Origin of the sequence: Micromonospora sp. NPDC048169 (assembly GCF_040652815.1) — a bacterium.
Classification (GTDB): Bacteria; Actinomycetota; Actinomycetes; order Mycobacteriales; family Micromonosporaceae; genus Micromonospora.
In genome coordinates this window covers 1-56,829 of record NZ_JBEZMS010000031.1, presented here as the reverse complement: position 1 = coordinate 56,829, position 56,829 = coordinate 1, and the positions used below count along the sequence as shown (strand labels likewise).

51 protein-coding genes (1 of these 51 only partly in view) are annotated in these 56,829 nt (G+C 71.9%); 30 read left to right on the top strand and 21 right to left on the bottom strand.

The genetic code is table 11. The features are described 5' to 3' along the window. From guaB to AB0D28_RS23220, 4 genes are all read left to right on the top strand, one after another. Positions 1–806, top strand: the 3' portion of a protein-coding gene (gene guaB, locus AB0D28_RS23235) for an IMP dehydrogenase (protein ID WP_357388876.1). It extends 757 nt beyond the left edge of the window; 806 of the gene's 1,563 nt are visible here — the last part of the coding sequence; its start codon lies beyond the left edge, outside the window; it ends in the stop codon at positions 804–806. 31 nt (positions 807–837) lie between these two features. Continuing rightward, positions 838–1,956, top strand: coding sequence for a GuaB3 family IMP dehydrogenase-related protein (locus AB0D28_RS23230; protein WP_357388874.1), 1,119 nt, complete (start codon positions 838–840; stop codon positions 1,954–1,956). Between the two features lie 97 nt (positions 1,957–2,053). After that, the gene (locus AB0D28_RS23225; protein ID WP_357388872.1) at positions 2,054–3,448 is read left to right on the top strand and encodes a M1 family metallopeptidase; all 1,395 of its coding nucleotides are present in this window, start codon (positions 2,054–2,056) and stop codon (positions 3,446–3,448) included. A gap of 91 nt (positions 3,449–3,539) precedes the next feature. After that, entirely contained in the window at positions 3,540–4,997 is a 1,458-nt protein-coding gene (locus AB0D28_RS23220; protein ID WP_357388870.1) for a M1 family metallopeptidase, read from the top strand. A gap of 4 nt (positions 4,998–5,001) precedes the next feature. Here the strand turns inward: AB0D28_RS23220 and AB0D28_RS23215 are convergent, their stop codons facing one another. Further along, entirely contained in the window at positions 5,002–6,108 is a 1,107-nt protein-coding gene (locus AB0D28_RS23215) for an LCP family protein (protein ID WP_357388868.1), read from the bottom strand. 139 nt (positions 6,109–6,247) lie between these two features. Between AB0D28_RS23215 and AB0D28_RS23210 the strand changes: the two genes are divergently transcribed. Both AB0D28_RS23210 and guaA read left to right on the top strand, forming a co-directional pair. Further along, positions 6,248–7,930, top strand: a complete 1,683-nt coding sequence (locus AB0D28_RS23210; RefSeq protein WP_357388866.1) for a GMC family oxidoreductase — start codon at positions 6,248–6,250, stop codon at positions 7,928–7,930. A gap of 119 nt (positions 7,931–8,049) precedes the next feature. Continuing rightward, positions 8,050–9,606, top strand: a complete 1,557-nt coding sequence (gene guaA, locus AB0D28_RS23205) for a glutamine-hydrolyzing GMP synthase (protein WP_357388864.1) — start codon at positions 8,050–8,052, stop codon at positions 9,604–9,606. A gap of 6 nt (positions 9,607–9,612) precedes the next feature. On the opposite strand, the gene AB0D28_RS23200 is transcribed toward guaA, so the two are convergent. After that, complete coding sequence (locus AB0D28_RS23200) at positions 9,613–9,984, bottom strand: PspC domain-containing protein (protein ID WP_357388862.1); 372 nt, start codon at positions 9,982–9,984, stop codon at positions 9,613–9,615. A gap of 144 nt (positions 9,985–10,128) precedes the next feature. Here AB0D28_RS23200 and AB0D28_RS23195 point away from each other — a divergent pair, with 144 nt between their 5' ends. The 3 genes from AB0D28_RS23195 to AB0D28_RS23185 all read left to right on the top strand — a co-directional run bounded on the left by AB0D28_RS23195 (position 10,129) and on the right by AB0D28_RS23185 (position 13,364). Continuing rightward, a complete protein-coding gene (locus tag AB0D28_RS23195; RefSeq protein ID WP_013288532.1) occupies positions 10,129–11,076 on the top strand; it encodes an NUDIX domain-containing protein in 948 nt (315 codons plus the stop codon). Positions 11,077–11,192: 116 nt separating this feature from the next. Further along, on the top strand, positions 11,193–12,104 hold the full coding sequence (locus tag AB0D28_RS23190; RefSeq protein ID WP_357388860.1) for an NUDIX domain-containing protein: 912 nt from the start codon (positions 11,193–11,195) through the stop codon (positions 12,102–12,104). 345 nt (positions 12,105–12,449) lie between these two features. After that, complete coding sequence (locus tag AB0D28_RS23185) at positions 12,450–13,364, top strand: CDP-alcohol phosphatidyltransferase family protein (protein WP_357388858.1); 915 nt, start codon at positions 12,450–12,452, stop codon at positions 13,362–13,364. 57 nt (positions 13,365–13,421) lie between these two features. On the opposite strand, the gene AB0D28_RS23180 is transcribed toward AB0D28_RS23185, so the two are convergent. From AB0D28_RS23180 to AB0D28_RS23170, 3 genes are all read right to left on the bottom strand, one after another. Next, positions 13,422–14,669, bottom strand: a complete 1,248-nt coding sequence (locus tag AB0D28_RS23180; RefSeq protein ID WP_357388856.1) for a phosphatidylserine decarboxylase — start codon at positions 14,667–14,669, stop codon at positions 13,422–13,424. Between the two features lie 154 nt (positions 14,670–14,823). After that, entirely contained in the window at positions 14,824–15,243 is a 420-nt protein-coding gene (locus tag AB0D28_RS23175; protein WP_357388891.1) for a hypothetical protein, read from the bottom strand. After that, entirely contained in the window at positions 15,240–17,165 is a 1,926-nt protein-coding gene (locus AB0D28_RS23170; protein ID WP_357388854.1) for a PspC domain-containing protein, read from the bottom strand. The genes AB0D28_RS23175 and AB0D28_RS23170 overlap by 4 nt, the downstream gene beginning before the upstream one ends. Before the next feature lie 176 nt (positions 17,166–17,341). Between AB0D28_RS23170 and AB0D28_RS23165 the strand changes: the two genes are divergently transcribed. The 7 genes from AB0D28_RS23165 (at position 17,342) to AB0D28_RS23135 (ending at position 25,691) form a co-directional block, all read left to right on the top strand. Beyond that, positions 17,342–18,592 (top strand): PspC domain-containing protein, encoded by a 1,251-nt coding sequence (locus AB0D28_RS23165; protein WP_357388889.1) that lies wholly within the window; start codon positions 17,342–17,344, stop codon positions 18,590–18,592. A gap of 1 nt (position 18,593) precedes the next feature. Beyond that, positions 18,594–19,271, top strand: a complete 678-nt coding sequence (locus AB0D28_RS23160) for a response regulator transcription factor (protein ID WP_357388852.1) — start codon at positions 18,594–18,596, stop codon at positions 19,269–19,271. A gap of 583 nt (positions 19,272–19,854) precedes the next feature. Continuing rightward, positions 19,855–21,498 carry an ABC transporter substrate-binding protein gene (locus AB0D28_RS23155; protein WP_357388850.1) on the top strand — a complete coding sequence of 548 codons (1,644 nt, stop codon included), beginning with the start codon at positions 19,855–19,857 and terminating at the stop codon, positions 21,496–21,498. Between the two features lie 144 nt (positions 21,499–21,642). Next, positions 21,643–22,569 (top strand): ABC transporter permease, encoded by a 927-nt coding sequence (locus tag AB0D28_RS23150; protein ID WP_357388848.1) that lies wholly within the window; start codon positions 21,643–21,645, stop codon positions 22,567–22,569. Positions 22,570–22,644: 75 nt separating this feature from the next. Next, positions 22,645–23,628: an ABC transporter permease gene (locus AB0D28_RS23145; protein WP_357388846.1), complete on the top strand. Its 984-nt coding sequence runs from the start codon at positions 22,645–22,647 to the stop codon at positions 23,626–23,628. A gap of 25 nt (positions 23,629–23,653) precedes the next feature. After that, positions 23,654–24,682, top strand: coding sequence for an ABC transporter ATP-binding protein (locus AB0D28_RS23140; RefSeq protein WP_357388887.1), 1,029 nt, complete (start codon positions 23,654–23,656; stop codon positions 24,680–24,682). After that, complete coding sequence (locus AB0D28_RS23135) at positions 24,675–25,691, top strand: dipeptide ABC transporter ATP-binding protein (protein ID WP_357388844.1); 1,017 nt, start codon at positions 24,675–24,677, stop codon at positions 25,689–25,691. Before AB0D28_RS23140 ends, AB0D28_RS23135 begins: the two co-directional genes overlap by 8 nt. Before the next feature lie 85 nt (positions 25,692–25,776). Here AB0D28_RS23135 and AB0D28_RS23130 read toward each other — a convergent pair whose 3' ends face one another. Next, positions 25,777–26,130, bottom strand: a complete 354-nt coding sequence (locus AB0D28_RS23130; RefSeq protein ID WP_357388842.1) for a chorismate mutase — start codon at positions 26,128–26,130, stop codon at positions 25,777–25,779. A 289-nt stretch (positions 26,131–26,419) separates the two neighbouring features. On the opposite strand from AB0D28_RS23130, the gene pcrA reads away from it, so the two are divergent. The 3 genes from pcrA to AB0D28_RS23115 all read left to right on the top strand — a co-directional run bounded on the left by pcrA (position 26,420) and on the right by AB0D28_RS23115 (position 30,885). Then, positions 26,420–28,813 (top strand): DNA helicase PcrA, encoded by a 2,394-nt coding sequence (pcrA, locus tag AB0D28_RS23125; RefSeq protein ID WP_357388840.1) that lies wholly within the window; start codon positions 26,420–26,422, stop codon positions 28,811–28,813. A 105-nt stretch (positions 28,814–28,918) separates the two neighbouring features. Continuing rightward, positions 28,919–29,449: a SigE family RNA polymerase sigma factor gene (locus AB0D28_RS23120; protein WP_357388838.1), complete on the top strand. Its 531-nt coding sequence runs from the start codon at positions 28,919–28,921 to the stop codon at positions 29,447–29,449. Then, positions 29,446–30,885: a hypothetical protein gene (locus AB0D28_RS23115; RefSeq protein ID WP_357388836.1), complete on the top strand. Its 1,440-nt coding sequence runs from the start codon at positions 29,446–29,448 to the stop codon at positions 30,883–30,885. The genes AB0D28_RS23120 and AB0D28_RS23115 overlap by 4 nt, the downstream gene beginning before the upstream one ends. 58 nt (positions 30,886–30,943) lie before the next feature. Here AB0D28_RS23115 and AB0D28_RS23110 read toward each other — a convergent pair whose 3' ends face one another. Beyond that, a complete protein-coding gene (locus AB0D28_RS23110; RefSeq protein ID WP_357388834.1) occupies positions 30,944–31,717 on the bottom strand; it encodes a M23 family metallopeptidase in 774 nt (257 codons plus the stop codon). Between the two features lie 250 nt (positions 31,718–31,967). Next, complete coding sequence (locus tag AB0D28_RS23105) at positions 31,968–32,678, bottom strand: M23 family metallopeptidase (RefSeq protein WP_357388832.1); 711 nt, start codon at positions 32,676–32,678, stop codon at positions 31,968–31,970. Positions 32,679–33,082: 404 nt separating this feature from the next. On the opposite strand from AB0D28_RS23105, the gene AB0D28_RS23100 reads away from it, so the two are divergent. From AB0D28_RS23100 to sucD, 3 genes are all read left to right on the top strand, one after another. Beyond that, positions 33,083–33,487, top strand: coding sequence for a cobalamin B12-binding domain-containing protein (locus AB0D28_RS23100; RefSeq protein ID WP_357388830.1), 405 nt, complete (start codon positions 33,083–33,085; stop codon positions 33,485–33,487). Positions 33,488–33,924: 437 nt separating this feature from the next. Next, the gene (gene sucC / locus AB0D28_RS23095) at positions 33,925–35,103 is read left to right on the top strand and encodes an ADP-forming succinate--CoA ligase subunit beta (RefSeq protein WP_210896351.1); all 1,179 of its coding nucleotides are present in this window, start codon (positions 33,925–33,927) and stop codon (positions 35,101–35,103) included. A gap of 2 nt (positions 35,104–35,105) precedes the next feature. Then, on the top strand, positions 35,106–35,993 hold the full coding sequence (gene sucD / locus AB0D28_RS23090; RefSeq protein WP_210896349.1) for a succinate--CoA ligase subunit alpha: 888 nt from the start codon (positions 35,106–35,108) through the stop codon (positions 35,991–35,993). A gap of 54 nt (positions 35,994–36,047) precedes the next feature. Here sucD and AB0D28_RS23085 read toward each other — a convergent pair whose 3' ends face one another. From AB0D28_RS23085 to AB0D28_RS23070, 4 genes are all read right to left on the bottom strand, one after another. After that, positions 36,048–36,641 carry a hypothetical protein gene (locus AB0D28_RS23085; RefSeq protein ID WP_357388827.1) on the bottom strand — a complete coding sequence of 198 codons (594 nt, stop codon included), beginning with the start codon at positions 36,639–36,641 and terminating at the stop codon, positions 36,048–36,050. A gap of 16 nt (positions 36,642–36,657) precedes the next feature. Next, positions 36,658–37,818, bottom strand: coding sequence for a hypothetical protein (locus AB0D28_RS23080; protein WP_357388825.1), 1,161 nt, complete (start codon positions 37,816–37,818; stop codon positions 36,658–36,660). A 68-nt stretch (positions 37,819–37,886) separates the two neighbouring features. Then, positions 37,887–38,633, bottom strand: coding sequence for an ABC transporter ATP-binding protein (locus AB0D28_RS23075; RefSeq protein ID WP_357388823.1), 747 nt, complete (start codon positions 38,631–38,633; stop codon positions 37,887–37,889). A gap of 187 nt (positions 38,634–38,820) precedes the next feature. After that, positions 38,821–39,219, bottom strand: a complete 399-nt coding sequence (locus AB0D28_RS23070; RefSeq protein WP_357388821.1) for a hypothetical protein — start codon at positions 39,217–39,219, stop codon at positions 38,821–38,823. Positions 39,220–39,902: 683 nt separating this feature from the next. On the opposite strand from AB0D28_RS23070, the gene AB0D28_RS23065 reads away from it, so the two are divergent. Continuing rightward, positions 39,903–40,289, top strand: a complete 387-nt coding sequence (locus AB0D28_RS23065) for a hypothetical protein (protein WP_357388819.1) — start codon at positions 39,903–39,905, stop codon at positions 40,287–40,289. A gap of 91 nt (positions 40,290–40,380) precedes the next feature. On the opposite strand, the gene AB0D28_RS23060 is transcribed toward AB0D28_RS23065, so the two are convergent. Further along, positions 40,381–40,650: a DUF4190 domain-containing protein gene (locus tag AB0D28_RS23060; protein ID WP_357388817.1), complete on the bottom strand. Its 270-nt coding sequence runs from the start codon at positions 40,648–40,650 to the stop codon at positions 40,381–40,383. A 158-nt stretch (positions 40,651–40,808) separates the two neighbouring features. Here AB0D28_RS23060 and AB0D28_RS23055 point away from each other — a divergent pair, with 158 nt between their 5' ends. After that, complete coding sequence (locus tag AB0D28_RS23055; RefSeq protein ID WP_357388815.1) at positions 40,809–42,095, top strand: DUF6350 family protein; 1,287 nt, start codon at positions 40,809–40,811, stop codon at positions 42,093–42,095. Positions 42,096–42,208: 113 nt separating this feature from the next. On the opposite strand, the gene AB0D28_RS23050 is transcribed toward AB0D28_RS23055, so the two are convergent. Both AB0D28_RS23050 and AB0D28_RS23045 read right to left on the bottom strand, forming a co-directional pair. Continuing rightward, positions 42,209–42,745 (bottom strand): DUF4190 domain-containing protein, encoded by a 537-nt coding sequence (locus AB0D28_RS23050; protein ID WP_357388813.1) that lies wholly within the window; start codon positions 42,743–42,745, stop codon positions 42,209–42,211. Positions 42,746–42,780: 35 nt separating this feature from the next. Further along, complete coding sequence (locus AB0D28_RS23045) at positions 42,781–43,074, bottom strand: CD225/dispanin family protein (RefSeq protein ID WP_357388811.1); 294 nt, start codon at positions 43,072–43,074, stop codon at positions 42,781–42,783. Positions 43,075–43,254: 180 nt separating this feature from the next. On the opposite strand from AB0D28_RS23045, the gene purN reads away from it, so the two are divergent. From purN to AB0D28_RS23030, 3 genes are all read left to right on the top strand, one after another. Then, entirely contained in the window at positions 43,255–43,875 is a 621-nt protein-coding gene (gene purN / locus AB0D28_RS23040; RefSeq protein ID WP_357388809.1) for a phosphoribosylglycinamide formyltransferase, read from the top strand. Continuing rightward, positions 43,872–45,446, top strand: a complete 1,575-nt coding sequence (gene purH, locus AB0D28_RS23035) for a bifunctional phosphoribosylaminoimidazolecarboxamide formyltransferase/IMP cyclohydrolase (RefSeq protein ID WP_357388807.1) — start codon at positions 43,872–43,874, stop codon at positions 45,444–45,446. Before purN ends, purH begins: the two co-directional genes overlap by 4 nt. 151 nt (positions 45,447–45,597) lie before the next feature. After that, the gene (locus tag AB0D28_RS23030) at positions 45,598–45,951 is read left to right on the top strand and encodes a hypothetical protein (protein ID WP_357388805.1); all 354 of its coding nucleotides are present in this window, start codon (positions 45,598–45,600) and stop codon (positions 45,949–45,951) included. Between the two features lie 220 nt (positions 45,952–46,171). Here the strand turns inward: AB0D28_RS23030 and AB0D28_RS23025 are convergent, their stop codons facing one another. The 5 genes from AB0D28_RS23025 to AB0D28_RS23005 all read right to left on the bottom strand — a co-directional run bounded on the left by AB0D28_RS23025 (position 46,172) and on the right by AB0D28_RS23005 (position 51,888). Further along, positions 46,172–47,200 carry a dipeptide ABC transporter ATP-binding protein gene (locus tag AB0D28_RS23025; protein WP_357388803.1) on the bottom strand — a complete coding sequence of 343 codons (1,029 nt, stop codon included), beginning with the start codon at positions 47,198–47,200 and terminating at the stop codon, positions 46,172–46,174. Further along, on the bottom strand, positions 47,184–48,221 hold the full coding sequence (locus AB0D28_RS23020; protein ID WP_357388801.1) for an ABC transporter ATP-binding protein: 1,038 nt from the start codon (positions 48,219–48,221) through the stop codon (positions 47,184–47,186). The genes AB0D28_RS23025 and AB0D28_RS23020 overlap by 17 nt, the downstream gene beginning before the upstream one ends. A 65-nt stretch (positions 48,222–48,286) precedes the next feature. After that, positions 48,287–49,243 carry an ABC transporter permease gene (locus tag AB0D28_RS23015; RefSeq protein ID WP_357388799.1) on the bottom strand — a complete coding sequence of 319 codons (957 nt, stop codon included), beginning with the start codon at positions 49,241–49,243 and terminating at the stop codon, positions 48,287–48,289. 18 nt (positions 49,244–49,261) lie between these two features. After that, a complete protein-coding gene (locus AB0D28_RS23010) occupies positions 49,262–50,200 on the bottom strand; it encodes an ABC transporter permease (protein WP_357388797.1) in 939 nt (312 codons plus the stop codon). Positions 50,201–50,289: 89 nt separating this feature from the next. Next, the gene (locus AB0D28_RS23005; RefSeq protein ID WP_357388795.1) at positions 50,290–51,888 is read right to left on the bottom strand and encodes an ABC transporter substrate-binding protein; all 1,599 of its coding nucleotides are present in this window, start codon (positions 51,886–51,888) and stop codon (positions 50,290–50,292) included. A 391-nt stretch (positions 51,889–52,279) separates the two neighbouring features. On the opposite strand from AB0D28_RS23005, the gene AB0D28_RS23000 reads away from it, so the two are divergent. After that, positions 52,280–53,143, top strand: a complete 864-nt coding sequence (locus AB0D28_RS23000; protein ID WP_357388793.1) for a bifunctional methylenetetrahydrofolate dehydrogenase/methenyltetrahydrofolate cyclohydrolase — start codon at positions 52,280–52,282, stop codon at positions 53,141–53,143. A gap of 98 nt (positions 53,144–53,241) precedes the next feature. After that, the gene (gene mdh, locus AB0D28_RS22995; protein ID WP_357388791.1) at positions 53,242–54,192 is read left to right on the top strand and encodes a malate dehydrogenase; all 951 of its coding nucleotides are present in this window, start codon (positions 53,242–53,244) and stop codon (positions 54,190–54,192) included. Between the two features lie 122 nt (positions 54,193–54,314). Here mdh and AB0D28_RS22990 read toward each other — a convergent pair whose 3' ends face one another. Beyond that, on the bottom strand, positions 54,315–55,112 hold the full coding sequence (locus AB0D28_RS22990) for an MBL fold metallo-hydrolase (RefSeq protein ID WP_357388789.1): 798 nt from the start codon (positions 55,110–55,112) through the stop codon (positions 54,315–54,317). Positions 55,113–55,251: 139 nt separating this feature from the next. Between AB0D28_RS22990 and AB0D28_RS22985 the strand changes: the two genes are divergently transcribed. Next, a complete protein-coding gene (locus AB0D28_RS22985) occupies positions 55,252–56,469 on the top strand; it encodes an NADP-dependent isocitrate dehydrogenase (RefSeq protein ID WP_013288497.1) in 1,218 nt (405 codons plus the stop codon). Positions 56,470–56,829: the final 360 nt, after the last annotated feature.

Below are 56,829 nucleotides of genomic sequence, written 5' to 3'. Positions count from 1 at the left end.
TGGGCGAGGACGGCTACAAGCGGGCCCGCGCGCTCGTCGACGCCGGCGTGGACGTCGTCATCGTGGACACCGCGCACGGCCACCAGCGGGCCGTGCTGGAGATGGTGGCCCGGCTCAAGCGGGACGTGAGCATCGACATCGTGGGCGGCAACATCGCCACGTACGCGGGCGCGAAGGCGCTCGTCGAGGCCGGCGCCGACGGTGTGAAGGTGGGCGTCGGCCCGGGCGCCATCTGCACCACCCGGATCGTGGCCGGTGTGGGCGTACCGCAGATCACCGCGATCATGGAGGCGGCCCGCGCCGCCCGCCCGGCCGGCGTGCCGGTGATCGGCGACGGCGGCATCCAATACTCCGGCGACATCGCCAAGGCGCTCGTCGCGGGCGCGGACACGGTGATGCTCGGCAGCCTGCTCGCGGGCTGCGAGGAGAGCCCCGGCGAGCTGATCTTCATCAACGGCAAGCAGTACAAGGCGTACCGGGGGATGGGCTCGCTCGGCGCGATGCAGTCGCGCGGCCAGGCCAAGTCCTACTCCAAGGACCGCTACTTCCAGCAGGACGTGCTCGCCGAGGACAAGCTGGTCCCGGAGGGCGTCGAGGGCCAGGTGCCCTACCGGGGGCCGCTGTCCGCCGTCGCCCACCAGCTCACCGGCGGGCTGCGCGCCGCGATGGGCTACGTCGGCGCGGAGAGCATCCCGGAGCTGCACCGGCGTGGCCAGCTCATCCGGATCACCGCGGCCGGGCTCAAGGAGAGCCACCCGCACGACATCCAGATGACCGTCGAGGCGCCCAACTACCACTCCCGCTGACCCACCACCCCCAAACCACCTGGAGTCCCCCATGCGTGACGTGGTCGAGATCGGGCTGGGCAAGACCGCGCAGCGCGGTTACCACCTGGACGACATCGCCATCGTGCCGAGCCGCCGCACCCGGGACGTCGACGACGTCTCCACCGGGTGGCAGCTCGACGCGTACCAGTTCGGCATCCCGTGCGTCGCGCACCCCTCGGACGCGACCATGAGCCCCGCCTCGGCGGTCCGGCTCGGCCAGCTCGGCGGCCTCGGCGTCCTGAACGTCGAGGGCCTCTGGACCCGGTACGAGAACCCGGCGAAGATCCTGGAGGAGCTGGCCGGTCTCGGCGAGGACGCGCGGGCGACCAAGCGCCTCCAGGAGGTCTACGCCGAGCCGATCCGCCCCGACCTGATCGCCGAGCGGGTGCGTGAGCTGCGTGAGGGCGGCAGCACGGTGGCGGTGCGGGTCTCCCCGCAGCACACCCTGGCGCTGGCCCCGGTGATCCTCGACGCCGGGGTGGACATCCTGGTCATCCAGGGCACGCTCGTCTCGGCCGAGCACGTCTCCACCACCGACGAGCCGCTGAACCTCAAGGAGTTCATCGCCGACCTGGACCTGCCGGTCGTCGTCGGCGGCTGCACCGACTACAAGACCGCGCTGCACCTGATGCGTACCGGCGCGGCCGGCGTGATCGTGGGCATCGGCGGCGACGACTGGTCGACCACCGAGTCGGTGCTCGGCATCCGGGTACCGATGGCCACCGCCATCGCCGACGCCGCGGCGGCCCGCCGCGACTACCTGGACGAGACCGGCGGCCGGTACGTGCACCTGATTGCCGACGGCGACATGCAGACGTCCGGCGACATCGCCAAGGCGCTCGGCTGCGGCGCGGACGCGGTGATGCTCGGCGAGCCGCTGTCGCTCTGCGAGGAGGCCCCGGCCGGCGGTGCCTGGTGGCACTCCGCGGCCAGCCACCCGTCGCTGCCCCGTGGCGCGTTCGAGGTGGCCGGCGAGCCGCTCGGCTCGATGGAGAAGCTGCTGTTCGGCCCGGCCGACGAGCCGGACGGCCAGCTCAACCTCTTCGGCGGCCTGCGCCGCGCGATGGCCAAGTGCGGCTACCGCGACCTGAAGGAGTTCCAGAAGGTCGGGCTGGTCCTCGACCGCTGAGCACCACCGATCACCACTGAGCACCGCGCGGCGGCGCGGGCGGCGGCGCGGACGTGTTCCGGCCCTGCCCGCGCCGTCGCGCGTCTAGGCTCGCCGGGTGAGACGCGGGCGGGTCTGGGCGGCGGGGCTGGCGGCGGCGCTCGCGCTGAGCGGGTGCACCGGGGGCGGCGACGAGGGCGGGTTCCGGCCGGGCGCGGCGGACGCCGGTGACCCGTACGTGCCGGGGGCCGGCAACGGCGGCTACGACGTCGGCCACTACGCGCTGGACGTGCGCTACGACCCGGCAAGCGACAAGCTCACCGGCACCGCCACGCTGACCGTCACCGCCACCCGGGCGCTGTCCCGGTTCCAGCTCGACCTGGCCGGGCTCGGCGTCGAGCGGGTGCGGGTGGACGGGGAGGCGGCGAAGCACCGCCACGACGGCGCCGAGCTGATCGTGACTCCGCCGCGCGGGCTGCCGTCGGGCAAGCGGTTCACCGTCGAGGCGACGTACGGCGGGGTGCCGCAGCCGCTGCCGAACGCCGAACTCGGTGACGGCGGCTTCCACGCCACACCGGACGGCGCGATAGCGCTCGGCCAGCCGGAGTCGGCGAGCACCTGGTACCCGGTGAACGACCACCCGTCGGACAAGGCCACCTACGACCTCGCGGTCACCGTGCCGGACGGCCTCGCCGCGCTGTCCAACGGCGTGCCGGCGGGCCGGACGTCCAGCGGCGGCTGGACCACCTGGCGCTGGTCGGAGCGCGCGCCGATGGCCAGCTACCTGAGCACGCTGGTGATCGGCGACTACCGCGTCAGCAGCGGCACGCACGCCGGCAAGCCGATTGTCACCGCCGTCGCCGCGAGCCTGCCCGCCGACGGCCCGGCCGCCGCGTCGGTGGCCCGCACCGGCGAGGTCGCCGACTTCCTGGCCGAGCGCTTCGGGCCGTACCCGTTCGAGGCGTACGGCGGTGTGGTGGTCGCCGACGAACGCATCAGGTACGCGCTGGAGACGCAGAGCCGGCCGGTCTACGGGCCGGCGTTCTTCCGCGACGGCCTGCCGAACACCGAGGTGGTCGCGCACGAGCTGGCGCACCAGTGGTTCGGCGACAGCGTCTCGGTGGCCCGGTGGAGCGACATCTGGCTCAACGAGGGCTTCGCCACGTACGCCGAATGGCTCTGGGATGAGCACGACGGCGGGCGGACCGTGGCGCAGACGGTGACCGAGCGCTACGCGGCCACCGACTGGTCCAAGCCCACAGTCGACCCGGGCCGGGCCGGGATGTTCGGCGACGCGGTCTACCAGCGCGGTGCGCTCGCCGTGCACGCGCTGCGCCGCGCGGTGGGCGACGAGACGTTCTACCGGGTGCTGCGCGGCTGGCTGGCGCAGCACCGCGACGGCAACGTCACCACCGCCGACTTCGTCGGGTACGCCGAACGCACGTCCGGGCGGCCGTTGCGGGCGCTGCTCGACGCCTGGCTGGTCGGTGGCACGCCGCCGGGACTGCCGTGACGAACGCGTGACCGCCGCTGGGTAGGCTGCCGCGGTCGGAGCGGCCCGTGGGCGGGGGCCGCCGAACGGGCCCCCGGGAGGGATCGAGGCGATGACGCGGCGCGGCGCACGACGACGGCTCGGGTTGCTGGTCTGCGGCACGGTGCTGGTGGCCGGCTGCGGTTCGGCCGAGCCGGACCCGGGTCCCGCGACCCCGGCCGGCCCCGCGCCGGCGACCTCGCGCAGCTTCGCGCCGGGCGGGGCCGGCGCCGGCGATCCGTACTTCCCGAGCTACGGCAACGGCGGGTACGACGTCGCGCACTACACGGTTAAGGTGCGTTACGACCCGGAGACGGACAAGCTGAGCGGCACCACCACGCTTCGGGCCACCGCGACCGCCGACCTGTCCGCGTTCAACCTGGACCTGGCCGGGCTGACCGTCCGGTCGGTGACAGTGGACGGCGCCGCCGCCCGGCACAGCCGTACCGCCGACGAGCTGGTGGTCACCCCGGCCGTCGGGCTGACCTCCGGCAACGGGTTCACCGCCGAGATCCGGTACGACGGGCGGCCGGAGGCGCTGCGCACCGAGTCGCTGGGCGAGGGCGGCTGGCTGCACACCGCCGACGGGGCGATCGCGCTCGGGCAGCCGGAGTCGGCGAGCACCTGGTTCCCGGTCAACGACCACCCGTCGGACAAGGCCACCTACGACATGGAGATCACCGTCCCGAAGGGACTGACGGCGATCTCCAACGGCGTGCCGAAGGGGAGGACGACAAGCGGCGACTGGACCACCTGGAAGTGGTCGGAGACCGCGCCGACGGCCAGTTACCTGACCATGGTGGCGATCGGGAAGTTCCGGATCACCACCGCGCGGCACAAGGGACGGCCGGTCTACAGCGCGGTCACCACCCAGGTGGCGCAGGGCGCGCCGGACCGGTCCATCGCGCGCACCGTCGAGGTCGCCGACTACCTGGAGAGCGTCTTCGGGCCGTACCCGTTCGAGGCGTACGGCGGCGTGGTGATCGCCGACGAGCGCATCCGGTACGCGCTGGAGACGCAGAGCCGGCCGGTCTACTCGGCGAGCTTCTTCCAGCGGGGCGACAACACCGGCGTGGTCGCGCACGAGCTGGCCCACCAGTGGTACGGCAACAGCGTGTCGATCCAACGCTGGCAGGACATCTGGCTCAACGAGGGGCTGGCCACGTACGCCGAGTGGCTGTGGGCCGAGCACGTCGGCTCGACCACCGTGCAGCGCACGTTCGAGCAGAAGTACGCGAACGCCGGCGGGCCGGTGTGGCGTACGCCGCCGGGCAAGCCGGGAGTGGCCGGCCTGTTCAGCAGCTCGGTCTACGACCGGGGCGGGATGACAGTGCACGCGCTGCGGGTGGCGGTGGGCGACGTCGCTTTCTTCGCCGTCCTGCGCACCTGGGCGGCGGAGCGGAAGAACGGCAACGCCACCACCGCCGACTTCGTGGCGCTGGCCGAGCGGATCTCCGGCAAGAAGCTGGCCAAGGTCTTCGACCCGTGGCTGTACGGCACCGAGCGTCCGCCCGCCCCGAAGCCGCTGTAGGGCGTCAGTTCCGCACGCGCAGCGACGGGTGGGCGGCCAGGAACGCGTCGGCCCGCCCGCCGCGCAGCGCGGTGAGGAAGTCGCGGCCGAGCGGCCTGAGCTGCTCACCCCGGTACGCGCCGCCGCTGCCCACCCCGGCGCCGGGCAGCACGACGAGCGTGAGCCGGTCCGCCGGCAGGCCACCCAGGGCGTACGCGAAGTCGATCAGTTTCCGGCCGCCCCCGGCGTACACCAGGGTCCTGCCCAGCGCGGCCACCACCTGCTCGACCCGCTGCGGATCGCGGGCCGTGCCCTGGTCGAGGATCTTGCGGGCCAGCGCCCGGAGCAGTTGCTGCTGGTGCCGCTGGCGGGTGTAGTCGCCGCCCGCGGTGTAGCGCTGCCGCGCGTAGTCGAGCGCCTGCCAGCCGGTCAGGTGCCGGGTGCCCTTCTCGTAGACCATCTGCGGCCCGGTGTAGCCGCCGCCGCTCAGGGTCCGCATGGTGCCGTCCGGGCGGCGGTGCCGGGACTCGACCCGCTGGTCGACGTAGAGGTCCACGCCGCCGAGCGTGTCCACCAGCTTGTCGAAGCCGCCGAACGTGATCACCGCGCCGGCGTCGATGCGCAGGCCGGTGTAGCGGGAGACGGTGGTGCGCAGCAGCTCGTACCCCTGGGCGGTGCTGGGGTTGCCCTTGTCGCCCGGCACCCGGCTGCCGTAGCTCATCGCGTGGGTGAGCTTGGTCCGGCCGCCCGGGTAGCGGGCCTTCGGGTAGGCGGGGATGTCCACCACCAGGTCCCGGGGGAGCGAGAACAGGTACGCCCGGTCCAGCCCGGCCGGTACGTGCAGCAGCAGCACGGCGTCGGCGTGCGGTTCCCAGCCGGGGATGCTGACCCGGGTGTCGACGCCGACGAGCAGCAGGTTGAGCGGGCCCTTCAGGTCGGCGCCGGGCGGCGGCGTCGGGCTGGCGGTCGTCGGGACGGGCGTGGGTGAGGCCGGGGTCGGGGGTGGGGTGGTCGGGCCGGCGACCGGTGCGGCGGGACGGTTCGCGACGAGCCGGGTGGTCACCACCGCCCCGGTGGCCACCAGCAGCGCCGCCACCAGTACGGCCAGGCCCAGCAGGCGTCGTCTCGTCACGTTCGTTCCTCCCCGTGGATTCGACGCGCCAGGTGGGCCCACGGGTTGCAACGGCGGGAATCCCGGCGATCGAGCGCTCTGCATGATGTGCGAAAAAGCCTCGTTGGCGCTATAGCTACCGGTCGGTAATGATGCGTCCATGCGCTACGACGTGGTCGTCATCGGTTCCGGGTTCGGCGGCAGCGTCACCGCGCTGCGGCTGGCCGAGAAGGGTTACTCGGTAGGGGTCCTGGAGGCCGGGCGGCGTTTCGCCGACGACGAGTTCCCCCGTACCTCCTGGCGGGCGCGGCGGTTCCTCTGGGCGCCCCGGCTCGGCTGCTTCGGGCTCCAGCGGATCACGCTGCTGCGCTCGGCCGACCGCAAGGCCGGGGGCGGCGTGCTGGTGCTCTCCGGCGCCGGGGTCGGCGGTGGGTCACTCGTCTACGCGAACACGCTCTACGAGCCGCTGGACGCGTTCTACACCGACCCGCAGTGGCGGGACATCACCGACTGGCGCGACGAGCTGGCCCGCCACTACGACCAGGCGAAGCGGATGCTCGGCGTCACCACTTACCCGATCGACACCCGCGCGGACCAGGCCGTCCGCGCGGTGGCCGAGCGGATGGGGGTGGCGCACACCTACCACCCGACGCCGGTCGGCGTGCACATCGGGCGTCCCGGCGAGCGGGTGGCCGACCCGTACTTCGGCGGGGCCGGGCCGGAGCGCACCGGCTGCAACCACTGCGGGTCGTGCATGACCGGCTGCCGGCACGGCGCCAAGAACACGCTGGTGAAGAACTACCTCTGGCTGGCCGAACGGCTCGGCGTGCGGGTGCACCCGCTGACCACCGTGACCGCCGTCCGCCCGGACCCGGCCGGCGGCTACGCGGTGCACACCGAGCGCACCGGCGCGTGGCTGCGCAAGCGGCGCGAGGTGATCCACGCCGACCAGGTGGTCTTCGCGGCCGGCGCGCTCGGCACCCAGCGGCTGCTGCACGAGATGAAGGCGACCGGCGCGCTGCCGGCGCTCTCGCCCCGGCTGGGCGAGCTGACCCGGACCAACTCCGAGGCCATCCTCGGCGCCTCGGTGGCGCCCGGCTCGGCCCGCCGGCGCGGCCTCGACTTCACCGAGGGCGTGGCGATCACCAGCTCGTTCCACCCCGACCCGCAGACCCACATCGAGCCGGTCCGCTACGGCAAGGGCTCCAACGCGATGGGCCTGCTCCAGTCGCTGCTCGTCGACGGCGGTCCCCACCGGGTCCGGCGCTGGCTGGGCAGCATCGTCCGGCAGCCCGTGCTGGCGGCACGGATGCTGTCGGTACGCCGCTGGTCCGAGCGCACCGTCATCGCGCTCGTCATGCAGTCGGTCGACAACTCGCTGACCACCCGCTACCGCAGGGGCCGGCTGGTCTCCGGCCCCGGCCACGGCGAGCCCAACCCGACCTGGATCCCGGCCGGCAACACGGCGGCCCGGCTGCTCGCCGAGGAGATCGGCGGCACCCCCGGCGGTGCGGTCACCGAGCCGTTCAACATCCCGGTGACCGCGCACATCCTCGGCGGCGCGGTGATCGGCGCCACCCCGGACGAGGGGGTCGTCGACCCGTGGCACCGGGTGTACGGCCACCCGGGGCTGCACGTGGTGGACGGCGCGGCGGTCTCGGCGAACCTGGGCGTCAACCCGTCGCTGACGATCACCGCGCAGGCCGAGCGGGCCATGTCGTACTGGCCCAACAAGGGCGAGGCGGACCCGCGCCCGGCGCCCGGGTCGGCGTACACCCGGGTGGCACCGGTCGCGCCGCGGCGCCCCGCCGTCCCCGACCACGCCCCCGCCGCCCTGCGGTGAAAGGAAGGGCCCCTTCTTAACGCCTCCGGTAGAGGAAGGGCCCCCTGTTAACACATGCATCCCGCCACATCGCCGGGGCGCGTCCGGCGGTCCCGTGACTGTCGGTAGGCTTTGCGCACATGAGCACGCCTCGCCCCGTCCTCGTGGTGGACTTCGGAGCCCAGTACGCCCAGCTCATCGCGCGCCGTGTCCGCGAGGCGAAGGTCTACTCGGAGATCGTCCCGCATTCCATGCCGGTGTCCGAGATGCTGGCGAAGAACCCGGCCGCGATCATCCTGTCCGGCGGCCCGGCCAGCGTCTACGCTCCGGACGCGCCGCAGATCGACGCCGGGATGTTCGACGCCGGGGTTCCGGTCTTCGGCATCTGCTACGGCTTCCAGGCCATGGCCCAGGCGCTCGGCGGCACCGTCGCGCGCACCGGCAACCGCGAGTACGGCGGCACCCCGCTGCGCCCGCGCCTGACCGAGCCCGGCGTGCTGCTGCGTGACCTGCCCGCCGACCTGCCGGTCTGGATGAGCCACGGCGACTGCGTCACCGAGGCCCCGGAGGGCTTCACCGTCACCGCCGAGTCGGCGGGCGCGCCGGTCGCCGCGTTCGAGGACGTGGCCGGCCGCCGGGCCGGCGTGCAGTTCCACCCCGAGGTCGGGCACACCGCGCACGGCCAGGAGATGCTCACCCGCTTCCTGTACGACATCGCCGGCATCGAACCGACGTGGACGCCGTCGAACATCATCGACGAGCAGGTCGCCCGGATCCGCGAGCAGATCGGCGACAAGGAGGTCATCTGCGGTCTCTCCGGCGGCGTCGACTCGGCGGTCGCCGCCGCGCTCGTGCACCGCGCCGTGGGCGACCAGCTCACCTGCGTGTTCGTGGACCACGGCCTGCTGCGCGCCGGTGAGGCCGAGCAGGTCGAGAAGGACTACGTCGCCGCCACCGGCATCAAGCTCAAGGTGGTCGACGCCCGGGAAAGGTTCCTCGGCGCGCTCGCCGGGGTCACCGACCCGGAGCAGAAGCGCAAGATCATCGGTCGGGAGTTCATCCGGGTCTTCGAGGCCGCCGCCCGGGAGATCGCCGCGCACGGCGACGTGGAATACCTGGTGCAGGGCACGCTCTACCCGGACGTGGTGGAGTCCGGCGGCGGCACCGGCACCGCCAACATCAAGAGCCACCACAACGTCGGCGGCCTGCCCGAGGACCTGAAGTTCTCGCTGGTCGAGCCGCTGCGCACGCTGTTCAAGGACGAGGTCCGCACGATCGGCCTGGAGCTGGGACTGCCCGAGGCGATGGTGTGGCGGCACCCGTTCCCGGGCCCGGGCCTGGCCATCCGGATCATCGGCGCGGTCGACGAGGAGCGTCTCGCCGTGCTCCGCAAGGCCGACCTGATCGCCCGGCAGGAGCTGACCTCGGCCGGCCTGGACCGGGGCGTCTGGCAGTTCCCGGTGGTGCTGCTGGCCGACGTGCGCAGCGTCGGGGTGCAGGGCGACGGGCGCACCTACGGTCACCCGGTGGTGCTGCGCCCGGTCTCCAGCGAGGACGCGATGACCGCCGACTGGTCGCGGCTGCCCTACGACGTGGTGGCCCGGATCTCCACCCGGATCACAAACGAGGTCGCCGAGGTCAACCGCGTGGTCCTGGACGTGACGAGCAAGCCGCCGGGCACCATCGAGTGGGAGTGACGGGGCTCAGGCCGCCGGCGGTGTCTGCGGTCCGGCGTCCGGCCGCGCCTGCGGTCCGGCCTCGGGCCGTGGCACCTGCGGCGTAGTCGGCGCCTGCGTAGTCGGCGGGACCGGCGGCCAGCCCGGCGCGGTGCCCGGCGGGTGCGGCCAGGCGGGGGCGCCGGCCGGCTCCTCGGGCATCAGGAACCACATGATCGGGTACGCGAGCGCGGCGAGCCCGCCGGTGAGCACCGTGGCGGCTGCGAAGATCACCCGGATCAGCGTGGGGTCGGCGGCGAAGTAGCGGCCGAGGCCGCTCGCCACCCCGGCGATCATGCGGTCGCTGACCGGTCGGCGGAGCTGCTTGTACGGGGCCTGGGAGGGGTTCGGGAAGGTCATGTGTCAACGGTCCCGCGCGCTGTGGCGGGCGACCTCGGTGACCGCCCGGACGCTTACCCTGAACCGTCCCTGAGACGCCAGCCGAGAGTCAGGAATCTGACTCTTTTCGATCCCGGTAACCCGCTCCGGGGAGAATTTGCTCCCGTGACCACCTCGCTGGAGCCGCTCCGCAGGATCGCGGCATACGCAGTTTGTGCTGATTCAAACGGCCGAGTGTTGCTGGTCCGCGCATCGGAGCGCTCCGGCACCCCCGGCACCTGGTCGCTCCCCGGAGGCGCGGTCGACCACGGTGAGGACCCCAAACACACAGTCGTACGGGAGACCGCTGCCGAGACCGGGCTCTCGGTGGCTGTGGCCGGTCTCCAGGACGTGCTCGCCGACATGCGGGCGCTGCCCGAGCGGCACATCACGATCCACACCGACCGGCTGCTCTACACCGTCTCGGTACGCGGCGGGACGCTCACCGAGCGGGTCGACCGCCCGACCGACCTGGCCCGCTGGTTCACCCTCGACGAGGCCCGGGAGCTGCCCCTGCGGTCGTTCACCGCACGTGCCCTGGGCCTGCCCACCTCCACCGACGACATCGTGCCGGAGGAGGTGCCCGAGTTCCCCTCCTTCTACGCCGTACCCGGCCCGGACGGGTTGCACCGGGCGCAGCGCTTCGCCGCGTACGCGGTGGTGACCGACCCGGAGGAGCGCGTGCTGCTGACCCGGGTCTCCGACGGCTACCCGGGCGCCGGCTGCTGGCACCTGCCCGGTGGCGGCACCGACTACGGCGAGCAGCCGGGCGCGGCGCTGATCCGGGAACTCGTCGAGGAGACCGGCCAGACCGGCCGCCTGGTCGAGCTGCTCGGCGTGGCCAGCCACCGGGACGCCGCCTCGCTCGGCCCGGAGGGCTACCCGATCGACTGGCACGGCGTACGCGCGTTCTACCGGGTGGTCGTCGACCAGCCCGCGCCACCCACGGTGGCCGACATCGGCGGCTCCACCTGCGAGGCCCGCTGGTTCCGCCGCGAGGAACTGGGCGCCCTCCCCACCGACCGCCTCACCGAGGTGACGGCCGAAGCGGTCCAGGCCGCCCACCTCCTCTGACCCCCGGCCCCTCCGGGCCCCCACCCCGGCGATCATGAGGTTGACGGGGCGAGATGTCCGCCTCGGTACCGCTAACCTCATGATCGACGGGGTGGGGCGCGGGGGAGGGGTGGGCTGTGGAGCAGCGGCGGCGGATCGGGGCCTACGGGGTGCTGCGGGACTCCGAGGGGCGGGTGTTGCTGGCGCGCGGCTCGGCGCGGTGCCCGTACCCGGGGGTGTGGCAGTTGCCCGGCGGCGGCGTCGAGCACGCGGAACACCCGGCCGACACCGTGGTACGCGAGTTCGCCGAGGAGACCGGCCTGACCGTGGCGCCCGGTGCGATCCGGGCTGCGGTGGCCGACGTGACCCCGTTCCGCACCGAGACCGTCGCGATGCACACCGACCGGCTGATCTTCGAGGTCGAGGCGCGGGGCGGGCGGCTGCGGCCCGAGCCGGCCGGTGGCACCGACGAGGTGGGCTGGTTCACGCCCGAGGAGGCCGCCGCCCGGCTGCTGATGCCGTTCACCGCCGAGCTGCTCGGCCTGCCGGTGACGCCACTGCCGGCCGGCATGCCCCGGGGGCTGCCCGTCGACCCGGCCGGGCCGGCCGCCGACCGACGGCAGCGCTTCGCCGCGTACGGGCTGGTCACCGACCCCGCCGGCCGGGTGCTGCTCACCATGATCGCCGACGGCTACCCGGGCGCGGGTCAGTGGCACCTGCCCGGCGGCGGCACCGACCACGGTGAGCAGCCGGCCGCCGGTCTGCTGCGCGAGCTGGTCGAGGAGGCCGGGCAGCTGGGCCGGGTGGTCGACCTGATCGCCGTGGACAACCTGCACAACCCGGGCGCGCTCGGTCCGGAGCGGCGCCCGCTGGACTGGCACGGCGTCCGGGTGATCTACCGGGTACGCGTGGACGCGCCGACCGAGGCGGTGGTGACCGAGCTGGCCGGTGGCTCGACCGCGCGGGCGGCCTGGTTCGCCCCGGAGCAGGTCACGGCCCTGCGGATGACCGACGTGGCGGCCCGCGCCACCGGCCGGAGGGTGAGCTGAATCGCTCGCCGAGCCGCCCTTGGTGACCTCCGGTACAGTCAGGAGCAAGGGTTGACACCGAAAACGGGCGATGAAGCCCGAGATGGGAATGATTGAGCGGTTCGCGCGGTTACGCCAGATATAACTACCGCCGGCAGCTATCGCCAAGCCCCTGTCCCCTGTGCAATGGTGTACTCCGCAAAAGGGCTGCCGGATCCGAAAGGTCCGGCACGAGACAGCCGGACACCCGCCCCGCCAAGGGCGGCCAGCCGATCCGGTGATGGAGGAAACGTGCCGAGAGCCCCATGGCGCCGGCGTCGTACGACTGACAGTCCGCGCCCCGCAGGGCGTCGCTGGGCGGGCCGGTTGCGCCGCAGCAGCACGTTCGCCCGCCAGGTGCTGCTGGTCCGAGTGGGCCGCCGGGACGGCATGGCCGTCTCGGGGACCGACCGGGTCACCCCCGACCACCGCTACGCCGATCGCCAGCGCCTGCGCTACGGCCGGCTCGACACCGAGATCGAGGCGGTACGCCCGGTCAGCCCGGCGCTCGCCCCGGCCGCCCCGGTCGACGACGAGGCCTCGGCGATGTCGATCCCGCTCCTGCCGGGTGAGCGCACCGCCGCCCGCCGGGCCAAGTTCGCGCTCGTCAACGCGTGCACGCTGAGCAGCCTCATGCTCGGCATGCTGGCCATCTTCCTGGCCATGCGCGGTGACGTGCAGATCGCCGCGATCTGCCTGATCGCCTGCGTCGCGTTCGACGGCCTCGACGGTGCGCTGGCCCGCAAGCTCGGCGTGGCCAGCCCGTTCGGCGCGCAGATGGACTCGCTCGCCGACATGTGCTCGTTCGGCCTCGCCGCGCCGGTAGTGGTCTACGCCTCGCTGGCCGGTTCGGCGCCCCCGGCGGCCGCCGCGGTCTCCTGTGCGCTCGTCGCCGCCTGCGCGGCGATCCGGCTCGCCCGGTTCAACGTCTCGCCGAAGGACGGCCGCTTCTTCTGCGGCGTGCCGACCACCATGGCGGCAGCAGTGCTGGCCCTGACCGTGGCCATCGGCGTGCCGGTCCCCGGCCTGGTCATGGTGGCCGGCGTGGCGCTGCTCGCCTTCGCCATGGTGTCCAGCTTCCCGTACGCCAAGCTCGCCCGGCTGCTGAGGCTGCCGCCGTGGCTCTGGCTGGCCCCGGTGGTGGGTGCGCTCGTCGACATCCGGCTCACGTTCGCCCTCGTGGTGGTGGGCTACCTGGTCAGCGGCCCGCTGCTCTGGCTGCACCAGCGCCGTACCGCCTGACCCGAGAACGACAGAAGGGGCGCCGCGAGAGCGGCGCCCCTTCTTCGTGTGCGGCGCTCAGCGCCAGCGGGCGATCACCGTGGCGCCGCCGACCACCTTGTCACCCGGGCCGACGAGCGGGTCCGCGGCGTCGGCCGGCAGGTAGACGTCGGTACGCGAGCCGAACCGGATCAGGCCGAAGCGCTCCCCCCGGGCCAGCAGCGAGCCGACCGGCGCCCGCTGCACGATCCGGCGGGCGATCAGCCCGGTGCGCTGCGCGACCACCACCGTGCCGTGGTCGGTGTCCAGCACCGTGTACGCGGCCACGTTGTGCTCGGCGTCCGGCTTCATGGCGTTGACGAACCCGCCGTCGGCGACGAAGTAGTCGACCACCTTGCCGGCCACCGGGGCGCGGTTGACGTGCACGTCCAGCACCGACAGGAAGACCGCGATCCGCAGCCACTCGCCGTCACCGAAGCGCTCGTCCTGAAGGCGCTGCACGGACAGCACCTGACCGTCCGCCGAGGCCACCACCGCCGACGGGTCCTCCGGCACGTCCCGCTCCGGGTCCCGGAAGAACGCGGCCACCGGCGCGGCGGCCAGCGCCGGCAGCAGCCAGAGCTTCGACTTCGGCCGCGCGGCCCGGGCCAGGGCGGCCAGGCCGAGCGTGATGCCCGCGGCGGCCACGCCGTTCGAGTCGATGTGCATGCCCCGGGTCAGCGGCACGCTCGACGGCCGGTACGCCGGGGACAGCGAGGCCGCGAGCGCGACCGGCGCCGGGCTGAAGCGCAGGTGGTGCACGCGTACCGGCGGGGTGTTGCGCAGCACCAGGTCGGTGCGTACGCCGTGCAGCACGCCCTGCCGGTCCAGCTCGCCGTCGGCGCCCTCGGTGCGGAACAGCGGCGCGGCGACGCTCAGCACCGCGCCCTCGGCGAGGTACTTCACCAGCCCGTCGACGGCGGCGCGCGCCTCGTCCGCGGTGCCGGTGAACGGCTCGGCGACGATCACCACCGCGGCGGCGTCCGCCTCGGCGAGCGTGTCGGCCACGCGTACCCGGTCGGCGACCCAGCGGCCCTGCGCGGTGACGTGTTCGCGCAGCGCCGCCACGGCGGCGCCCTCCGCCGGCACCACAGTCAGCCGGTCGCCGGGGAGCAGCGCCTCGATCGCGGCGGCCAGCACCGCGGACTCCGGGGTCGCACCGACCAGCAGGCCGGCCTTCGGGTCGTTACGCCGGGCGAACTCGCTGACGAGCGTGCGGGCGGCGCGCTCGCCGATGCGGACCGCACCGGAGGGACCGGTGACGCGCACGGCGGGGGACTGGGTCATGTCGGACGGGCTCCTGACGAGATAGCGAACGGACGGGGCGGCTCCGGCGACCCGACCGGCGGCTCCGGCGAGTCGGGGGCGCGGGCCGGCCGGCGGAGGCGAGATCTCCGCCGACCAGCATAGGCCGCGTCCGAAGGGCGCCGCAGTGGCGCGGTCAGGCCGGATCCTCCGGCGTACGGCGCTGCCGAACCGGTTCGTCGGCCGGTTCGTCGAGCGGCGGCAGTTCGCGGGTGGCCGGCTCGGCGGGGTCGGTGGTCGCCTCGGTGGCCCATTCGTCGGCGCCGTCGGTCGTCGCCGTGCCACCGGCCGTCGCCGTGCCACCGGCCGGGGAACCGTACGGCGCGGCGACGGTGACCTCCGGTGCGGGCGGCGGGGCGGGCTGCTCCGGGGCGCGGCCCGAGCGCAGCGCGCCGATCAGCCCGAGCAGTCCGATCACCACCAGCCCGCCGGCCAGGAACCAGCCGACCGGCGGTACGGCGAGGCCGAGGATCCGGGCCAGCAGCCACCAGACGGACAGGCCGAGGAAGAGGAGTCCGAAAGCGAGCGACACGAGGTCGGTACGGTGCGCCTTCACCGGGTCACCTCCAGCTTGCCGGCGTTCACGTGGACGAAGAGGCGTAGCTTGCCGCCACCGGGACCGTCGGGGCCGGCGTCGGTGGTCTCCCACTGACGACCGCCGAGCCCGCCGCTGCGCCGGCCGAAGACGGTGGCGTCACCGGCGTTCACGTCGGCCACCGTGGTCACGTCGACGTTCGGCGGTACGACCACCGTCGCGTTGCCGAGGTTCACGTCGACTGTCACCTGGACGTCCTGCTTGTCGAAGTCGATACCGCGCAGGTCGAGCGTCGCGTCACCGAGGTTGTTCTCGTACCGGCTCGCCAGGTCGCGCAGGTCGGTCGGGGCCCAGGTGACGTTGCCGTCGATGCCGCGTACCCGGTCGTAGGACTCGGCGACGGTGGCGATGCCGAGCGCCGCCGCGGTCACCAGGCCCAGCGCGATCAGCCAGCGGGCCCGGCCGAACCAGGTGCCGACGAGCAGGCCGAGGCCGATGGTCGCGAGCACGGCGGCGAAGTAGCCGGCGGCGCCGACCGGGAAGACGTCGAGCAGGTCGAGCATGGCCACCACGCCGAGCGCCAGGAAGATCAGCGAGAACGTGACCGCGCCGAGCGCCGAGCGCTCCTTGGGCCGCTTCGGCGGCCGCGGCGGCCGGACCGGTGGCGGGACGGGCGGGCCGGGCGGTGATCCGGCGTAGGGGCCGTGCGGGGCGAACGGCGGCCGGTAGCCGCCGGGCGGCAGCGGCGCGCCCACCGGCGCGGGCGGCGGCACGGCGGCCGGCTCGTCCAGCCGGGAGCCCGCGTCCCGCGCGCCCGGCCAGGCCGGGTTCCCGCCGTATGTGGGCCAGGAGGCGGTGTCGGCGACCGCGCCGGTCACGTGCCGCATCGAGACGGTCGTCGGCTCGGCCGGGGCCGGCCGGGTGCCCGCAGCGGCGGGCCAGCCCGGCGCGGGCAGCGTCGGGTAGCCGGTCGCGGGCCCGGAGAAGCTCGCCGGGTTGCCCGGCTCGTGCTCCGCGCCGGACGTCACGGGGTTGTCCGGCTCAGAGGCGCCCGGCGTCGGGTAGCCGGGCTCGGCGGCGGGCACCGGCGGGTGGCCGGGCTCGGGCGCGGGCGGGTACCCCGGCTCGGGGCGGCGGGCCGGCGGGTAGCCGGGCTCCGGTTGGGTGGCGGGCAGGACAGCGCCGGGCAGGCCGGTGGCGGGCGCCACGCCGGGGCGTGCCGGCGGCACGGCCGGCCCGGCGGGCGCGCCGGTCCACGGCGCCGCGGGGGGAGCCGCGGGCCATGTACCCGGCGCCGGGGCCTGCGGTGCGGGCCAGGCCACCGGCGGCACCGGACCCGGCGGGGGACCGTGCGGCGGCGCCGGCTGAGCCGGGCGCTGCGCCGGGCCGCGCTGGTCGCGGTTGAGCAGGAGCGCGCCGCCGATCAGGATCACCGCGCCGAGGAGGATCGCCCGGAACCCGTCGGTCACGACGTAGGCGAAGCCGAGCGCCACCACGATGCTGAGCACGATCACCGTGATCGGCGACATGCTGGACCGGCCCCGGCCGAGCATGGCCTCCAGCGGCGAGGCGGTGTCGCCCTCGCCGGGGACGATGAGCCAGCCGGCGATGTACACGATGATGCCGATGCCGCCGAAGAAGCCGAGCACGGCCAGCAGCACGCGCCACAGCACCGGGTCGGTGTTCGTGGCCCGGCCGATGGCGGCGCACACCCCGGCCAGGTAGCGGCCCTGGCGAGGGCGTACCAGGCCGTACCGGGTGGTGAAGCCGGCGGCGCCGGGCGGTGGGGCGTACCCACCGGGTGGCGGACCGGCGAACGGCGTGCCGCCGCCGGGCGGTGGTGCCGCCTGGTCGGTGGTGGGCGCCGCTCCCGGCGGGGGCGGCGGCGGGGCGTCCTGTGCTGCCGCCCAGGGGCGGGGCGGACGGGCAGCGTCCTCGTTCATGGCTTCGATACTGCTGCCCCGGCCGCCCGAACAGCCTCCGGACCCGACCCTGACCCCACCCTGAGATCCGCGGCCGGTGAAACTCCGGGGCGTCCCCGTGGTCCGGGGCGTCGCCGCCGTGTGACGATCTGAGCGTCGGCGCTGCCGCCACATCCGCCTCGACCTGGGAGTCTCCGATCAGCAGCACCCCCGCACCGCACGCCCCGCGCCTCTACCGGGCCACCGAGCACCGGCTGGCCGCCGGGGTGGCCGCGGGCATCGCCGAGCACCTGGGCATCCCGGTGCTGCGGGTCCGCGTGGCGTTCATGGTGCTGCTCGGGTTGAGTGGTCTCGGACTGCTGCTCTACGCCGCCTTCTGGGCGGTGGTCCCGCCCCGCCCCGGCGACACCGCCGCCCCGCCCCGCCGCGACCTCGCCCAGCTGCTGCCGTTCGTGGTGATCGGCCTCGGCGTGCTGCTGCTCCAGGTGGTCGCGTTCAACTCGGTGGGCGCGGCCGGCACCGCCGGCTGGCTGGTGGCGATCATCGCGGTCGGCGCGGGCGTCATCTGGCACCAGGCCGCCCCGGAGCGCCGCCGGCAGTGGGGCGACTCCGCGGTGCCCTGGCTGGGCGCGGTGGTGGAGGAGAGCGACAGGCGTGCGTTCGTGCTGCGCTTCATCGGCGGCGGCGTGCTCGTCGCGGTCGGCATCATCGGCGTGGCGGCCGTCTACTCGCCGTCGCAGAACTTCGACGCGGTGCTCAACGGCGTGATCTTCGCGTTGGTCGGGCTGGCCGGCGTGGGCGTGGTCACCGGTCCGGTGCTCTGGCGCACCTGGAACCAGCTGCGATCCGAGCGGGAGGGCCGCATCCGGGAGCAGGAGCGCGCCGAACTGGCCGCGATGGTGCACGACCAGGTGCTGCACACGCTGGCCCTGATCCAGCGCAACGCCAGCGACGTCAAGACGGTGCAGCGGCTGGCCCGGGGTCAGGAGCGCTCGCTGCGCAACTGGCTCTACAAGCCGACCGCGTCGCCCACCGAGCGCTTCGCGGCCGCGCTGGAGCAGGCCGCCGCCGAGGTGGAGGACACCTTCGCCATCACCGTCGAGGTGGTGGTGGTCGGCGACCGGGAGACCGACGAGCGGGTGGGCGCGATAGTGGCCGCCGCCCGGGAGGCTCTGGTCAACGCGGCCCGGCACGCCGGTGTGCAGACCGTGTCGCTGTACGCCGAGGTGGAGCCGGAGCAGGTGAGCGTGTTCGTCCGGGACCGGGGCAAGGGCTTCGACCCGGATACCGTGGAGAATCACCGGCACGGCGTCCGGGGCTCGATCATCGGACGGATGAAGCGGCACGGCGGCCGGGCGGAGATCCGGTCCGAGCCGGGGGAAGGGACCGAGGTCCGGCTGATCCTGCCGATCAGCGGCTCCGGCCCCACGGCGGAAAGGGACAGGTGACATGTCCGAGCAGGAACCGGTCGAGGGTACGACGCCGCGCGGGCCGCTGCGGGTGTTCCTCGTCGACGACCACGCGATGTTCCGGGCCGGCGTCCGCGCCGAGCTGGGCGCACGGGTGGATGTGGTCGGCGAGGCCAGCTCGGTGGCCGAGGCGGTGACCCGGATCGCGGCCACCGCGCCGGACGTGGTGCTGCTCGACGTGCACATGCCCGACGGCGGTGGCCGCGCGGTGCTGGAGGCGATGCGGCGTACCCACCCGCAGGTGCGGTTCCTGGCGTTGAGCGTCTCCGACGCCGCCGAGGACGTGATCGGCCTGATCCGCGCCGGCGCGCGGGGGTACGTCACGAAGACGATCTCGCCGGAGGAGCTGACCGACGCGATCCGCCGGGTGGCCGACGGCGACGCGGTTTTCAGTCCGCGGCTGGCCGGGTTCGTGCTGGACGCGTTCGCCTCCCGGCCGGACGCGCCGGTGGCCGACCCCGAGCTGGACCAGCTCACCAACCGCGAGCGCGAGGTGCTGCGGCTGCTCGCCCGGGGGTACGCGTACAAGGAGATCGCCAAGGAGCTGTACATCTCGATCAAGACGGTCGAGACGCACGTCTCCAACGTGTTGCGCAAGCTCCAGATGTCGAACCGGTACGAGTTGTCCCGCTGGGCCGCCGACCGCCGGCTGGTCTAGGACCGGCTGCCGCCCGGGGGCGGGGCCTCGGCGGCCTCGTACCCCGGGGTGGTCGTGTCGACCGCTCAGTCGGCATGACATCATCCGGACGGACAGAAAACGCGACAGTCGTACGCCCACCAGGAACGTCCGCGCCGGCGCGGCGAACGTCACAGCTCCCCTGCCGTAGGGACACCCGTCGACCTCTTGCTGCCCGTTCTGCCTGTTCAGGGCCCTATCGTCCGCACACTTTGTGATCTTTTCTCAAGTATCGGCAACGTGGCGACCAACTAACGGCTTGATAACGGCACCTTCACGGAAAGGGCCGGTTGGTGTCACAGTGGCAGCACCTCACCCCCCGGTGTGAGGCACTTCGTCGGGCCCGTCGAACACGTGACGCCGTCTTTCGCGCCGCCGCGTGGTCGCCGACCCTGCGCGGTGCCTCGTCCAGGGTGTGGCGCCCGGCGGATCGGTACCCCTGGGGTGTCCCGAATTCCTCTGCGGTAAACCGGTGTCCTGCGGTTCGGGCCGCCGGTGGTGTCACCCCCCAAGACGTGCGTGAAACTCACGACGGAACCAGGTTAGAAAGAGGAGGCCCCTCGGAATGAGAGTCTCGAAGCGGGCGAGCGGCGCGCTCGCGGTGGGCGCGGCATTCGCGCTCGTCGCGTCCGGCTGCTCCAGCGGGAACAACGACGGTGGCGACGCCGGCGCCAGCAAGGACGGCGCGATCGTCATCGACGGCACCCAGCCGGAGAACCCCCTGGTTCCGGCGAACACCACCGAGACCGGTGGTGGCAAGGTCATCGACTGGGTGTGGAGCGGCCTGGTCGAGTACCCCAACAACGGTGGGGCGCCGCAGAACCTGCTCGCCGAGTCGATCGACACGACCGACTCGAAGGTCTTCAAGATCAAGATCAAGCAGAACACCAAGTTCCACGACGGCACCACCGTCAAGGCCGAGAGCTTCGTCAAGGCCTGGAACTGGGCGGCGTACGGCCCGAACGGCGCGCAGAACGCCTCCTTCTTCTCCGACATCCAGGGCTTCGACGACGTCTACACCGAGGACCCGGACGGCCCGGAGGGCCCGCAGAAGGCTCCGGAGCCCAAGGCCAAGGACATGTCCGGCCTGAAGGTCGTCGACGACTGGAACTTCGAGGTCACGCTCTCCGCGCCGACCTCTGTGTTCCCGACCAAGCTCGGCTACAGCGCCTTCATGCCGCTGCCGGACGCGTTCTTCTCGTCCACCCCGGCTGACTTCGGCAAGAAGCCGATCGGTAACGGCCCGGTCAAGCTCGTCTCCTGGCAGGACGACGTCGAGATCAAGCTGACCCGCTTCGACGACTACAGCCTGCGCGACAAGATGAAGATCAAGGACGTCACCGTCAAGATCTACCAGGACGACACGGCGGCGTACAACGACCTGCTCGCCGGCAACCTGGACTTCCAGCAGCAGGTTCCGGTCTCCGCGCTGGCCGGTGAGAAGTGGAAGACCGACCTGGGCGAGCGGGCCATGCCGACGACCACCCCGTCGACCGGCATCATCGCCTTCCCGATCTACGACAAGCGCTTCCAGAACCCGAAGCTGCGCAAGGCGATCTCGCTGTCCATCGACCGGCAGTCGATCACCGACAAGATCTTCTTCGGTAACCGCAAGCCGGCCGACAGCTGGGCCAACCCGCTGACCCCGGGTGCCGAGCCGAAGAACTGCACCGCCTGCAAGTTCGACGTGGCCCAGGCCAAGCAGCTCCTCACCGAGGCCGGTGGCTTCCAGGGCAAGCTGACCCTGTCGTACAACGCGGACGCTAGCCACAAGGAGTGGATGGAGGCCGTCGCCCAGCAGATCAAGACCAACCTGGGCATCGACGCGGTCGCGGTCGGCGTGCCGACCTTCGCGGTCTTCCGCGCCAACATCAACGCCTACAAGATGACCGGCGCCTACCGGGCCGGCTGGCAGCAGGACTACCCGGACGTCGAGAACTGGATCAACCCGCTCTACGTCACCGGTGGTTCCTCCAACGACGGCAAGTACAGCAACCCCGAGGTGGACCGTCTCGCCAAGGAGGCCTCCGCGGCCCCCAGCATCGAGGAGGCCCACAAGAAGTTCGCTGAGGCCGTCAAGCTGATCGACCAGGACGTCCCCTCCATGCCGATCTACTTCGGTGGCCAGCAGTCCGGCTACTCGGAGAAGATCAAGAAGCTGGAGCTGTCCAACGTCGGTGAGCTCGACATCACCTCGGTCGAGCTCTGATCCGAACGGTCTGACCCCGGGTCGGGCTCGCCTACCGGTGAGCCCGACCCGGGGCCGTTCCGCGAGGGGGTGTACAACGAACCCCTCGCACGTTGTCGCCGCCGCGCCGGCCTACCCGGCGCTCCCTGTCTGGAGGACCACCCCATGGGCCGTTATCTCTTGAGACGGCTGCTGCAACTCGTACCGGTGTTCATCGGCACGACGTTCCTGATCTACTGGCTCGTCTGGTCAGTGCCCGGTGACCCCTTCGCCGGCAAGTGCGGCGACCGCGGTTGCCCGCCGAACTACCGGGCCATGATGGTCGAGAAGTACCATCTCGACGACTCGATCTGGGTGCAGTACGCCAGCTACATGAAGAACCTTCTGCAGGGTGACTTCGGTATCACGTTCAGCGGTCGCGAGATCAGCGACATCATCGCCACGTCGTACCCGAACACCCTGAAGCTGGCGGTGGTCGCCCTCACCATCGAGGCCGTGATCGGTCTCGGTGCGGGCATCCTGACCGGTCTGCGGCGCAACGGCTTCCTGGACAACCTGGTCCTGGTCTCCACGCTCTTCCTGATCGCCCTGCCGGTCTTCGTCATCGGCTTCGTGCTTCAGTGGCTGCTCGGCGTCAAGTGGGGCATCATCAACCCGACCGTCTCCAACGAGATGCGGTTCAGCGAACTGATCGTGCCCGGGTTCGTGCTCGGCAGCGCGTCGATGGCGTACGTGGCGCGGGTGGCCCGGACGAGCATCGCCGAGAACCGGCGTGCCGACTACGTCCGTACCGCGATCGCCAAGGGCCTGCCCATGCGCCGCGTGGTCGGCGTGCACCTGCTGCGCAACTCGCTCATCCCGGTGGTCACCCTGCTCGGCACCGACCTCGGTGCGCTGATGGGTGGCGCGATCGTGACCGAGGGCATCTTCGGCATCAACGGCATCGGCCGGCAGGTGCTCCGCTCGATCGTCACGAAGGAGAGCGCTACCGTTGTGGGGATCGTGGTGGTGTTGGTGCTTGTCTATCTCGTCATGAACCTGGTGGTCGACCTGCTCTACGCCGCCCTCGACCCGAGGATCCGCTATGAGTGACCGCCGCAGCGAACGAATCGTCCCAGCAGTCTGCGCGGGTAACCACGCCCGCGCCGAGCGCAACGAGGTGCGGGCATGAGTGACCCGAGTTCCGCGTCGATCGTGACGACGCCGCCCGCGACCATGCCCACCGAGGCCGGGTCGGGCGCACCCACCGACGCCGGTCTGCCCGAGAGCGCCAAGCAGCAGAAGCCCCGTGGCCTGCTCGGCGACGCCTGGATCGACCTGCGTCGCAAGCCGCTGTTCTGGATCTCGGCGACGTTCATCCTGCTGTTCATCCTGATGGCCGCCGTCCCGTCGCTGTTCACCTCCGGCGACGCGGTGAACGGCGCGCTGGAGCGCAGCCGGGTCGAGCCGTCCTCCTCCGCCTGGTTCGGCTACGACGTGCAGGGCCGCGACGTCTACGCCCGGGTCATCTACGGCGCCCGCGCCTCGATCGTGGTCGCTGTGGTCTCCACCCTCCTGACGCTGTTCGTCGGTGGCGCCATGGGCATCATCGCCGGCTACCGCGGCGGCTGGGTGGACGCGGTGCTGTCCCGGATCGCGGACATCTTCTTCGGCCTGCCGTTCGTGCTCGGCTCGATCGTCATCCTGACCACGTTCAACGGGTCCGGCACCGACAACGGCGAGTGGACGATCATGGGCCTGGTGATCCTGTCCCTGAGCGTGCTGACCTGGCCGGTGGTGATGCGGCTGATGCGCTCCTCGGTGCTCTCCACCAAGGAGGCCGACTACATCGTCGCGGCCCGTGCCCTGGGCGCGAGCACCGGCCGGATCATCCTCAAGCACCTGCTGCCGAACTGCCTGGCGCCGCTGCTGGTCTACGGCACGATCCTGGTGGGCTCGTTCATCGGCGCGGAGGCCACGCTCTCGTTCCTCGGCATCGGCCTGAAGAACCCGGTGGTTTCCTGGGGCATCATGATCAGCGAGGCGCAGAACTACATCCGGGTCTCGCCGTTCCTGCTGTTCTTCCCCGCCGCGTTCCTCGTCACCGCCGTGCTGAGCTTCGTCATGCTCGGCGAGGCGGTCCGCGAGGCCCTCGACCCGAAGCTCCGATAGGGGAACTGAGTTGTCCGACATTCTCGTGTCCGAGCAGTCCGCGCCGGGCGCCGACGGATCCGGCCGCCCCTCGGGCCGCCTGCTCGAGGTCGACGACCTTCGGGTGGAGTTCCGCACCCGGGACGGCGTCGCCAAGGTCATCAACGGAGTCACGTACCACGTCGACGCGGGGGAGACCCTCGCCGTGCTCGGCGAGTCCGGCTCCGGCAAGAGCGTCACCGCGCAGACCATCATGGGCATCCTGGACACCCCGCCCGGGTTCGTCACCGGCGGCGAGGTCCGCTTCCACGGCAAGGACATGCTCAAGCAGTCCGCCGAGCAGCGGCGACGGATCCGTGGCGAGGGCATCGCCATGATCTTCCAGGACTCGCTCTCCGCCCTCAACCCGGTTTTCACGGTCGGCTTCCAGATCGCCGAGCAGTTCCGCGTCCGGCGCGGCATGAGCCGCTCGGACGCCAAGAAGCGCGCGATCGAGATGCTCGACCAGGTGAAGATCCCCAACGCCAAGGGCCGGTTCAGCAACTACCCGCACCAGTTCTCCGGCGGTATGCGGCAGCGCGCCATGATCGCCATGTCGCTGGCGCTGGACCCCGAGGTGCTGATCGCCGACGAGCCGACCACCGCGCTGGACGTGACGGTGCAGGCCCAGATCATGGACCTGCTCGGCGAACTGCAGCGCGAGCGGCAGATGGGCATGATCCTGATCACCCACGACCTCGGCGTGGTCGCCGACGTCGCGGACCGGATCGCGGTCATGTACGCCGGCCGGATCGTCGAGGAAGCCGACGTCTACGAGCTGTACCGCAAGCCGGCGCACCCGTACACGCTGGGCCTGCTCAACTCGATCCCCCGGATGGACGAGAAGGGCCAGGAGCTCCGCACCATCAAGGGCCTCCCGCCGAACCTGATGAACATTCCGCCGGGCTGCGCGTTCAACCCGCGTTGCCCGATGGCGCAGCCGGTGTGCCGGGAGAAGGTCCCGCCGCTGCTGCAACTGGGCAACGGCCGGGCCAGCGCCTGCCACTTCGCCGAGGAGCTGGTGAACCGTGACTGAGAACATCATCGAGGTTCGTGACCTGGTCAAGCACTACCCGGTGACCCGGGGCGTGGTGTTCAAGAAGACCATCGGCCAGGTCAAGGCCGTCGACGGCGTCTCCTTCGAACTCAAGGCCGGCGAGACGCTCGGCGTGGTCGGCGAGTCCGGCTGCGGCAAGTCGACGCTCGCCCGGGTGCTGATGAACCTGGAGAAGCCGACCTCCGGTCAGGTCCTCTACAAGGGCCAGGACATCTCGAAGCTCTCCGGCGGCGCGCTGCGGCGACTGCGCCGGCAGATCCAGCTCGTGATGCAGGACCCGTACACCTCGCTGAATCCCCGGATGACAGTGGGTGACCTGATCGGCGAGCCGTTCGAGATCCACCCCGAGGTGGCCCCGCGCGGCAGCCGGCGCAGCAAGGTCAAGGAGCTGCTCGACCTGGTCGGCCTCAACCCGGAGCACATCAACAGGTACCCGCACCAGTTCTCCGGCGGTCAGCGGCAGCGCATCGGCATCGCCCGGGCGCTGGCGCTGCGGCCCGAGGTGATCGTCTGCGACGAGCCGGTGTCGGCCCTGGACGTCTCGATCCAGGCCCAGGTGATGAACCTGCTGGAGAAGCTCCAGGCCGAGTTCGGGTTGTCGTACGTCTTCATCGCCCACGACCTGTCCGTGGTGCGGCACCTGTCCGACCGGGTCGCCGTGATGTACCTGGGCAAGATGGTGGAGATCGGCACCGAGGACGAGATCTACGAGCGGCCGACCCACCCGTACACCCAGGCTCTGCTGTCGGCGGTGCCGGTGCCGGACCCGACCGTGCGGGAGAGCAAGGCGATCATCCGGCTCCAGGGCGACGTGCCGTCGCCGGTCAGCCCGCCCTCGGGCTGCCGGTTCCGCACGCGGTGCTGGAAGGCGCAGGACGTCTGCGCCCAGGAGGTGCCGCTGCTGGAGATCCGGCCGGGCTCGGACCACCCGAGCGCCTGCCACTTCGCGGAGAAGCGGGAGATCGTCGTCACCCACGAGGTGGCCTGATCCGTTCCGGACCGCCTGCCGGCGTCAACTCGACGCCGGCAGGCGGTTCGTCGTCTCCACGGCCGTCACGGCGTCCGCGCGGCCGTCACAGCGGGCCGCGGCCGGCGCGCAGCAGCAGGAGCGCGAGCTGCGTGCCGTCGGCGCCGAGCTCGGCCCGGAACCGCTCCAGGATCTCCCGCTCGCGGGAGAGCACCAGCCGGGTGCCGCCGGACGCCATCCGGGTCGCGCCGACCTCCTGGGAGAGCGCGGCCCGCTCCTGCCAGAGCGCGATGAGCGTACGGTCGATCTCGTCGATCCGCCGCCGGATCTCGCCGATCCGTTCCGCCGCCGCCGTGTCGTCGGTGCCGGTCCGGGCCGCGGCGGCCCCGGTCGGGTCGCCGCCGGCCGGCCGGTCGTGCCGCGCCAGGCTGCCGCTGGGCTCCACCACGTCAGTCATCATCGTCGTCCCTCTCGGGGCTCGGGCCCGGTACCCGGATCCCGGAACGAAAAACGCCCCGGGCTCTGGGGAGCCCGGGGCGTTTCGTAGGTCAGTGATCAGGCGCGACCCACGGCTGCCGGACTCCCGGTGCCGTAGTAAAAGGAGAAGCGCTGATCGAACACGCGTCGAGTATGCCGACCACCCGGGCGGGCGCGCAAGAAGACGCACCAACAGGTGAGACGTGCCGGTGTGCGCCGACCGGCGGCGCGGGCGGGGAAGTGTCCGCCGGGCGGCATAGACTCGGGCTGCGATGCATCCTCTCTTCGACATTCCCGCGTCCCCACCCGCGCCGGAGTCCCGGCCGACCCCGTCGCGCCGTCCCGGGGGCCCCGGGCCGGACCCGGGCGCCCTCCTCGACGGCCTGAACGGCCCTCAGCGGGACGCCGTGACCCACGCCGGCTCTCCGCTGCTGATCGTGGCCGGTGCCGGCTCCGGCAAGACCCGGGTGCTCACCAACCGGATCGCCTACCTGCTCGCCGCCCGCGACGCGCATCCCGGCGAGATCATCGCGATCACGTTCACGAACAAGGCCGCCGGTGAGATGAAGGAGCGGGTGGCCGCGCTGGTCGGCCCGCGTGCCCGGCTCATGTGGGTCTCGACGTTCCACTCGGCCTGCGTACGCATCCTGCGGGCCGAGCACGAGCACGCCGGCCTGAAGTCGACGTTCTCGATCTACGACGCGGACGACTCGCGCCGGTTGATGCAGATGGTCGCCCGCGAGCTGGATCTGGACCCGAAGCGCTACCCGGCCCGGGGTCTGGCCGCACAGGTGTCGAACCTGAAGAACGAGCTGGTCGACCCGGAGGAGTTCGCCGGCCGGGCCAAGGGGCCCAACGAGCGGGCGCTGGCCGAGGCGTACACGCTCTACCAGCGGCGGCTGCGCGAGGCACACGCGCTGGACTTCGACGACCTGATCATGACGACGGTGCACCTGCTCCAGTCGCACCCGCACGTGGCGGAGAGCTACCGGCGCCGGTTCCGGCACGTGCTCGTCGACGAATACCAGGACACCAACCACGCCCAGTACGTGCTGATCAAGGAGCTGGTCTCCGGGACCGAGGGGATCCCGCCGGCCGAGCTGTGCGTGGTCGGCGACGCCGACCAGTCAATCTACGCGTTCCGGGGCGCGACCATCCGCAACATCCTGGAGTTCGAGCGGGACTTCACCGACGCCCGCACGATCCTGCTGGAGCAGAACTACCGCTCCACCCAGACCATTCTCAACGCCGCGAACGCGGTGATCGACCGCAACACCTCCCGCAAGCCGAAGCGGCTGTGGAGCGACGCCGGGTCCGGCGAGCAGATCGTCGGGTACGTCGCCGACACCGAGCACGCCGAGGCCGACTGGGTGGCGCGGGAGATCGACCGGCTGGTCGACGACGGCGAGACCCGCCCGGGCGACGTGGCGGTCTTCTACCGCACGAACGCCATGTCCCGGGTGTTCGAGGAGGTGTTCATCCGGGTCGGCCTGCCCTACAAAGTGGTCGGCGGGGTGCGCTTCTACGAGCGCAAGGAGGTCCGCGACGCGCTCGCCTACCTGCGTGCCGTGGTGAACGACGACGACACGGTCAGCCTGCGCCGGATCCTCAACACCCCGCGCCGGGGCATCGGCGAGCGGGCCGAGGCGTGCGTGGAGGCGCTGGCCGCGCGGGACCGCATCTCCTTCGGCGCCGCGCTGCGCCGGGCCAAGGACGCGCCGGGCATCTCCACCCGGGCGGCGAACGGCATCGCCGAGTTCGTCGCGCTGCTCGACGCGGCGCGGGAGCTGGCCGGCACCGGCACCCCGGAGGAGGTGCTGGAGGCGGTGCTGACCCGCTCGGGCTACCTGGCCGAGCTGGAGGAGAGCCTCGACCCGCAGGACGCCGGCCGGGTGGACAACCTCCAGGAACTGGTGAGCGTCGCCCGGGAGTACACCGAGCGGATCGAGGCGCTCGGCGCCGACGACGAGCGGGCCACCCTGGCCGGTTTCCTGGAGCAGGTGGCGCTCGTCGCCGACGCCGACCAGATCCCGTCCGACGACCCGGACCATCAGGGCGTGGTCACCCTCATGACCCTGCACACCGCGAAGGGGCTGGAGTTCCCGGTGGTCTTCCTGACCGGCCTGGAGGACGGCGTCTTCCCGCACCTGCGCTCGCTCGGCGACACGCGCGAGCTGGAGGAGGAGCGGCGGCTGGCGTACGTGGGCATCACCCGGGCCCGCCAGCGCCTCTACCTGTCCCGCGCGGTGACCCGGTCGGCCTGGGGCGCGCCCGCGTACAACCCGCCGTCACGGTTCCTTGAGGAGCTGCCGCCGGAGCTGGTCCGCTGGGAGCGCACCGAGGGGTCGTACACCTCGTGGGGTGGCGGGGGCGGCGGCGTCGGCGGCCGGGCGGACCGGCTCGGCCGCGGCGGCTTCGCCGGTGGCACGCCCAAGGCGACCGAGCTGGCCAAGCGGCTGGGCGTGGACGCGAGCCGCCTGGCCACCGCCAGCGAGCTGAAGCAGGCCCCGAAGGTCTCGGCCGGCGACCGGGTCAACCACCAGCGGTACGGCCTGGGCCGGGTGCTGGCGGTGGAGGGGGCCGGGCCGGGCGCCCGGGCGCAGATCGACTTCGGCGACCAGACCATGTGGCTGGTGCTGCGGCACGCCCCGATCGACAAGCTCTGAGCGCTGGGCGTTCGTAGCCCGACGGCACTCAACCCCGCAGGTCTCCGTTCGCGTCTTCCTCTGCGTCCGCTCGTGGACGCGAGACGGATGCGACCTGGAGGTGGCGTGAGTCGCGACGAGGACGACGAACAGTTCCGGCTGTTCGTACAGGAACAGTGGGTGAGGCTGCTCCGGGCGGCCTACCTGCTGACCGGCGACCGGGGGACGGCCGAGGACCTGGTGCAGTCTGCGCTGGAGAAGACCCATCGGCGCTGGGGAAGGGTACTGCGCCGGGATGCGCCCGAGGTCTACGTACGCCGGGTGATGGTCAACACGGCGATCTCCTGGCGACGGCGGCGTCGGCCGCTGGAGGTGCCGCTGCTGGCCTCCGACACCACACTGACGCCGGACGAGTACGCGCAGGTGGAGCAGCGACGGTTGCTGCTCACCGCGCTGCGCCGGCTGCCGCCCAGGACCCAGGCGGTTCTGGTGCTGCGCTACTTCGAGGACCTCAGTGAGGCGGACACCGCTCGGGTTCTCGGCTGCTCCGTCGGCTCGGTGAAGAGCCAGGCGTCGCGCGGGCTGGCCCGGCTGCGGGTCGAGTTCGCCCCGCCCGCCCCTGCGTCCCCGGTACGGCTCCAGGAGGATCCGGCATGACCGAGAACTTCGCCCGTTCGACGCTCGGTCCCGCGCTGTGCCAGGCCGCGCACGGTGTCGGCGTACCCGAGGACCCGTGGCCGGGGTTCGCCCGGCGCGAGCGACGGCATCGGCGCAACCGGCTGATCCGGGCGGCTGTGGCAGCGGTCGTGGCCGCGCTCGTCGGGGTCCAGGCCAACGTGGTGCCCCTCCCGGGCTGGGCGCCCGGCATCGCTGTCGCCGCCGCCCCGGCGGCGCTGCTCGACGCGCCGCCCCGGGGCGCGCTCGCCGGCGACCGGGCCTGGCTGGACACGTTACGGGAGCGGATCAGCGCCGATCCGGCGATGGGCCGCCCCACCGCACTGGGCGGCTCGAAGGCGGACGGCTTCTGGAAGGTCGGGGATCGCGACCGGATTCGTCTGCTCTACGGCAGTGACCGGCCGGGCCGCCGGGTCGCACTGGTGGCGGTGCCGCTGCGGTTCGGCCTGCTCACCAAGGAGACGCTGGTCTGGTACGCGGGCCCGGCCGGGGCCGACGCCGCGCAGATGCGCTACGCCGGTCACAGCGAGGCCGCCGACGACCCGGTCATGACGCTGATGCAGGCCGGTCCGGACGGGGGCGGGTTCGCGGTCGTCGTCGGGCCCCCGGGCTCGACTGTGACGATCAGTGGCGACCCCCGGTACACGACGAGGGGAACGCTGGAGTACGAGGACATCGCGCGGGCAGACGGCAGCGGGGCCGGGTTCGCCGTCCTGCCTCCCGGGCCGCTGCGGCACGAACCCGTCGTCCGGGTCGGCGGCGACAACCATGTGCTCTTCCAGGGCGGTCTGGGCGGCGGCCCGTACGCCGGGATCGACCCGACCGGGCGGGAGATGGACGTCCTGCTCACCGCCGCCCGGCGGGGCGCCCGAGGCACGCCGATGGCCGACGCCGACCTGCGCGACGTCGCCGGATGGGCGCTCCTCGACAGCCGCCTTCCGGTGGCCGGGACGACGGTACGGGTGCTGTGGTCGGGCACCGAGGGTGGCCGGCCTGCCGCGCTGCTCACCGTGCAGCCCGCAGGCGGCGGGGTGATCGCGTACGCGATGCGCGGCGACCACCGCACCGGCTGGGGGACCGACCTGCGGCTGCTGCTGCCGGCCGAGGGGGCCGACCGGCGGCCGATCGGCTGGCGGATCCGGGCCGACGACGGCACCCGTCCGCCCACCGGCCAGGTGCGGGTGATCGCCCCGCCGGACGCGGCCCGGGTCACGGTCACGGTCGGCGGCGCACCTCCGGTCGCCGTCGCGCTCGACGCGTCGAAGGCGGGCACCACGCGGGTACCGCCGGACCAGCCGGCCACCCTCACCGCGTACGCCACCGACGGCAGCGCCCTCGGCGCCACTCCGGTGCCGCCGGTCGAGACGGACATGTCGGGCCTGCCCGGGGACAGCCCGGCCACCCGGGTGACCCCCTGACGAAACGAAGGCGTGGCCGAGCCGTCTCCGGCTCGGCCACGCCGATGGATCACCCGCGTCAGCAGGCCACGCTGATGCCCCGGGCACGCAGGAACGGCGCCGGGTCGATCTGGCTCCACATCGCGCCCTGGTGCACCTCGAAGTGCAGGTGCGGGCCGGTGGAGTCGCCGGTGGAGCCCTCGTAGCCGATGACCTGGCCGGCGGTGACCTTGTCGCCCACGCCGACGGCGAGCCGGCTCTGGTGGGCGTAGTGGGTCAGGTAGCCGTTGTGGTGGTCGATGAAGACCGAGATGCCGTACCCGTCGCCCACGTCACCGGCCTTGACCACGGTGCCCGCCGCGGCGGCGTGGATCGGCGTGCCGGCCGGCATGGCGAAGTCGATGCCGGCGTGCTGGGTGCCCCAGCGGGGCCCGTAGCAGGACGTGACGGCGGCACCCTTCATCGGGATGACCCAGGTCGGCTTCTTCGCCGCTGTCGTCTTCTTCGGCTTCGGCTTCGGCTTCGGCTTCGCGGCCGCCGTCTTCTTCGGTGCCGGGGTGGTCGCGCTCGCGCTCGGGCTCGGCGACGGGCTGGCCGGTACGGCGGACGGGGTGACCGGCTCACGGGCCGAGCGGTCGGCGCGGGCGGCGTCGTCGGCGCGGGCCGCTACGCCGAGGTCGACGGCGGCCGGCCTCGGGTCGGACGGGGCGGTGGTGACGACCACGCCTCCGATGCCGAGGCCGAGCAGGGCCACCGCGCCGGTGACCACGTAGACGGCACGCCGGGCGGGGCGCCGGTGCCGGGCGGGAGCGTTGTCCGGGGTGGGGCTGCTGTGCTGCACGGGATCCTTCATCGGTTCGAGGGGCACGTGACCTCGAAATACTGGTGTCGGCGCAGCTCGCAGCGGGTATCGGGGGTGCGGAGGCGGCGGCACGGGTCGTCGCGGCGCGTCCGGTTTCCCGCCGCGCGACCGGTTCGGTCGAAGAGACGATCTTCGACCGGCGTGGTCCCGCTCACACTCGCGGATGTGACGTGGGAGACATCGGCACAGACGAAACCGCCCGGACCGTGCGGTCCGGGCGGTTAAGAGGCGTTACGGAGCGTCAGGAAGCGGCTGCGTCGCTGTAGAACTCTTCGAGTTCGAGCTGAATGTTCACTCCGCGATCCTTCAGGTATGCCACCGGGTCCTGCGGCTGGCCCTTGACATGGATCTCGAGGTGCAGGTGGGAGCCGTAGGAGTGGCCGGTGTTGCCGACCAGGCCGAGCTGGTCGCCGGCCTTCACCTCCTGGCCTTCCTTGACCGTCACGGCGGAGGAGTGGCCGTAGATGGCCTCGCTGCCGTCGGCGTGCTCGACGATGACGGCATAGCCGTAGCCGCCGAACCAGCCGGCCTTGGTGACGGTTCCGGCGTGGATCGCCTTGTAGGGCGTGCCCTCCGGGGCGACCAGGTCGACGCCGGTGTGCAGCTTGCCCCAGCGCATGCCGTAGGGGGACTTGAAGTCGTAGCCGTGCAGAGGCAGGAGCCAGGGGTCCTGCTCGGCGGCCTTGCTGTCGGAGCGGTCGGAGCGGGAGGCGGTGTCCGCGCTCTTGCCACGGTCGGCGGCGTCCTGGCTGGCGACCGAGGCCTGCCGCAGCTCGTCGAGGACCGACGGGTTGACGCTCTTGGCGTCGGGGAGGGCGTTCGCGCCGATGGCGACGATGCCGGCACCGACGAACGCGGTGGTGACCACCGCGGCGTAGCGGCTCCGCGGGGGGGTGGGTACGCGGCGGCGGCCGCGATATCGATCGGGCTCAGACGACAGGCGCTGGCGCACGCACACCCTCCGTTGTCGGGGATCCGATGCGACTCCGGACCGCTCGGTGAAGCTCGGTTGAATCTCCGGTGTCGCGTCGTCACCCGTCCGTGGACTTGATGACAACCGTGGACACGTTAGCCAACCGCCACTCCTGTCACAAGCCGAAGCGCCGAAATGCCGATTCGTTATGTCCAAATCTATCCGGCCTTGTTATATCTCGTGCCGCCGGTCGGATGGCCTGCCGACTGCCCATTCGTCGCGGACAGTGACCGAACGGCGGAGGTGTCCGGCTTTCCGCATGCGAGCCTGGGCAGTAGAGGGGCGGGACCGGTTGTGGGACGGATCAGGCCCGGCTTCCCGCCTCCCGGCCGGGCGGGTTACCGTTCGTTCAGGTCAGGAGTGCCGGTGAAAGGTGTGCGCAGATGAGCTCTCGTATCCGGGTCGTCGTCGCGAAGCCCGGCCTGGACGGCCACGACCGTGGGGCGAAGGTGGTCGCCCGCGCCCTGCGTGACGCGGGCATGGAGGTCATCTACACAGGCCTGCACCAGACGCCCGAGCAGATCGTCGAGACCGCCATCCAGGAGGACGCGGACGCGGTCGGCCTGTCGGTGCTCTCCGGCGCGCACATGACGCTGTTCAAGCGCGTCGTGGAGCTGTTCGCCGAGCGCGACGCCACCGACATCGTGGTGTTCGGCGGCGGCATCATCCCCGAGGCCGACATCCCGGAGCTGGAGCGGCTCGGCGTCGCGAAGATCTTCACCCCGGGCGCGACCACCGGGTCGATCGTCGGGTGGGTGCGGGAGAACGTCGCCCAGCCGGTCGGCTGACCCGCCGGTCCGCGGCCCCCGCGTTCCCGGCTCCGGGCACGGGGGAGGGGCCGGACGCACCCCTCACACGCCCGGCCCCTCTATGCACGATGCCCCGCCGCCACCCCTCGACCGACAGGGCATCGGCCGCTCCCGTCGTCGCGCTTCACCAGCACGCCGACATCACACTCAACGACGCCCCCGACGGGCGGTTACGCCCCGGTCCGGACATCCCCCGTACGGCTGACGCCCGCCCGCGCCGGCGCGGCGGTGACCGGACCGGCCGGGCCCGGCCTGTGCATTACCGCACACCGCGCACCCGCTCGGTTGCCGCCCGTTCCCATCTCGTTAGGCTGCGGCAAATGGCCTGTCTCATCTGATGACAGGCGTCAAACTGATTTTCCGAAGCTGGTGGCGGCGCGACGGCGCGCCGCGGAGACGGGACGGGACGCGCAAACGTGGACCTGTACGAGTACCAGGGGCGGGACCTGTTCGAGCGGCACGGCTTGCCCGTGCTCGCCGGCGGCGTCGCCACTACCCCGGAGGAGGCCCGCGCGATCGCCGAACGCCTCGGCGGCCGGGTGGTCGTCAAGGCGCAGGTGAAGGTCGGTGGCCGCGGCAAGGCCGGCGGCGTGAAGCTGGCCGAGGGCGCGGAGGAGACGGTGGCCCGGGCCACCGACATCCTCGGCATGGACATCAAGGGTCACACCGTCCACAAGGTCATGATCACCGTGACCGCGGACGTGGCCGAGGAGTACTACTTCTCGTATCTGCTCGACCGGGCGAACCGCACCTTCCTCTGCATCGCCAGCGTGGCCGGCGGTATGGACATCGAGCAGGTGGCGGCCGAGACCCCGGATCGGGTCGTCAAGGCCCCGATCGACGCCAACACCGGCGTCGACGAGGCGAAGGCCCGGGAGATCGTCACCGCGGCCGGCTTCCCGGCCGAGATCGCCGACCAGGTCGTCGACGTCGCGGTCAAGCTGTGGCAGGCGTTCGTCGCCGAGGACGCCACGCTCGTCGAGGTGAACCCGCTGGCCACCACCAAGGACGGCAAGCTGCTGCTCCTGGACGCCAAGGTCACCCTGGACGAGAACGCCGCGTTCCGGCACCCGGACCACGAGGCCCTTGTCGACCAGGCGTCGGTGGACCCGCTGGAGCAGGCCGCCAAGGCCAAGGACCTCAACTACGTCAAGCTCGACGGCGAGGTCGGCATCATCGGCAACGGCGCGGGCCTGGTCATGTCCACGCTCGACGTGGTCGCGTACGCGGGCGAGCGGCACGGCGGCGTCAAGCCGGCCAACTTCCTCGACATCGGCGGCGGCGCGAGCGCCGAGGTGATGGCGAACGGGCTGGAGATCGTGCTGTCCGACCCGTCGGTCAAGAGCGTCTTCGTCAACGTCTTCGGCGGCATCACCGCCTGCGACGCCGTCGCCAACGGCATCGTGCAGGCGCTGGCGCTGCTGGAGCAGCGCGGCGAGAAGGCCACCAAGCCGCTCGTCGTGCGCCTCGACGGCAACAACGCCGAGGCCGGCCGGGCGATCCTCGACGGCGCGGCCAACCCGCTGATCCAGCGGGTCGACACCATGGACGGCGCGGCCGAGCGGGCCGCCGAGCTGGCAGCTGCGGGGGTCTGACAATGGCTATCTGGCTGACCAAGGACTCCAAGGTCATCGTGCAGGGGATGACCGGTTCCGAGGGTTCCAAGCACACCCGGCGGATGCTCGCCGCCGGCACCAACGTGGTCGGCGGCGTGAACCCGCGCAAGGCCGGCACCACAGTCGACTTCGACGGCACCGAGCTGCCCGTCTTCGCCTCCGTCGCGGACGCGATGAAGGAGACCGGCGCGGACGTCACTGTCATCTTCGTACCGCCGCAGTTCACCAAGGCCGCCGTGGTCGAGGCGATCGACGCCGGCATCGACCTGGCCGTGGTGATCACCGAGGGCGTGCCGGTGCACGACACCGCCGCGTTCTGGGCGTACAACAAGTCCAAGGGCGAGCGGACCCGGATCATCGGCCCGAACTGCCCGGGCATCGCCTCGCCGGGCGCGTCGAACGCCGGCATCATCCCGGCCGACATCACCGGCTCCGGCCGGATCGGCCTGGTCAGCAAGAGCGGCACGCTGACCTACCAGATGATGTACGAGCTGCGCGACATCGGCTTCTCCACCTGCGTCGGCATCGGCGGTGACCCGATCATCGGCACCACCCACATCGACGCCCTGGCCGCCTTCGAGGCGGACCCGGAGACCGACGCGATCGTCATGATCGGCGAGATCGGCGGCGACGCCGAGGAGCGGGCGGCCGAGTTCATCAAGGCCAACGTCACCAAGCCGGTGGTCGGCTACATCGCCGGCTTCACCGCCCCGCCCGGCAAGACCATGGGCCACGCCGGCGCGATCATCTCGGGCTCGGCGGGCACCGCCGACGCCAAGAAGGCCGCGCTGGAGGCGGTGGGCGTCAAGGTCGGCAAGACCCCGACCGAGACCGCCAACCTGATGCGGGAGCTCATGTCCGGCCGCTAGGACAATGGCAACAGTGAGTGCGGGGGCGGCCCATCGGGCCGCCCCCGCACTCGTTCATCGTCCGACGTGGCGCGTCGGTCGAGGATCCCGGACGAGAAGCGCGATCGCCGCCAGCAGCGCTGCCGACGCCAGCAGCCAGGACCACAAGTCGTCGGCGGGAGCCTGCATCACGCGGAGGTGGCCCGAGCCGCGCACGCTCGGACCGATGGAGTTGGTGAGCACGACGACCAGCGCGATCGCGCCGGCACCGGCTTCGGCCGAATGCAGCGCGGTCAGCACGGCCGCGGTGCCGGACAGCAACATCAGATTGCGGACGGCCAGGGCAGGCATGCCGTCCGTGGCCACAGCAGCGGCTCCGAGCGCGAGCGCCGAGAGCATCACCGTACCGGCGACGAGTGCGGCGTCCCAGCGGCCGATCGACCTGTGACACGCCGCCTCCACCGCGCGTGCCCGGGACGAGAGACCGTGGGCCAGTGCGATCACCACGGGCAACGGCAGGAAGATCGCCCAGGGGGTGGAACTCGACCCCCCGCCCAACACGGCGGGAAGCTCCACGACACGTTGGCCGAGGAGGGCTGACAGCACCGCCATCCCGGCGATCCACAGAAAGATCATCTTGGCCCGGCGCGTCTTCAACCAGTTCGTCATCGATCTGACCTGCCGATCATCCGCCGCATTTCGCGTCGAGCAGGGCTCGCTGCTTCAGATACCACTGTCTTTGCTCGTCGGGGGGCAGGGCGAACACCGAGCTCATGGTCGAGTCGGAGGGGTCGATCGGGCCCAGCCGGGACTGGATCTCCGCCTCGGTCATTCCTGACTTCCGGCTCAACCAGCGCAGAGCGCCGTTGTACACCCCGTGCACCTTGGCGTCCTCGGCGCTGCCGACCACACATCGTTGCGGGTCCGGCAGCAGCGCCGTGGCGACGGTGAACCGGCGATCCGCGTCAGTCGCGTAGGAGGCCGCCTCAATGCGCAGCGCACCGGTCGGGTGGAGTGGCGACTCGCTGTAGGCGTCCGGCATGTTCAGGCCGGCCTTCTCCAGGCTGGCCCGGACAGCCGTGAACAGTCTGACCTCGGCCGGTAGTTGATCGGCGTGTTCGGGCCAGACGCAGACCGTGATCTTCTCCGTCGCGCAGACCGGCTGCTCGGCTCGAACCTGAACGGTCAGGGCACCAGCGGGTGACTCGACGAGTGCGCTACCCGCAGCCACGCCGACCGCCACCACCACGCCGAGGCCGAGACTGAACGGGCGGCCCTTGAGCCGGGTCGCCAGCAGGATGAGAACGCCCAGGGCCCAGACGGCGGCGACGCCGATCGACGCCCGGTAGACCAGCGTCGAGAGTTGCTGTTCCGGGGTGCAGCAGGTGACGAACGTGGAATTCGCGTACCTCAGCCAGTACGGGCTGACGCCGGCCGGCACCACATGCCAGAGGAACAGCGCGACGGCGGGCGCCGAGAGGGCGATGACCCGGGGAAACGCCTGGCCGGCTGCCGCACCGAGCACGAAGCTCGCCAGTAGGGCGACCAGGGTGGTGACGGTCATCCCGACGGCCTGGGGATCCCACGGTACGACGCGAGCCGCCCCGAGAGCGACGAGTTGCGCGAGTGCGGCGGCCGCGAACAGCGGCCAGAGGGCCAGGAACAAAGCGGCTGGCCGCCGCCGAACCGGTTCGTGGGCGCGGAGGAAGCCTCGGAGGGCATGCGAGCGGTCTGCGGTCCAGGCCGCCAGCAACGGCGACAGCAGGACGAGACTGCGGTGGGCGGCGGCGACTCTCGGGAGCGGGTAGTCGTCAACGGCCGAGGAGGCGGTGGTGTAGGCGACCACCACCGCGGAGATCATCAGCACCGGCAGCGCGAACAGCCCTCGGCTCCAGCGGAGGCTGACCAACGGGTTCAATGGTCGAGTCCGGGCAGGAGCGAGGCGAAGACCTGCTCGGCCGACGTACGTCCGTTGCTGCCGTCTGTGCTCAGCGCGTGGAATTCGGCCTCCGAGCCGTCGAAGACGACCTTTCCCCGCACCAGCATCGCCACCCGGTCGAACACGTCGGCGATGTCATCGATCTGGTGGGTGGAGACCACCAGGCCGCAGCTCGGCAGGTCGAGCAGGACCCTGCGGAAATTGGCCCGCTGGACCGGATCGAGACCGGCGGTGGGCTCGTCCAGCAGCAGGAAGTCCGCCTGAAGGACCAGCGCTTCGGCCAGGCCGAGCCGCCGCAGCTGGCCGCCGGAGAGGGTTTCGGCACGCGCGGCCGACTTCTCCGCGAGCGCCACCTGCTCGACGGCGGCCAGAGCCCGTCGCCGGGCCTCGGACTCCCTTAGCCCGCCGAGCCAGCCGGCGTAGGTGATCTGCTCGAGCACGGTGAGCCCTCGGATGGCGGTGACGTCCTGGGGCATCCAGGCCACCCGACGGCGGAGGCCGCGGCCGTCCGTGCGCCGTCCCTGCTCGTCGGCGACAAAGACCCTGCCCTTGCGTGGTCGGTGGATGCCGGCCAGCAGCCGCAGCAGCGTGCTCTTGCCGGCGCCGTTGGGCCCCAGCAGGATGGTCCGCGTGGCCGCGGGCACCTGCCATGTCAGATCCTCGATCACCCGCTGCCCCCGGAACCGGTAGGAGAAGCTGAGGTCCTCGGCGATCAGCGCCATGCGCGCCTCCTCTGTGGTGCCCGTGCCGGCCCAGGAATGTTCGGGATGTTGCGACGGGGGCCGGACCGGGAAGCCGCCCTTCGCCGACACCAACGCCGCGACGGCAGCGCGGATGCATCCGCGCTGCCGTCGACGGGTCCGGTCCTCACCAGGCCGTGCCCGCGGTCGGACAGAAACTCTCGGCTGGTCAGTAAACTACACTGACATAGCTGACCGAGAGGCCCTGCGTTCCGGTGCCGGTGCTCTTGATGGTGAAGTGGTAGTTGCCCTTGGCGACATCCCCGAAGTAGAGATAGCCACTGCTGTTCTGGCAGTAGATGGTGCCTCGCTTCACCTCGGTGTCCGGTCCCAGATCCTCCCGGTAGACCGCCACTGTCGGATTCGCGTTGCAGCCCGAGAAGTACACGTATCCGTTTACGGAATCCTTGTTGTTGTCGTACCAGGTGCGCGACTCGAATCCGTTTCCCGCCCCGCTGATGCTGCTGTTCCACGAGGCTTCGGCGTAGGCGGCGCCGGACACGCCGACCGCCGCGACCGTGCCGATCGCGATTCCGGCGAGTGCGAGCCTGGCGCTTCTCTTGTTCATCTCTTTCCCCTTCGGTCCGATCCACGGAAAAGCCAGCGAAAGGCACCCGGATGGGAGGGGGTCAACGAATAGACCGGTGCGTACCGGTCGATTCGAGATCATGCGAGATTGATGCGTACATCTGCCGCTTTGAGCCCCCCGTGGGCCAACGCTGAGCGAGACGTTATCCGACGCCAAGCAATACCGTCAATGGTCAACGTTCGTGGCGTCGAGCCGCGGCCGGCAGGCGGGCGAGGTTGGGGAGGGGATGGCGCGAGCACCTGGTCGCGCGGGAGTGCCGGGGTGGTTGGCTCGATAATGCAGCTAAAAGGGCCGTGGAATAGGACAAATTCCGGCGCCTGGCAACCGCTTTGTCGGCCATCGGTCACGACGGGCGTCGGGACGGCACCCCCCCGCCGGCGTGTCAGGGGCCGCCCCCTGTCGGCGCAGATCCACCAGCGATACGACAGGGTCGCACGCGTGCGTCCTGTATTGACTATCTTGCTTGACCTCGGATAGCGTCTCGCTCAGCGTTGGCCCACGGGGGGCTCAAAGCGGCAACTGCACGCGTCATTCCTTCGACCTCTTTTCCGATCGGCGCGCGACGGTCGGCGCACTGGTTCGTCGAAGGAAACCGTACGCAATTCCCCCTGCTGTCCCGGCGCCAGTCGCTGGCTTCGTCCATGGCTCGGAAGGGGAAAGAGATGAACAAGAAAAGCGCCAGGCTCGCACTCGCCGGAATCGCGATCGGCACGGTGGCGGCGGTCGGGGTGTCAAGCGCCGCCTACGCCGAAGCCTCGTGGGAGAGCAGCATCAGCGGGGCGGGGAGTGGATTCGAGTCGCGTACCTGGTACGACAACAACAAGGATTCCACAAACGGCTACATCTGGTTCCGTCAGTGCAGCTACAACCCCACGGTCGCGGTATATCGGGAGGCCACGGGCCCGGACACCGAGGTGAAGCGGGGCACCATCAGCTGCGTCGGCGGTGACGGTTACCTCTACTTCGGCGACGTCGCCAAGGGCAATTACCACTTCACCATCAAGAGCAGCGGCACGCTCAACGTCAGCCGAGTGGTGGTCAGCTACTGACGGGACTCCCACCGGGTCAGACACTCCCGGGGCAGGTCCATCGGAATCCGGTGGACCTGCCCCGGGAGATCGGCTTTCCGGCCCTGGCCCTTCAGCGGTACCAGTACGGGTAGTACGAGTTGCCTCGGGCGCGCACGATGGCGCTGGCGACGATGTTGATCACGCCGAACGCGACGCCCAGCCAGCCGAGCAACTGCGACCTGCGGTTGCGCCGGGCGTCGCGGATCGACAGCGCGCCGAAGACGATGCCCAGGATGCCGCAGCAGAACAGGCCGAAGACGATGCCGAGGACGCCCCAGAGCGTGGTCCGGTCGCGGCCGACGGCCGGTGGCGGCGGTGGCGGCGGATACGGAGCGTGCACGGCTTCCTCCGGGCGGTCGGCGCCGCGACGGGAACGGTCGCGTCTGAGGCCGAGGCTAGACCGGATCACCGCCGCCCGGCCGGGGTTCGGCGAACTCGCCACGCTGCCGACCCGGTATCGGACTGCCGTCCTTCGCGCGGCGTGCCAGAGTAGACACGATGTCACGCGTCACCCCTGACCAGCCCCGCCGTCCGGCCACCGGTCCCTCGGCCGGCGTCCGGCCGCCCGGCCGCGCCCGTCCGGCCGCGCGGGTGCCCGCGCCCCGATCGGGTGAGGAGCCACGCAGCCGGGCCCCGCTGCCGGTCGCCGCCGGGGTGGCCGCGCTCTGGGCGGCGCTGACCTCCTGGCTGCCGGTCTCCGCGGTGCTGGGCCTCGCCCAGCTCAGCGAGGACGCCGGGTCGTTCGGCGGCGCGTTGCGCGCCGGCCTGGCCGGCTGGCTGCTCGGCCACGGGGTCCCGTTGCAGACCACCGCCGGGCCGCTGGGCCTGGCGCCGCTCGCGCTCAGCGCGCTCGCCGTCTGGCGGCTCACCCGCGCCGGGGTGCACGTCAGCCGGGCCGTCGGGGCGCGCGGGGCGGGCTCGCCGCGCCAGGCACTCACCGTCGCGGTCGCCGTCGGCATCGGGTACGCGCTGCTCGGCGCGCTCGCCGCGTTCGCTGTCGACGCGGGCGGCCTGCGGGTCTCCCCGGTCACTGCCGCGCTCACGTTCGCCGTGTTCGGCGTGGCGGGCGCGCTGGTCGGCGCGCTGCGCACCACGGGCGCCTGGGCGCTGCTGGCCGCGCGCTGCCCACCACCGGTGCGCGACGGCCTGCGTACCGGACTGGTAGCGGCGCTGCTCCTGTGTGGCGCGGGCGCCGGTGCGGCCGGGCTGGCGGTGGCCACCGGTGGCGGCGACGCGGCCGACATGATCGGGGCGTACCAGACCGGGGTGGCCGGTCAGGCGGGCGTCACCCTGGTCAGCCTCGCCTACGCGCCGAACGCCACCGCCTGGTCGGCCAGCTACCTGCTCGGTCCCGGGTTCGCGGTCGGCACCGACAGCGCCGTACGCACGAGCGAGGTCTCCGTCGGCGCGCTGCCGGCCGTACCGCTGCTGGCCGGCCTGCCGCGCGGGCCGATGGACGGGCTGGGTGGCGCGTTGCTGGCCGTGCCGTTGCTGGCCGCGATGGCGGCCGGCTGGCTGCTGGCCCGGCGGCTGCTGCGCACGGCGGCCGAGGAGCGGTCCGAGGTGGGCTGGCCGGCGCTGCTGCTGCCGGCCGTGCTCGCCGGGCCGGTCGCCGGCGCGCTGCTCGGGCTGTTCGCGGCGGCCTCCGGCGGGTCGCTCGGCGGCGGCCGGCTGGCCGAGATCGGCCCGTCGCCGTGGGCGGTGGCAGCGGTGGCCACGCTGGTCATCGGGGTGGGCGCGGTGCTCGGCGCCGCCGCCACCCGCACGCTGACCCGCGCACGCTGACCCGCCGCCACCCCGCACGCTGACCCGCGCCCGCCGACCCGTCGTCGTCACCGAGGGCGACAGACGCGTCAGGGGCGCCCACCGGTCGGTGGACGCCCCTGACGGGGGGACGATCAGGGCTGGGCCGGCAGGCTGACGTTGGCGACCACGCTCAGGATGATCAGGACGATGCCCAGGCCGGCGCCGATCGCGCCGCAGATCAGACCGGTCTTGGCCTGACCGTCGTTGTTGGCGAGCCCCTGCGCGGCCTTCTGGCGGCCCAGGTAGCCGGTGACGACCGCGGCGATACCGAGCGGGATGCCCAGGTAGAAGCAGCAGACCATCGGGATCGAGGCGATACCGAGGATCATCGACACGAGGCCCAGCGTGTTGTTCGGGGCCTGGCCCGGTCCGGCCGGGTAGCCGGCGCCCGGGTACTGCGGCGCGGCGCCGTACGGCTGCTGCTGCGCGTACGGGTCCTGGCCGTAGGCGGGCTGACCCGAGGTGGGCTGGCCGTACGGCTGTCCCGAGGTGGGCTGCTGCCCGTACTGCGGCTGCTGGCCGTACTGCGGGGCCTGCGGCGGCTGGGCGTACGGGTCGTGCGGCTGAGCGTTCGGATCCTGGTTCGGCTGCTGGCCGTACGGGTCCTGTCCGGGGTAACCGGGCTGCATGTCTGGGTGCTCCTCAGATCGGTTCGGGTTGTCGGTCAGTTTGTGCTGCTGCCACTGACGAGACCGGCCAGGCCGCCGAAGAGGCAACACACCACGATGATGCCGATCCAGACCAGGCCGACGATGAGGGCCCACTTGGACCACTTCTTGGACTCGGCGGCGGCGGCCTGGGCGCCGGCGTAGTCACCCTGCTGGATCAGCGGGTTGACCTTCGACGCGTTGATGATGGCCGGGATCGCGAGCGGCCAGAACAGGAAGATCGCGACGATGGACATCGTCATGTTGTTGTCGATCTGCTGCGGCTGCTGCTGGGGGTATCCGGGCTGCATGCGAAGTACTCCTCGGTCCGACGGCACGCGGCGTGCCGGGTTCTACGTGGGGGTGCGGGCCGGGCGCGAGACCGGACACCGGGCGACCGGCAGCGTACCGCGATCATGCCACCGGCGAGGTCAGCCGATGGGCTGCCGCCCCGCAGCCGAGCCGCCTGACCTGCCCGATAGGGTTACCCGGTGACCGAGCCCGCGTCCGTCGCCCGCCTCGTCGTCCTCGTCTCCGGCTCCGGCAGCAACCTCCAGGCGTTGCTGGACGCCACCGCCGACCCCGGGTACGGCGCCCGGGTGGTCGCCGTCGGCGCCGACCGGGACGGGATCGCCGGCCTGGACCGGGCCGCCACCGCGGGTGTGCCGTCCTTCGTCGAGCGCGTCAAGGACCACCCCACCCGCGCCGACTGGGACAAGGCGCTCACCGCGCGGGTCGCCGAGCACCGGCCCGACCTGGTCATCAGCGCCGGCTTCCTCAAACTGGTCGGCCCGGAGTTCCTGACCGCGTTCGGCGACCGCTACCTCAACACGCACAACACGCTGCTGCCGGCGTTCCCCGGCATCCACGGCCCCCGCGACGCGCTGGCGTACGGCGTGAAGGTCACCGGGGCCACCCTGTTCTTCGTCGACGCCGGCATGGACACCGGCCCGATCGTGGCCCAGGTCGCCGTGCCGGTGCACGACGACGACGACGAGGACACGCTCACCGAGCGCATCAAGTCCGCCGAGCGGCGCCAGCTCGTCGAGCAGGTCGGCCGCCTGGTCCGTGAAGGTTGGACGATCACCGGCAGAAAGGTCACCATCCCGTGAACGCCACTGAGGACGCCGGCCGCCGCCCGATCCGGCGCGCGCTGGTCAGCGTCTACGACAAGACCGGCCTGGCCGAGCTGGCCCGCGCCCTGCACGAGGCCGGCGTGGAGATCGTGTCGACAGGGAGCACCGCTTCGACGATCGCCGGCGCGGGGGTGCCGGTGACGCCGGTCGAGCAGGTCACCGGCTCCCCGGAGATCCTCGACGGGCGGGTCAAGACGCTGCACCCGAAGATCCACGGCGGCCTCCTCGCCGACCTGCGCAAGGACGCGCACGCCGCCCAGCTCGACGAGCACGGCATCGCCGGCATCGACCTGCTGGTCTCCAACCTCTACCCGTTCCAGGCCACAGTCGCCTCCGGCGCCGACGCCGACGAGTGCGTCGAGCAGATCGACATCGGCGGTCCGGCGATGGTGCGGGCCGCGGCGAAGAACCACGCCTCGGTGGCTGTGGTGACCGACCCGGCCGCGTACCCGGCGGTGGTGGACGCGCTCGTCGAGGGTGGGTTCACGCTGGCCGGGCGCCGGGCGCTGGCGGCCCGTGCGTTCGCCGACATCGCCGACTACGACGTCGCGGTGGCCGACTGGTTCGCCACCACCGTGTCGCCGGCCGAGGACGGCTGGCCGCGGTTCGCCGGGCTGGCGCTGCGCCGCCAGGCGGTGCTGCGGTACGGCGAGAACCCGCACCAGGCGGCGGCGCTCTACACCGACCCGGGCGCGCCGGCCGGGCTGGCCCAGGCCGAGCAGTTGCACGGCAAGGAGATGTCCTACAACAACTACGTCGACGCGGACGCCGCCTGGCGGGCCGCCAACGACTTCCCGGACCAGCCGGCGGTGGCGATCATCAAGCACGCCAACCCGTGCGGCATCGCTGTGGGCGCGGACGTCGCCGAGGCGCACCGCAGGGCGCACGCCTGCGACCCGGTCTCCGCGTTCGGCGGCGTGATCGCGGTGAACCGGCCGGTCGACGCGGCGCTGGCCGGTCAGGTCGCGGAGATCTTCACCGAGGTGCTTGTGGCGCCCGGCTTCGACGAGGACGCGCTGGACCTGCTGCGGGCCAAGAAGAACCTCCGCCTGCTGCGGGCGCCAGCGTTCGCCGTGCGGCCGGCGGAGTGGCGGCAGGTCAGCGGCGGCGTGCTGGTGCAGACGCGGGACGCGGTCGACGCACCCGGCGACGACCCGTCCGGCTGGACGCTGGCCACCGGCGACCCGGCCGACGAGGCGACGCTGCGTGACCTGGCGTTCGCCTGGCGGGCGGTACGCGCGGTCAAGAGCAACGCGATCCTGCTGGCCCGCGACGGCGCCACCGTCGGTGTCGGCATGGGACAGGTGAACCGGGTGGACTCGGCGCGGCTGGCCGTCAGCCGGGCCGGTGACGAGCGGGCCCGCGGCTCGGTCTGCGCCTCGGACGCGTTCTTCCCGTTCGCCGACGGTCCGCAGATCCTCATCGACGCCGGGGTGCGGGCGATCGTGCAGCCGGGCGGCTCGATCCGCGACGAGGAGACCATCGCGGCCTGCAAGGCGGCCGGCGTCACCATGTACCTGACCGGCACCCGGCACTTCTTCCACTGACCGGTCCGGCCCGGCCTGTCCGGGCGCGTCGGTCGTCCACACGACTGACGCACCCGGACGCCGGGCCGTTGCCCGCCGCCGGAGGCGGTTGCTAGCGTGTGCGCGGCGACGATCGAGCGTCTCCGCTGTCTGTGAGCCCGGCAGGTGTGCCATGCGCGTTCGCGACCGGTTGATCGCCGTCGTCGTCACGCTGGCGTTCGTCCTGGCCGGACTGGGATCGGCCGCGCCGCCCGCTGCGGCCACCGCCTCGGCGAGCGGAACGAGCGCTGTCGCGCTGCGTGCCCCGTACCCCGGAATCTCCTGGTCGGAGCTTGTCGCCGGGCCGTGGCACGACCACGGCGGCGGCCTCGGCTACACCGACGGCCCGGACGACCTGGCCCCGGCCGCGCTCCCGCGCGTGGCCGGCCCGGTCGTGCCGGAGCCGGTCGCGTCCGCGCCCCGGCCGCCGGTCGTGCCGCTCCCGCCGCGTGGCCCGCTCGCCGCGCGCGCCCCGCCGGCCGCCTGAGCCGCACCGAACCCCGCAGCCCGCACCGGGACGCCGCGTCGGCGCCGCACCGGAACCCGCCGCGTCGACCCGGCGGTTCCGCCGCGAGCTGCCGTGCGCCGGTACGGCGGCGCGCCTCACGCCGCCGGGCCCGCTCGGGTTCGTCCGGGTCCGCCTTCCGCACGCGTGCCCGCATCGGAGGCCCCGCCCCCTCTTCCTCCGGGGGACGGGGCCTTCGTCGTCACACCTCGGTGCGCACCTCGGCGAAGTGGCAGGCGCTGGGGTGCGGGTCCGCCGCGCGGGGCACCGCCTGCGGGTCCTGCGTCGCGCAGACCTCCTCGGCCTTCCAGCAGCGGGTCCGGAAGTGGCAGCCGGACGGCGGCTCGGCCGGGCTGGGCACGTCGCCGGTGAGCCGGATGATGGTCCGCCGGTCGCGGGCCTCCGGGTCGGGCACCGGCACCGCCGACAGCAGCGCCTGGGTGTACGGGTGGGTCGCGCGCTGGTAGATCTGCTCCTCGGTGCCGATCTCCACGATCCGGCCCAGGTACATCACCGCGACCCGGTCGGAGATGTGCCGCACCACCGACAGGTCGTGGGCGATGAAGATGTACGACAGCCCCAGCTCGTCCTGGAGCTGCTCCAACAGGTTGATCACCTGGGCCTGGATGGACACGTCGAGGGCCGACACCGGCTCGTCGCAGACGATGATCTCGGGCCGTAGCGCGAGCGCCCGGGCGATGCCGATGCGCTGCCGCTGGCCGCCGGAGAACTGGTGCGGGTAGCGGTTGACGTGCTCCGGGTTGAGCCCGACCACGTCCAGCAGCTCCTGCACCCGCTGCCGCCGGCTGCGCTTCGGCGCGACGTCGGGGTGGATCTCGAACGGCTCGCCGACGATGTCGCCGACAGTCATCCGCGGGTTCAGCGAGGTGTACGGATCCTGCATCACCATCTGCATGTTCCGGCGCAGCCGGCGCAGGTCCGCCCCGGTGGCCCGGAGCAGGTCGCGTCCCTCGAGCGTGACCCGCCCGGCGGTGGGCGTCTCCAGGCGCATGAGCAGCCGGGCCAGCGTCGACTTGCCGCACCCGGACTCGCCCACCACGCCGAGCGTCTCACCGCGCCGCAGCTCGAACGAGACGCCGTCGACGGCCTTGACCTGGCCGATGGTCTTCTTGAACAGCACGCCCTGGCTGATCGGGAAGTGCTTGACCAGCTGGTCGACGGCGAGGATCGCCTCGCCGCGCACCTTCGCGGGTTCAGCCGTCGCGGTCATCGTGCACCTCCTGGGCGAAGTGACACGCGCTGGTCCGACCGTCGCCGAGCACCAGGTCGTGCGGCACCTCGTCCACGCAGACCGGCTGGACGTACGGGCACCGGGGGTGGAACGGGCAGCCGGACGGGATCGCCATCAGGTTCGGCGGCAACCCGCGGATGCTGGACAGCGCCTGGCCGCGCACGTCCAGTCGCGGGATCGACTCCAGCAACCCCTTCGTGTACGGGTGGGCCGGTGCCCGGTACAGCGCGTGCACGTCGGCGTGCTCGACGATCCGGCCCGCGTACATGACCGCGATCCGGTCCGCCACACCGGCGACCACGCCCAGGTCGTGGGTGATCAGGACGAGCGCCATGCCGAGATCCCGGCGCAGGTCGGCCAGGAGGTCCATGATCTGCGCCTGCACTGTGACGTCCAGCGCCGTGGTGGGCTCGTCGGCGATCAGCACCTTCGGGTCCAGCGCCAGCGCCATCGCGATCATGACGCGTTGCCGCATGCCGCCGGAGAACTGGTGCGGGTAGTCGCCGAGCCGCTTCGCCGCGGCCGGGATCCGGACCAGGTCCATCAGCTCGACGGTCCGCCTGCGCGCGTCGGCCCGCGACATGCCGGCCCGCTCGCGCAGCGACTCGCCGATCTGCCAGCCGACCGGGAAGACCGGGTTCAGCGCCGACAGCGCGTCCTGGAAGATCATCGCGATCTCGGCGCCGCGGATCTGCCGGCGCTCCTCCTCCGGGCGGGCGAGCAGGTCCCGCCCCTGGTAGAGGATCTGCCCGCCGCGCACGTACGCGGGCGGGGTGTCCAGGATGCCCATGATCGCCTGGGCGGTGACGGACTTGCCGGAGCCGGACTCGCCCAGCACCGCGAGCGTCTCACCGGCGTCCAGGTGGTACGTCACCCCGTTGATCACGCGCGCCACGCCCTCCCGGGTACGGAACTCGACGTGCAGGTCCCGTACCTCCAGCAGGTGCCCGCCGGGCGGGGTGGGTGAGGCCGGCGTGGGCCGGACCGCGTTCTGCGTCATGGCTGTGCCTGCCTTTCGCTCGCGACTGCGGGGCTCGCTGCGCTCACTCCTCGCGCTCGCACGGGTCACCGCAGCTTCGGGTCGAAGGCGTCGCGGATCGCGTCGCCGAGCATGATGAAGGCGAGCACGGTCAGGGCGAGGAACGTCGACGGCACGATCAGCGGCGTCGCGGACTCGCGCATGTGCACCCGCCCGGCGTCGATGTCGATGCCCCACGAGATGGTCGGCGCCTTCAGGCCGATGCCGAGGAAGCTCAGCGTCGCCTCGGCCGCGATGAACGACCCGAGCGCGATGGTGAGCACCACGATGGCCGGGGCGAGCGCGTTCGGCAGGATGTGCCGCCACATGATCCGGCCGTTGCCGGCTCCGAGCATCCGGGCGGCTGCCACGTAGTCCTGCTCCCGGGCGGTGATCACCGAGGAGCGGACGACCCGGGCCGCGGTGGTCCAGCCGAGCAGCGCCAGCACGAGGATCACCGCGAAGAGCCGTACCGTGTCGCCGCTGGTGCTCACGCGCTTGAGCAGCACGATCGCGGCCAGCAGCAGCGGGATGCCGAGCACGATGTCGATCACCCGGGACAGCACCGCGTCGACCCAGCCGCCGAAGTAGCCGGCGACCATGCCGACGACGAGTGCGATCACACCGGTGATCAGCGCGGAGAACGCACCGACGAGCAGCGAGGCGCGAGCGCCGTAGACGGCCCTGGCGAACGTGTCGCAGCCCTGGAAGTCGTACCCGAAGACGGCCCCGCCGGACGGCCCGGCGTGCTGCCGGGAGAGCACGCAGTCGCGCGGGTCGTTGGCGGCGAACAGCCCGGGCGCCACGGCCATGGCGGCGACCAGCACCACCAGCAGCAGGCTGATCCAGAAGACCGGGTTGCGGCGCAGGTCACGCCAGGCGTCCCCGGCCAGGCTGCGGGCCCGGTCCGGCCGCCCGGCGCGGCCGGGCGTGCCCGGTTCGCCGGAGACACCGCGCCGCGCGGCCTGGTTCTCGGTCGCCGCGACCGTCTCGAAGTCACTCACGGCCGCACCTCGTTGTGCTCACTCATAGCGGATCCTCGGGTCGAGGACGGCGTAGAGCACGTCCACCACCAGGTTGGACAGCAGGTAGACCACGACGAGCACGCTCACGATGCCGACCACCAGCGGGCCGTCCTCGGTGCGGATGCCGCGGAACAGGTTGAAGCCGACGCCGGGGACGTTGAACACGCCCTCGGTGATGATCGCGCCGCCCATCAGGTTGCCCAGTTCGACGCCGAGGAAGGTGATCACCGGGATGAGCGAGTTGCGCAGCACGTGCACGCCGACGATGCGGCGTCGCCGCAGCCCTTTGGACCGGGCGGTGCGGACGTAGTCGGCGCGCAGGTTCTCGGTCACCGAGGTACGGGTCAGCCGCAGCGCGGTGGCCAGGGAGAGCGAGCCGAGCACGATGCCCGGCAGCAGCAGCGCGTAGAAGGAGGGTTGCGCTCCGGCGGTGGGCGGGAAGACCGGCCAGCGTACGCCGAGGAAGTACTGGGCCAGCGGGGCCAGCACGATGGTGGGGATGCCGAGCACCAGCAGCGTGAGCACGAGTGTGGCGTGGTCGAACACGCCGGAGCGGCGGATCGCCGCGATCACGCCGGCGGTGACCCCGAAGATCACCGTCACGGCCATCGCGATCACGGCGAGTTTCACGGTGACCGGCCACGCGGCGGCGAGGATGTCGCTGATCTGCCGCCCGGTGAGCGACTGCCCGAGGTCACCCTGGACCAGGCCGCGCAGGTAGTCGAAGTAGCGGTAGAAGAAGCCGCCGACACCTGTCGCGTCCAGGTGGTACTTCTCGGTTAGGTAGGCCCGCTGCGCCGCGGTCACCGGCCGCTCCCCGGCGAGGGCCTGGATCGGGTCGCCCTGCCCGGCGAACATCAGCGCGTAGACGATCAGTGTGGTTCCGAAGAACGCGAGGACCATCTGGAGCAGTCGCCGCAGGATGAAGCGGAGCATGCTGGCAAGTCTGCCGAAACCGGGCGAAATGCGGGCCAATGCCAGGGCCGGGCCACCCGGTGGGGGTGGCCCGGCCCGTCAGCGGGGTGTCAGGCGCGTTCGATCTTCACCAGGTCCACCCGGTCGAAGAGGTCCACGTGGACGTTCTTGACCTTGGTCGAGTGGCCGAAGTTGTTCTGCCCGTACCGCAGCGGGATCACCGGCATGTCCTGCGCGAGCAGGTCCTCCGCCGCCTGGTACTTCTCGATCGCCTCGTCCTCGGTGGCCGCGCGGGCGCCCTCGGCGAGCAGCTTGTCGAACTCCGGGTTGCTGTAGCCGTAGTAGTTCGACGAGCCGGTGCTGCTGTACAGCGGGCCGAGGTAGTTCTCCATGGACGGGTAGTCCATGACCCAGCCCATCCGGAACAGGCCGACCGGCTGCTTCTGCTTGACCTTGGTCAGCAGGTCCGCGAACTTCGGCTCCGCGGTGCCCACGCACTCCACGCCCAGGTTGGCCTTGAGCTGGTTGCAGGTCGCGTCGACCCAGTCCTTGTGGCCGCCGTCGCCGTTGTAGGACAGCTCGATCTTCTTCGGGCCGCCCGCGGCCTCGTACGCGGCCTTGGCCTTGACCGGGTCGAACGCGCCGGCGGTGCCGATGGTGTTCTCCCGGTAACCCGCGACCACCGGCGAGACGAACGAGCGGGCCGGCTGCTGCGAGTCCTTGAAGATCGACTTGGTGATCTCGTCCCGGTCGATCGCCATCGAGATCGCCTTGCGCACCTCGGGCTTGCTGAACTCCTCCTGGAACGTCGGGAAGGCCAGCACCTGCAGCGACGAGGCCGGGCTCTGGAGGAAGCGGTCGCCCAGGTCGGTCGCGGCGGTGGACAGGTTCTCGGTCGGGATCGTCTTGATCACGTCGAGGTTGTCCGACAGCACGTCCGCGTACGCGGCGGTCGGCTGCTGGTAGATGCGGAACTCGACGCCGCCGACCTTGGGCTGCTGGCCCGGGAACGCGTCGTAGCGCTCCACCTCGACCTTGGCGTCGTGCTGCCAGGTGCCCTTCATCTTGAACGGGCCCTGGCCGATCGGCGCCTGCTCGTAGCCCTCGGCCAGCACGCCCGGCGCGGAGAAGGCCGCCTCGGGCAGCGGGTAGAAGGCGGTGTAGCCGAGCATGGACTTGAAGTCCACGTACGGCTCGCTGAGCGTCACGGTGAAGGTGAGGTCGTCGACCTTCTTCAGGCCGCTGAGCGTCTTGGCCTTCGGGCTCTCGCCCTGGAGGTCCTCGTAGCCGGCCACCTTCTCGAAGAAGTAGCTGGAGTTCTGGCCGTTCGGCGCGTACGCGCCGTAGTTCCAGGCGTCGATGTAGTTGTCGGCGGTGACCTGCTCGCCGTTGTGGAACGTGTAGCCGGGCTTCAGCTTGATCGTCCAGACCTTGTTGTCCGACGTCGTCACCTTTTCGGCCGCCACCTCGTGCGGCTTGTTCGCGTCGTCGTAGTCGACGAGCGGGCTGAACAGGGCCGACAGGACCTGGGAGCCGCTCGTCTCGTTTGTGTTTGTGGGCACCAGGTGCTGCGGCTCGGCGATCTCGATCCGCACGGCCGCGTCGGAGTCGCCGGTGCCGCCGCCGCCACCGCCCGAGCCGCAGGCCGTCAGGCCGAGCGTCACCGCGAGCGGGAGCGCGGCCCAGGCCGCGAGCCTACGAACACGCATGGGGGTCTCCTCATCTCCTCACGCTGCGCGGTCGTCCCGACGCTGGGTGACTCTGCGCAACGAGTGGTAACCGTAGGTCGCGGGTCGGCCCCTCGACAACTGATGCGTGGTCAATTGATGACTGATCGTGTTCGCCGAACCTTGCCGTCGTTGCTCCCGCCTGCTAGTAGCGGTGCTGAACTGGCCTTTTGTTCGTCATCGGTGGCCCGGTCGAGGTGACGTCGGATGGCTCTGGGGTGTCGGCTCCGAACGTCCGGTGCGTGCCCGCCCGGGTCCGGCTCGCCCTGCGCGTCCGGTGGTTGGTGACTCTCCGTGACTTCCGCCACGTTGCTGAGCGTGATCGTCGGCCGTCGTCGTCCGGCCTCGGCTGCGGACGTGAGACGATCACGACGTGACGGCGACGATCCTGGACGGCAAGGCCACCGCGGCGGAGATCAAGGACGAGCTACGAGCCCGGGTCAAGGCGCTCGCGGAACGCGGCATCACCCCCGGTCTCGGCACGGTGCTGGTCGGGGAGGACCCCGGTTCCCAGGCGTACGTCAACGGCAAGCACCGCGACTGCGCCGAGGTCGGCATCGCCTCGCTGCGGGTCACGCTGCCGGCCGACGCCACCCAGGAGCAGCTCGACGCGGCGCTCGCCGAGCTGAACGCCGACCCGGCCTGCCACGGCTACATCGTCCAGCTCCCGCTCCCCGGGCACCTCGACACCCAGCGCGCCCTGGAGTCGATCGACCCCGACAAGGACGCCGACGGGCTGCACCCGGTCAACCTGGGCCGGCTCGTCCTCGGGTACGACGCGCCGCTGCCCTGCACCCCACGCGGCATCGTCGAGCTGCTGCGTCGGCACGACGTGCCGCTGCGCGGCGCGAACGTGGCGGTCGTCGGCCGGGGCAACACCGTTGGCCGCCCGCTGGGCCTGCTGCTGACCCGGCGCAGCGAGAACGCCACAGTGACGCTCTGCCACACCGGCACGCTCGACCTCGCCGCGCACACCCGCGCCGCCGACGTCGTCATCGTCGCCGCCGGCGTGCCGGGCCTGCTCACCGCGGACATGGTCAACCCGGGCGCGACCGTGGTCGATGTCGGCATCACCCGTGTGATCGGCGACGACGGCAAGGGCCGCTACACCGGCGACGTCGACCCGGAGGTGACCGAGGTCGCCGGCAAGGTGGTGCCGATGCCCGGTGGCGTCGGCCCGATGACCCGCGCGATGCTCCTGACCAACGTGGTCGAACGGGCCGAGCGGGTCGGCTGACACCCAGCCAGGTCATAACCGTCCGCCCCTGGCCCGATCGGTGCCAGGATGGCTGATACGGTCCGGAAAACCGACTGGTATCAGGGAGTGGGACGACCATGGGTAAGAAGGTCACTGTCGTCGGCGCCGGCTTCTACGGCTCGACCACCGCACAGCGCCTGGCCGAGTACGACGTCTTCGACACCGTCGTGATCACCGACATCGTGGAGGGCAAGCCGGCGGGTCTCGCGCTCGACCTCAACCAGTCCCGCGCGGTCGAGGGCTTCGAGACCAAGGTCGTCGGCGTCACCACCGGCCCGAACGGCGAGGGCTACGACGCCATCGAGGGCTCGGACGTGGTCGTCATCACCGCCGGCCTGCCGCGCAAGCCGGGCATGAGCCGGATGGACCTGCTGGAGACCAACGCCAAGATCGTCCGTCAGGTCTCCGAGAACGTCGCCAAGTACGCCCCGAACGCCGTCGTCATCGTGGTGTCCAACCCGCTCGACGAGATGACCGCGCTGGCCCAGCTCGCGACCCAGTTCCCCAAGAACCGGGTGCTCGGCCAGGCCGGCATGCTGGACACCGCCCGCTTCACCAACTTCGTCGCCGAGGCGCTGAGCGTACCGGTGAAGTCGGTACGGACCCTGACGCTCGGCTCGCACGGCGACACCATGGTCCCGGTGCCGTCCAAGAGCACCGTGAACGGCAAGCCGCTGCGTGACGTCATGCCGGCCGAGCAGATCGAGGAGCTGGTCGTCAAGACCCGCAACGGTGGCGCCGAGGTCGTCGCGCTGCTCAAGACCGGTTCCGCGTACTACGCCCCGTCCGCCGCCGCGGCCCGGATGGCGAAGGCAGTGGCCGAGGACTCCGGCGACGTCATGCCGGTCTGCGCCTGGGTCGACGGCGAGTACGGCATTTCCGGCGTCTACCTGGGCGTCGAGGCCGAGATCGGCGCCGAGGGCGTGAAGCGGGTCGTCGAGACCGACCTGGACGCCGACGAGCTGGCCGCGCTGAAGGAGGCCGCCGAGGCGGTCCGTGCCAAGCAGGGCGACGTCGCCAGCATGTGACGTAGCAAACGCGTAGAAGGCCCGCCGGCTCCGCCGGCGGGCCTTCTGCCGTCCCGCCCGCGGTTCCCCCCTGTCGATCATGAAGTTGGCGGTCGAGTTGATCTCCATTTCCGCCGTCAACTTCATGATCGACGGGGCGGCGGGTATGGGGTGAAGGGTGCGGTCAGGTGGGGGGTGGCCAGGAGGGCGGGGGAGAGGGTCGCCAGCAGGTGCTGCCGGGAGTGGCGGGCCGTGGCCGGATCGACCTCGTGCGCGTAGGGGAGGGCCGGGTCTGCCAGCTGGATCGCGTGCACGAGCAGGTCGCCGGTGATCAGGAGACGGTCGTCGCCCGCCTCGATGAGCACCGACTGGTGGCCCGGCGTGTGCCCGGGCGTGTGCAGCAGCCGTACCCCAGGGGTGAGGGGCGTCTCGCCGTCGACCACCCGCAGCCGGCCGGCGGCGCGCAACGGCGTCAGCAGCCGGGCCGGCAGATCCGGGTGGAACAGCTCCAGCGCGTCCACCTCGGCGCGCTGGACCAGGTGGTCCGCGTTCGGGAACAGCGGTCCGGCCCAGCCCACATGATCGGTGTGCAGGTGGGTGAGGACCACGGTGCGGACGTCGGCCGGATCGATCCCGGCGGCGGCCAGCTCGGCGGGGAGCCGGCCCGGCACCGGCGCCCAGCTCGCGGCGAGGGAGTCGGCCGGGCCGATCCCGGCGTCGACAAGCGTGACCGGCCCGTCGTCGGCCCGCAGGGCGAACGCGCGGAACCGCAGCCACCACCGGCCGTCGTCGGTGACCGCGCCCGGATCGAGGCGGTCGGCCGCCGCCCAGTGCGTCTCGGTGGCGTCGGGAAAGGCCTCGCCGCGGGGCTGGAAGAAGGGCCCCTCGCCGTCGCTGAGCGCGGTGACCGTGATAGACCCGATGGTGCGGCTGTGCGGCATCGGACGATGATGCCAGCGGGTCGCGGCGCGACGCAGCCCGCTTTTCCGGCGGTCCACCCGGGCCGCCTGGGGACTGCCGGCCAGTTTCCAGTACGCTCGTACTGCTTGAGCACGTGTCCCCCGAGAGGAGCGCCGGCCGATGGCGAAGATCAAGGTAAACAACCCGGTCGTGGAGATCGACGGCGACGAGATGACCCGGATCATCTGGAAGCAGATCCGGGAGCAGCTGATCCTGCCCTACCTCGACGTCGACCTGCACTACTACGACCTGTCGATCCAGCACCGTGACGCCACCGACGACCAGGTCACGGTCGACGCCGCCAACGCCATCAAGGAGCACGGCGTCGGCGTCAAGTGCGCCACCATCACCCCGGACGAGGCCCGGGTGGAGGAGTTCGGCCTGAAGAAGATGTGGCGGTCGCCGAACGGCACCATCCGCAACATCCTCGGCGGCGTGGTCTTCCGCGAGCCGATCATCATGTCGAACGTGCCGCGGCTCGTCCCGGGCTGGACCAAGCCGATCATCATCGGCCGGCACGCGCACGGTGACCAGTACAAGGCCACCGACTTCGTCGTCCCCGGCCCGGGCACGGTGACCATCACCTACACCCCGGCCGACGGCGGCACCCCGATGGAGATGGAGGTCGCCAACTTCCCCGGCGGCGGCATCGCCATGGGCATGTACAACTACGACGAGTCGATCCGGGACTTCGCCCGCGCCTCGTTCCGGTACGGCCTGGACCGCGGCTACCCGGTCTACATGTCGACCAAGAACACCATCCTCAAGGCGTACGACGGCCGGTTCAAGGACATCTTCGCCGAGGTGTTCGAGAACGAGTTCAAGGCCGAGTTCGAGGCCGCCGGCCTCACCTACGAGCACCGGCTGATCGACGACATGGTCGCCGCCGCGCTCAAGTGGGAGGGCGGATACGTCTGGGCCTGCAAGAACTACGACGGTGACGTGCAGTCCGACACCGTCGCGCAGGGCTTCGGCTCGCTGGGCCTGATGACCTCGGTGCTGCTCTCCCCGGACGGCCGTACCGTCGAGGCCGAGGCCGCCCACGGCACTGTCACCCGGCACTACCGGCAGTACCAGAAGGGCGAGAAGACCTCGACCAACCCGATCGCCTCGATCTACGCCTGGACCCGGGGCCTGGCCCACCGGGGCAAGCTGGACGGCACCCCGGCGGTCACCGAGTTCGCCGACACGCTGGAGAAGGTCATCGTGGACACCGTCGAGGGCGGCCAGATGACCAAGGACCTCGCGCTGCTCATCTCGCGGGACGCCCCGTGGCTGACCACCGACGAGTTCATGAACGCGCTCGACGAGAACCTGGCGCGCAAGCTCGCCGCCTGACGTGCAAGGAAGGGCCCCTTCTTAACGCCTCGCGTTGTAGAAGGGGCCCTTTTTAACACCTCAGGCCCGCCGGGACGGCGTGACCTCGTTCGGTACGCCCTCGTTGACAGGGTGGACGAGATGCCAGTCGCGTCCATGAAGGTGGGCCGTGGCCGCGCGCCGGCCGGCCGGCCTTCGAGGCTGCTGAGCGCAGCCAGCCGTCCCTTCCCTGCGGGGGGTCCTGTCCCGGGCCCCCCGCGCCCCATGCTCCGGCCTGCGGCTGTTAAGAACTCCTAACGTTGGAGTTGGCGCCAGCAGATGAGGGCGCAGGCGAGGCTGAGGAAGGCTTCGTGGATGTCGTCGCGGATTTCCCAGCGGATG

Excerpts from the sequence above, each read along its gene's own strand:
- sucD (WP_210896349.1), top strand. The coding sequence starts at position 35,106 with ATGGCTATCTGGCTGACCAAGGACTCCAAGGTCATCGTGCAGGGGATG.
- AB0D28_RS23115 (WP_357388836.1), top strand. The coding sequence starts at position 29,446 with ATGACCGAGAACTTCGCCCGTTCGACGCTCGGTCCCGCGCTGTGCCAG.
- AB0D28_RS23020 (WP_357388801.1), bottom strand. The coding sequence starts at position 48,221 with ATGACGCAGAACGCGGTCCGGCCCACGCCGGCCTCACCCACCCCGCCC.
- pcrA (WP_357388840.1), top strand. The coding sequence starts at position 26,420 with ATGCATCCTCTCTTCGACATTCCCGCGTCCCCACCCGCGCCGGAGTCC.
- AB0D28_RS23180 (WP_357388856.1), bottom strand. The coding sequence starts at position 14,669 with ATGACCCAGTCCCCCGCCGTGCGCGTCACCGGTCCCTCCGGTGCGGTC.
- AB0D28_RS23210 (WP_357388866.1), top strand. The coding sequence starts at position 6,248 with ATGCGCTACGACGTGGTCGTCATCGGTTCCGGGTTCGGCGGCAGCGTC.
- AB0D28_RS23050 (WP_357388813.1), bottom strand. The coding sequence starts at position 42,745 with ATGCAGCCCGGTTACCCCGGACAGGACCCGTACGGCCAGCAGCCGAAC.
- mdh (WP_357388791.1), top strand. The coding sequence starts at position 53,242 with ATGGGTAAGAAGGTCACTGTCGTCGGCGCCGGCTTCTACGGCTCGACC.
- AB0D28_RS23150 (WP_357388848.1), top strand. The coding sequence starts at position 21,643 with ATGGGCCGTTATCTCTTGAGACGGCTGCTGCAACTCGTACCGGTGTTC.
- AB0D28_RS23230 (WP_357388874.1), top strand. The coding sequence starts at position 838 with ATGCGTGACGTGGTCGAGATCGGGCTGGGCAAGACCGCGCAGCGCGGT.
- AB0D28_RS23110 (WP_357388834.1), bottom strand. The coding sequence starts at position 31,717 with ATGAAGGATCCCGTGCAGCACAGCAGCCCCACCCCGGACAACGCTCCC.
- AB0D28_RS22990 (WP_357388789.1), bottom strand. The coding sequence starts at position 55,112 with ATGCCGCACAGCCGCACCATCGGGTCTATCACGGTCACCGCGCTCAGC.
- AB0D28_RS23005 (WP_357388795.1), bottom strand. The coding sequence starts at position 51,888 with ATGCGTGTTCGTAGGCTCGCGGCCTGGGCCGCGCTCCCGCTCGCGGTG.
- AB0D28_RS23085 (WP_357388827.1), bottom strand. The coding sequence starts at position 36,641 with ATGACGAACTGGTTGAAGACGCGCCGGGCCAAGATGATCTTTCTGTGG.
- AB0D28_RS23200 (WP_357388862.1), bottom strand. The coding sequence starts at position 9,984 with ATGACCTTCCCGAACCCCTCCCAGGCCCCGTACAAGCAGCTCCGCCGA.
- AB0D28_RS23220 (WP_357388870.1), top strand. The coding sequence starts at position 3,540 with ATGACGCGGCGCGGCGCACGACGACGGCTCGGGTTGCTGGTCTGCGGC.
- AB0D28_RS23100 (WP_357388830.1), top strand. The coding sequence starts at position 33,083 with ATGAGCTCTCGTATCCGGGTCGTCGTCGCGAAGCCCGGCCTGGACGGC.
- AB0D28_RS23065 (WP_357388819.1), top strand. The coding sequence starts at position 39,903 with ATGAACAAGAAAAGCGCCAGGCTCGCACTCGCCGGAATCGCGATCGGC.
- guaA (WP_357388864.1), top strand. The coding sequence starts at position 8,050 with ATGAGCACGCCTCGCCCCGTCCTCGTGGTGGACTTCGGAGCCCAGTAC.
- AB0D28_RS23025 (WP_357388803.1), bottom strand. The coding sequence starts at position 47,200 with ATGACCGCGACGGCTGAACCCGCGAAGGTGCGCGGCGAGGCGATCCTC.
- AB0D28_RS23170 (WP_357388854.1), bottom strand. The coding sequence starts at position 17,165 with ATGAACGAGGACGCTGCCCGTCCGCCCCGCCCCTGGGCGGCAGCACAG.
- AB0D28_RS23055 (WP_357388815.1), top strand. The coding sequence starts at position 40,809 with ATGTCACGCGTCACCCCTGACCAGCCCCGCCGTCCGGCCACCGGTCCC.
- AB0D28_RS23010 (WP_357388797.1), bottom strand. The coding sequence starts at position 50,200 with ATGCTCCGCTTCATCCTGCGGCGACTGCTCCAGATGGTCCTCGCGTTC.
- AB0D28_RS23045 (WP_357388811.1), bottom strand. The coding sequence starts at position 43,074 with ATGCAGCCCGGATACCCCCAGCAGCAGCCGCAGCAGATCGACAACAAC.
- AB0D28_RS23030 (WP_357388805.1), top strand. The coding sequence starts at position 45,598 with ATGCGCGTTCGCGACCGGTTGATCGCCGTCGTCGTCACGCTGGCGTTC.
- AB0D28_RS23145 (WP_357388846.1), top strand. The coding sequence starts at position 22,645 with ATGAGTGACCCGAGTTCCGCGTCGATCGTGACGACGCCGCCCGCGACC.
- AB0D28_RS23130 (WP_357388842.1), bottom strand. The coding sequence starts at position 26,130 with ATGATGACTGACGTGGTGGAGCCCAGCGGCAGCCTGGCGCGGCACGAC.
- AB0D28_RS23070 (WP_357388821.1), bottom strand. The coding sequence starts at position 39,219 with ATGAACAAGAGAAGCGCCAGGCTCGCACTCGCCGGAATCGCGATCGGC.
- AB0D28_RS23075 (WP_357388823.1), bottom strand. The coding sequence starts at position 38,633 with ATGGCGCTGATCGCCGAGGACCTCAGCTTCTCCTACCGGTTCCGGGGG.
- AB0D28_RS22985 (WP_013288497.1), top strand. The coding sequence starts at position 55,252 with ATGGCGAAGATCAAGGTAAACAACCCGGTCGTGGAGATCGACGGCGAC.
- AB0D28_RS23160 (WP_357388852.1), top strand. The coding sequence starts at position 18,594 with ATGTCCGAGCAGGAACCGGTCGAGGGTACGACGCCGCGCGGGCCGCTG.
- AB0D28_RS23155 (WP_357388850.1), top strand. The coding sequence starts at position 19,855 with ATGAGAGTCTCGAAGCGGGCGAGCGGCGCGCTCGCGGTGGGCGCGGCA.